Here is a 57,671-nt window from a genome sequence, read left to right on the forward strand (position 1 = left end):
GAAAGAATCCCCCGTTTATCCAATGAAGATGAACTATATCGGGATTAAAAGAATTTATTTTATCAATTAACGATTTGTTAGGTAGCAAGGAATTACTCCATGGTGTTTTATTTCGATTTTTATAACGATATAGTGGCAATAAATCTAAATATGGACGAATTTTCGAAAAAACTTTATCTATTTTATTTTCAGGTCCAAATACGGTATAATCATCACTATATTTAACTTGAACTAACATTTTCGAGTCAAGACCAATTTGCTGTAAACCTTTATGCAATCTATAGGCGGCACGAGCAGCACCGCCTTCAATATCAAAAGTATTAACTAATAAAGGTTTCATTTTTTACCTCTCATTTCTAATACTGCTTCTATATATTTACGATATTTTTCTGCTATAACAGGTAACGAATAATAATTTTGAACATATTTTCTGCCATTGATACGCAATTGTTCATACAAATCCTGATTATATAATAAAGTTTCTAAAGCTTTAGTGATGCCAATAATATCACGCTCTTCTACAAATATAGCTACATCTTTCTCTCTTATTAAATAAGGAATCCCACCTGTTCTAGAGGTAATTACAGGTAACCCACAGGCCATAGCTTCTACATTTACTACACCAAAAAATTCTTCCCAACTAGATATAGAGACAGGATGTCCTATGAAAATATCTGCCTGCCTATATAAATCAGGTAGCTGGGAATGCGGTACAGGGTCAATAAACTGAACATTCTCTTCTATCCCTTCTTCTTTAACTAACCTCTCTAAAAAACTTTTGGCTTCTCCTCTTCCGACAATCTTTAAAAGAATATTTTTGTTATTCTTAATAAGAGGTGCTGCAGCTTGGATAATGTAATGTACACCTTTTTCCATTACTAATCTAGCTACACATATGATTGTCTTAGTTGAATTAGAATTTCTTTTTTCAGCCGGATAGAATTTCTCTGTATCTACCGGATGTCCTAAAACTACAAATTGTGAAGATATAGACTCACTAGATAATCCGATATCCCTAAATCTCTCCGCTGTTTTAGGAACAGTAATCCATATAATTTGAGAATATTGTAATGCCCACTTGGCAAATGGTTTTTGCAATTTCCACGACAATGAACGCCCCTCACCCATTATAGTTAGCGAAGCATCAAATGCTAAAGGTATGTTCCATTTCTTAGCCACATAAGCGGCATGGACCCCTTGTTGATAAATTGTCGGATCGCAACTTAAGATAAAGTCAAAATCTTTTAACTGCTGAACAATATATTTATTAAATAAATATAAATTTCTGGGAATAGGGGTTCTCGGAAATGTCTTTCTTGATTTAAAAGGGATCGTAACTGTCTCTAATTCTTCGTCAACGAATTTATCTCTTTCATCTTTAAATATAACAAACTTCCACCCATATTTTTTTTGTAGATATTTATAAATAAGAGCCTGAGCTTCAAAAGCTGTTCCATTTGCTATTACACCCGGGCGAAAAGAAGCAATACGGATCTCTTTCATAACTAACTTTTCTCCTATATAAAGAATAGGTTTGAAATTAATTTTTATAAAAATGATTTCTTTTCTCTAGTAGCTGTTCAATAGGCTTCAATGTAAGATAAGCACAATAGGCAGTAAGAATCGTATCCCTTATTCCACTTCTTCTTAAAGCCCCTCCTAGCTTCTTTACATTTAATAATTTACGGATTAATTTTTTTGAGGAGGATATATATATTACATTTTTATTAATCCAATCAACATAGGATGGATTGATAACTTCTCTCAAAAGTTCAACATTTAAAGGTTTTAATTTGGATATTAACATAGCCTGATAATTTAATGAATTTGTTTTATTAACTTTAAGATCTAACTCTTCTAGATTAAGTGAATACTTTTTGAAAAAATCTGATTGCCAAGCTCTATTCACTTTTCTCTTTAAAGGAATAGTATGCATTGACAATGCTATATTTATATCAATAAATGGAGACCATGGATTAAATCCATAATATCTTGGTATCCGTAATAAGTAAGACAATAATATGATTTTAAGTCTCATACTTTCTATGACTTTCCAATAAGGGTCTTTCAATTTGAATTTGTTAATTTCGAGATATTTTTCTTTTAAATAATTATTAGATTTTAAATAGCTTTGTTTAGGGTCAGCATTCATACCATGGGTATATCCTAATTTATTCAGGGTATTCAAATTAATATCCGGTATATTTACATTTCCTGCCCAAGCATCTCCTATAATTCCACTTAAAAAAGGATTTCCACCACTTACTTCTTTTAAAATTTTTGAATAAAATTCCATATGGTACATACCGTGTGCATGCGTAGAAACACCGTACAATTGATACCACTCATCTAGATAATTATGGAAATGCCCTAATTTTATTTGTTTCCATTTAGTATTAAGTATTTCCGAGATTTTTTTCGCATACACTACTTCAAACGAATCATCCTGGTTATCGGATATACCATAGGTAAATGATTTAATTCTTGATTTGTCTTTAATCATTATATTTAATATCCTGGAATCATAACCACCGCTAGTTGGAATAATAATCTCACCTTTAACACTATTTTCCCATTTTTGAATTTCAGCTTCTAATCTCTCTAGGACGTCTATTTCACTTGTAGTTTTCCCATACCAATTTTCTGCAGGATCTTTTAAGTATTTTATATGAATTTTATTATTGTCATCTATGATTAATCGAGTTGAGTATCTTAAAAATTTAACATTTTTAATTGGAGTTTGTTCGAAAACAGAATATCCAAATTCTAAATAATTATTAAATCCTTCTGGATCAAATTCTAAATTATTATAGTCAATTACCTCATTTATATTTTCACTAACTTTCCCTGTTTTTTCATTATAAAAGATTGGTTTAGAACCTAACCAATCTGTTTCAAACTGTTTCATCGTTTATTTACCCCACAAGAATGATTTTAAGATCATCTTTGACGAAAGCCTTGTTTCTTTAAAAAAACTAGGAGCTACAATGGCAACTACAAATTGGCTAATTAACGTACTTACTGCAGCTCCATATATACCGTATTTAGGTATTGTAATTAAATTTAGTACTATGTTAACTATACATCCAATAAGAGTGTACCAATAGCTGTATCTTTGGAGATTCTCAGCTTGTATCCAATTTCCCCTTGCTACCCCTTGAAAAACAAAAATGCCGGCCCATACGCTAATCGATAATACAAATGAAGATTTTGAATAGCCTTCTCCATATAGTAGCAATATGATTTGTTTTGAAAATATAGTAATAACAACTGCAATTAATATCCCTAACCATGTCATAAGGTTATATAATTGCTGTAATCTTTTTAAATAAAGTGATAAGTTCTGTTTCCTTAATTTAATTATAACAGGAAAGGTAGAGGCTACAATTGATGTTGGAATAAAATACCACATTTCAACAAGCTTTACAGCTGCAGTATAAAGCCCATTTTCTCTATCTCCTAGCATATTTCCAATCATTACTTGATCTATTCTCATATATAAAGTAACGGCAAGACCAGATAATATTAATGGCCAACTATCTTTTAAAAGACTAATGGCAACAGATTTTTTAAATTTCCACCTCGATATGGAATTGCCTTTGATTTTAAAAGCAGCAATAAGAAATAAAGCTCCTAACAATACTTCTAATAATCCTGCTATGGCAAAAGCCATTAAATTAGCTTTAAACAAAATTAATACTACCTTAAATAAAGATATAATAGTAAAGCTTAATCCTTTAGCTATGACAGTATATTTTGACTGAATTTGCGATTGAAACCAAAAATCTATAACATCAAAAGATTGAAAAACAACCCCTAATGAAACAAAGAATATCAACCAAATTCGTAAGTAATTTTCGCTAAAGTCACCAATTATTATAGTTAAAGTTACTGATAGTATAAAAACTAATAAGCCACCTATAAACTTAAGAGCAAAAGCAGTACCTAGTAATTCTTCCTTTTTGTCAGGTTCATTTAACAAATTACGTATTACGATCCCGTCAAGCCCCAGGGTAGCAAATGCAGAAAACAATGCTATAAATGCTTGTGCATAGTTCAATAATCCATATTGTTCGGGTCCTAAATAACGCGCAATCCATAGACCTACTAATAACCCGACACCCATTCGAAAAATTCGGTCTATAAATAACCACCCTGCATTAGAAACTATTTTCTTGATATCTGCTTTTTCCTTTAAGCTTTCAAAAATGAATTTAGGAGATAGTTTCCTTGCACTAAACATTCTATATTTCTTCCTGTCTATTTTGTATAAATTAATTCAATTTTAATTAAATCTTTTGATTTCCTGTAAATCACTTTGAACCATCATTTTAGCTAATTCTTGTAAGCTAACTTTTGGTTTCCATCCAAGTTTTTCTTTAGCTTTCGTAGCATCTCCAAGTAATAAGTCTACTTCTGTAGGACGGAAATATTTAGGATCTACTTCAACTAAAACTTCACCCGTAGCTTTATTAATACCTTTTTCGTCAATACCCTGACCTTGCCATTCAATTTCAATACCGACTTCTTTAAATGCTAATTCTACAAACGAACGGACTGTATGAGTCTCACCTGTAGCAATAACAAAATCCTCTGGTTTTTCTTGTTGTAACATTAACCACATTGCTTCAACATAATCTCCAGCAAATCCCCAGTCGCGTTTAGCATCAAGGTTTCCAAGATAAAGTTTATCTTGTAATCCATATTTAATACGCGCAACCGTTCTTGTTATTTTACGGGTTACAAATGTTTCCCCTCTTAATGGTGATTCATGGTTAAATAAAATACCATTACACGCATACATATTATAAGCTTCACGATAGTTAACTGTAATCCAATATGCATACAATTTAGCTACCGCATATGGACTACGTGGATAAAAAGGCGTTGTTTCCTTTTGAGGTGTTTCTTGTACTAAACCGTATAATTCACTTGTGGAAGCTTGATAAAATCTAGTTTTATTCGTTAAACCAAGGATTCTAATAGCTTCCAATAAACGCAATGTACCTAAAGCATCAGCATTTGCTGTATATTCCGGAGTTTCAAAAGATACCTTTACATGACTTTGTGCTGCTAAGTTGTAAACTTCATCAGGTTGAACTTCTTGCATAATACGAATCAAATTTGTAGAATCTGTCAAATCGCCATAATGCATAATAATTTTTGAGTCTTGGGGATTCTCTTCATCGTATAGATGATTGATTCGATCAATTCTAATAATTGAGGAACGACGTTGTAATCCATGAACCTCATAACCTTTATTAAGAAGAAATTCAGCTAAATATGCTCCATCTTGTCCCGTGATTCCGGTAATTAAAGCTTTTTTCATTGTTGTCCTCCAGTTCGTTTATTAATTTGTTTTCACTGCTACGTTATCTAAGAACCATTGATACGCTTTTTGTAATCCTTCCTCTAATGAAATGCTTGCTTTCCAGCCTAATGCATTGATTTTTGATACATCCACTAGTTTACGAGGTGTACCGTCTGGTTTTGTTGTATCAAATTTAATTTCACCTTGATAACCAACGATGTTTTTAATTTTTTCCGCTAGTTCTTTAATCGAAATATCTTCGCCGACACCGACATTAACAATTTCGTTTCCTTCGTAATTGTTCATTAAAAATACGCAAGCATCAGCTAAATCGTCAGAGTATAAAAATTCACGTCTTGGCGTTCCTGTTCCCCATACTTCGACATATGGAGCATTGTTTTCTTTTGCTTCATGGAACTTACGAATTAACGCTGGTAATACGTGAGACGTATGTAAATCAAAATTATCATTTGGACCATATAAATTAGTCGGCATAACTGAAATATATTTCGTACCGTATTGACGGTTATATGACTGACACATCTTAATGCCGGCAATTTTTGCAATTGCATATGGTTCATTCGTTGGCTCCAATTCGCCTGTTAATAAATATTCCTCTTTTAGCGGCTGTGGAGCAAATTTCGGATAAATGCATGTACTTCCTAAGAACAATAGCTTTTTGACGCCGTTTCGATATGCTGCATCGATGACGTTTGTTTGGATCATTAAATTGTCGCGAATAAAGTCCGCTGGATATTCATTGTTTGCGACAATGCCTCCAACTTTCGCTGCGGCAAGAAAGATGTATTCTGGCTTTTCTTCCGCAAAAAATTCGTCTACTTGATTTTTATCACGTAAATCCAGCTCCTGGCTTGTTTTATAAACAAGGTTAGTATACCCATCAGCTTGTAACTTTCTTAAAATTGCCGAACCTACTAATCCTCGATGCCCTGCAATATAAATTTTTGACGAACGTTCCATACTAAAATCCTCCATCAAAACTTTTAAATATAAATTTTGCTCATTTTGTAATATTCAGCTATTTTGTCTATACCCTCTTCAATTGAAACTTGTGGTTCCCAATTTAAAGCTTCTTTAGAACTTATATTGTTTAAAACACTTGATTTGATATCTCCTTTTCTTCCTTCTTCATAAATGGGAGCCATTTCTTTATGAAATGTACTATTAATTAAATTAAATAAATAGTTTATATTAGTCATAGTATTAGTAGATATATTAAAAATTTTATTTCTGCCTCCTTGAATAGCCAAAACATTCGCGGCAGCTACATCGGTTACATAAACAAAATCCCTTGTCTGCTTACCATCACCGAAGATTGTTGGAGTTTCTCCATTTGCGATTTTTTCTGCAAAAATTGCTACAACTCCACCTTCACCCTTAGCATCTTGTCTCGGTCCGTACACATTTGCATAACGTAGAATAGTGTAATCAATTCCATATAGTTCATGTGTTGCTTTTAAATATAATTCTACCGTAAATTTAGAGATACCATAAGGTGATTTGGGGTTTATTGGATGATTTTCGTCAATCGGCAAATATTGGGGTTCACCGTACACAGCTGCACTTGATGCATAAACAATTTTCTTTACTCCGTAATCTTTGGCAGCATTAATTACATTAATAGAACCCATAATATTAATCCGAGCATCTTTTTCCATATTTTCTACTGATTTCGCTACGCTTACTTGTGCCGCCTGATGAATAATATAATGTGGCTGAAAATCAGCAATAGCGGCATATACTTGTTCTTTATTAGAGATATCTCCTTCATAAAAAGTATAGGTCTTCTCTCTTAAATTTTCCAATTTACCTGTTGAGAGATTATCAAAAACCGCCACTTCATAACCTTCTTCAAGCAATTTATCCACTATATGTGAACCAATAAATCCCGCTCCCCCTGTAACAAGGACCTTCTCCATTTATTTATTCCTCCAATTTTCTTTACCTTGCTCCATCACCTGTTATACAAACTTTTATCGTCTTTAAAATAATTTTAAGATCAAGAAGAAAGCTCATATTGTTAATATAATAAAGATCCAACTCCAACTTCTCCCTTGGTGTAATATCATATCCACCATTTACTTGCGCCCATCCTGTTATTCCAGGTTTTACTTGCAAACGATCAATAAAACCAGGAATTTCCTCATTAAACTGCGCTGTAAATATTGGTCTTTCTGGCCTCGGACCAATTAAACTCATATCACCTTTAAGAACATTGAATAATTGCGGGAGCTCATCGATTCTTGTTTTGCGAATAAACGCCCCTACTTTTGTGACACGCGGATCATTCTTGGCAGCCCATTGTGCACCATTTTTCTCAGCATTGACTCCCATGGAACGTAATTTAATGACTTTAAAATACTTTCCATGTAAGCCAACGCGCTCTTGCAGGAAAAAAGCTGGGCCAGGTGTTTCGAGTTTAATAATAACCGCAAAAATGAAAATAATAGGAACCGCAATTGGCAGTGCTAGTAATGATAAAAGCACATCAAAAAAGCGCTTGATGTACGGGTACAACTTTACATTTTTTCTTTGTCTCTCAAGTTGTCCCACATCAAGCGCAACCGCATATTCTTTAAAAAAATCATTTTTCTTGGCACTAGCCCCCACTTCTTTTTCACCCCTGCTCTTTAACCCACTTTATTTGATTTATTGAGTCGTTGGTTAATTGCTTGGTTTAATAACTTCTTTAAATTTTCCAAATGCTCGATAGGTAGTCTTGCTTAATCTTAATATATCGAATAGCTTTTTTATTGACTTTGGGAGTTCGTCAAATTTTTTCGTGACTTTGTTCTTTCGAGTCTATGTCAAAACCTTTTCTTCTCTCAAAATCCGTTCCATTATCTCCAATAATTGAGGCTTGAGTTCTTCATTCCGCAACGCAAACTCAATCGTCGTCTGTATAAACCCTAACTTCTCCCCTACATCGTAGCGTTTTCCTTCGAATTCATAGGCAAAGACACGTTGAATTTCGTTCAGATTTTGAATCGCATCCGTTAATTGGATTTCGCCGCCGGCGCCGGCTTCTTGTTTTTCAAGGAATAGAAAGATTTCCGGTGTAAGTATGTATCTTCCCATAATTGCTAGGTTCGATGGCGCGGTGCCTAGCGCTGGTTTTTCGACGAATTGGCGGACTTGGTAGCGGCGTCCGTGCTGCTCGAGCGGATCGATAATGCCGTAACGGTGTGTTTCGTTGTCAGGAACCCGTTTGACGCCGATGACCGAGCTGAACGTTTGCTCGTATTGGTCGATTAATTGTTTTAAGCACGGCGTTTCCGCTTGGACGATGTCGTCACCAAGCAGAACGGCAAACGGTTCGTCGCCGATAAAGTTGCGCGCGCACCAGACGGCGTGGCCAAGTCCTTTCGGTTCTTTTTGGCGAATGTAGTGAATGTCGACTTTTGATGGCTCTTTCACTTTTTCGAGCAAGTCCAGTTTTCCTTGTTTCATTAATATTTGTTCCAGTTCATAGGCGTTGTCGAAATGGTCTTCGATCGCGCGTTTTCCTTTCCCTGTGACGATGATAATATCTTCGATGCCAGAGGCAATCGCCTCTTCGACGATGTATTGAATCGTTGGTTTATCGACAATTGGAAGCATTTCTTTCGGCATCGCTTTCGTCGCTGGCAAAAATCTTGTGCCGAGCCCCGCTGCCGGGATGATCGCTTTGCGTACTTTTTTCAATGAACTCCCTCTTTTCTTTATGTCTTTATGTATTTTTGCATATACGAACCGACGTATAGGCTATTTATCAATAGAATATACGTCGATTCGCATGTCGGCATAAAAAATAGCCCCTCCGCTGGGACTTAGTTTGGCAAATGGGATTTTAAGTTCAAAATCTCTCTTTCGTGCTCGATCATTTTATCGAACATGACATCTGTCCGTCTTTGTAAATAAGTGACAGTTACATCGACAGACTGTTTTATGCTTGTAAGATCATGCAAAATATGCGCTTGATTGTTTTTCGAAATGCGAAGTTCCTCGAGGATCTTTTCTTGCGTCCGCTCAACATTTCCGAGCGTTTGCTTCATAGCGGTCATATCGCGTTCTAATTTCTGTTGGCCGATTTGCAGTTGCGCCACATCATGCTGTAATGCACGCTGGCCTTGTTGGAGCTGCGCAACGTCTTGTTGAAGTGCCTGTTGGCCTTGTTGGAGCCGGGCGACATCGTTTCGAAGTTCTTGCTGGCCTTGCTGCAGTCTAACAACATCCTTCTGAATTTGTCCGACATCGCTGCTTAATTTTTGTTGCATTTGCTCGACGCGGTCCAATCTCTCATGAACCGGATGCAATTCTTCTTTTAAGACGGAACGCAGCAAATCTCTCAACTCTTGACTCATCTTTTTTACACCTCCTTTGCCATTTTCTTTCATTATAGCATGTACAAAAGAGGTTATGTAAGTTGAATCAAAAACTATAGCGTATATTCGCCCTGTCCCGATGCATTTAATTGAATGCGATGATGTGGAACTTTTTCGTTTAAGATGAAAACAAAAGACTCGTTCCAATCTTTATAAGGTTGACTTGTTAAACGTTTGCCAACCGGTTGGCGAAGCAAACTCGGATCTGCTGTTTTTTGCAGCAATTTATCATTTTGGTATACCGTGTATACACATATTTTTGAAAACTGCGAAATATCCAAAATCCCTCTCAGCATATGAGCATGAAGGATGCCGCCTTCAAATTGCTTCTTTACTTTATCCCAGTTTTTCTCATTCACTTGTTTTTTTGCATTCAAAAATATGAAGTTCCCAGTTTTGCTTCTGATCTCTAAAATGCCGTCCGGAGTGTTTTTAACTTTTAAATAAGCAAAATCGTTGTTTGGTTTAACGACAAAAAGACGGAAGCGTCCCTTTTTCTTGTTTCATCGTTCCATGCATAATGTTTTCTTCGATAAACCGGCCGATATCTTCATATTTTGATTTTCGATTTTCATCCAACCGAAGAAGTGCTTGCAGGAAGCGGTAAACCGGCAGCGTAAATTCAATCGCATGCTCTTCTCTCTCTCCGGAAATGAGCCTTTCCATCATCTCTTGCATCAACGCTTTGTAAGAAAGCATAAAACCAGTTCTCGATGCCGGTAAATAAAGTGCTTCACCGATGGCTCTCGTCTGTATTCCACCTTGTTTTCCGGGCGGATACAAAGGAGAGGTGAGCTCATCCATCAACAAGTTCCATGTAATGTATTGCGCCATGCGATATCGTTCGGTTGCTTGTTCTTTACTTCTGTCGGTATAAGGAATGCGGATGTAACCTTTGCCGCTTGAAAAACGGGTGCCATCCAATGATTCTCTTTTTTCAAAAATGACTTCGAGCGGCTTTGTGCGATGATAGCGTTCAATGCTTAATGAACCTATTGGAATTTTACGGCGAAAGATGGTTTTTATAAATTCGCTTTTCTTGTTGCGAAGGATGTCATTAAACCATCGAACGAATAATTGCGCTTCTTCATTCCCGATAAAGCATTTATTTCCAATCGAACGTCCGAGAAAACGATCGATTTCTTGATACGTTTGCACGGACGGCGGTTCTTTCGGAAACAATTTGCGCGCTTCTGAGAGCACTCCCCATAATAAAGACATGATATAGCTTTTGCCGCTGTTGTTGTCTCCCACAAACAAAATGAATGGCGCGATCTCGATTTCCCCGCTTTTGATTTTTCCGAACCTTTCCACTTTTAACGCCCACGATTGTTCCATGCGTGTATCGCCTCTCTTTTGCTTTTCTATGTTTCTATTATAAACGATACCGCTTTAAATTAATCGCTGTACATTGCTTTTTGATAAAATATAGAGAACCGGGCATCTAACCCGCCCTCACACCACACCCTCGACGACGAGCGTCTAAGGTGAATGGACCGTCATCGTCCCCACCCACGGCATGGCCGAGTGCCTCCATTGATAACGGAAAGGAGACATCTCCGTTAGAAAAGCTGAGGTGCCGCGGTTAGCTCTCGAAGCGAAATGTTCTTCGACCGCGGAAGTGCTTGCACTTCAAGGGCGAAGGTTATTTCGCACAAGAGAGCTAGACACCGAAGCTAGACATCTCCGAAAAGCGGAAGCGTCCCGCCCAGCCGCGATGGGCAAATGTTCTTCCGGAGCAAGAAGTCGCTTTTTGACTTCGCTCCGGAAGGTTATTTGACCCCGAGCGGCTGACCGCCGAAGCTAGACAATCCGAAAAGTTAAGCCGCCGCACTCATCTAACCATTTGACACAAACAGAAAACATTCTCCCCGAAAAATTGGGATATTTCGACAAATATGAAAAAAAGAAAATATGTTTCATAACAATGTCAATCATCATAAAACATACCCATCAAATTAAAACAACCCTAAAAACTTTTTCTTTTTGATTCGTTCCGGCTGTTGGCGGTAGACGTTTTTCCCGTCAACGAGAAGCTCGGCGTTTTCACGGAAGAAGTAAACTGCTCCCGCTCCAAATTCTTTTTCAATCACACCATATGCTTCGCGCATATGGAAGGCGCGGTTTGTCGTGTTATGTGCATCGGAAGCGATAAAGTGCGCCAAGTTCGCCTCGATCATTTGCAAGGAAAACTTTTTAATTTTCTTGCCGAAATCGCCGGCAACGCTTGCTGCTGTCAGCTGCGTCAATGCTCCTTTTTTTACAAATTGATAAAGAAGTTCCGGGTTTTCGCTCATTTCCGCATTTCGTTCCGGATGAACAATGATCGGAACGAGCCCTTTCATCTGTATATCAAACAATAATTGCTCGGCATATCTTGGGACATGATTGGACGGAAACTCAATAAATATGTATTGACTTTCATTCGTCAATGTTAATAGTTCGCCATTTTCATAGTCTTTTACGATATCACCATAAATGCGCACTTCCTGACCCGGCAAAACGGTTAAAGGAATGTTTTGCTCCTTTAGGACCGCATTCAGCTGTCCGACGTGCTGCAAAATTTTTTGTTTTGGATTTTCATAGTTTCCGTTTTTATGATGAGGAGTGGCGATGATTTTTGTTATACCTTCGCTGACGGCGGCACCCGCCATCGCGATTGCATCCTCAATCGTTTTTGCGCCGTCGTCGACACCCGGCAAAATATGGCTGTGTATATCAATCATCGCCTCATCCTCCCGACTTTCTTTTGTACTATTTATATCTGGTTTATATTGGATACATCATTTATACTAGCATAGGTCTATAGTTCCAACAACTTACATTTTTCGTTGAATTATGTCTAAAATGCTATAAATTCCTTACTTTTCTTTAATTTTGCCATAAACCATTATTTTTTTACAAGGTCATTACATGCTAAAAAATCTGTATTTTGCTAAATCTGGTGACCAAAAATGAAAAAGGTATCAAAACATTTCGCTTTGATACCTTTTTCCTAATTTATTCATCTTTATTATCACGATCGTTTACATCTTCCTGATCTTCAATAGGGTCCTCCCGATCTGGAACGGCATCATTTTCGTCGTCGCCAGGTCCGTTGTTCGTGTCATCTCCTGGAGGTAAACCATTGTTGTCGTTGTCATTGATAATGTTGTTATCGTCATTGTTATTATCATTGTCAACGTCATCATTTTGGTTGATATCATCAGCTGGATTCATGTCATTATCGTTGACATCTCCGTTTTCCGCTGGCGGCGGCGGATTTTGGTCATTGTCATTGTCATCGCCCCAATTACAGCCAGATGCAAGCATAATCGCGACTAATGAACCAACCAGCTTCAATAAAAGCCATTTTCTGTTCATGTTGAATTCTCCTTTCTTCATTAATGACCTATGTATGCGAGGTCTTGGTTTATGTTGCCCAGAAAGGAGAATTTCATGCATGTTTTAAAAAAAATACTCTTTCCAAGAAAAAGCGAGCACGCTTCAACAAGGAAAGAGTACGAATGAAACGATCAAAGTTTAGGCGTTTGTTTTCTCGCCTAACGCAAACATGATTTCTGTTTCGCATACAAGCTCGCCGTCGACAGTGGCGATGCCTTTGCCTTTGCCGATGGTGCCTTTTGCGCGGATGATTTCAACTTCAAGGCGGAGCTGGTCGCCCGGTTTGACTTGCTTTTTGAAGCGGCAGTTGTCAATGCCGGCAAAAAAGGCAAGACGGCCGCGGTTTTCTTCTTTTTTGAGCATCGCCACGGCACCGACTTGCGCCAACGCTTCAACGATTAATACACCTGGCATGACCGGATAGTTCGGGAAATGTCCGTTAAAAAATTCCTCGTTCACCGTGACATTTTTAATGCCGACCGCCCGCTTTCCTTCTTCGATTTCAAGAATGCGGTCAACGAGCAAAAACGGATAACGATGCGGAATAATTTCTTTAATTTGTTGAATGTCAAGCATATGCAGTATGCCTCCTTTATTGTTTTTCACCTCTCCAACAAGGATGGATATGCTATAATAAGAAAAAGGGAGGTGAGGAAGATGGAAGAATTGCTGAAACAATTTATGAACGAAATGCGCGAGTTTCGTTCAGAAGTAAGCGAAAAATTTGCTCAAGTCAATCAGCGGCTGGACAACGTTGAGCACGATTTAAAGCAAGTCAATCAGCGGCTGGACAACGTTGAACACGATTTAAAGCAAGTCAATCAGCGGCTAGACAATGTCGAACACCGATTAGACAATGTAGAAAATCGATTAATCAATGTCGAACACCGATTAGACAATGTAGAAAATCGATTAGTCAATGTCGAACACCGATTAGATAATGTAGAAAATCGATTAGTCAATGTCGAACACCGATTAGATAATGTAGAAAATCGATTAATCAATGTCGAACACCGATTAGATAATGTAGAAAATCGATTAATCAATGTCGAACACCGATTAGATAACGTAGAAGGTCGATTAGTCAATGTCGAACACCGATTAAATCATGTAGAAACCGAATTAAAAGAAGTAAAAGAAGGACAAATAGAAATAAAAGACGCATTGAAACATCATACGACTTTGATGATTGAAACTCTTACAAATATGAGAAAAGATATAAGAACAACCACAAACGATATGCAAGCAGATGTGAATCTTCTTTTTAGAGAAGTGGAAGCTGTAAAAAGACAAGCGAACAAAATCGAGCAGCGGCTCGCCTAATGAACATCCAGTCAAATTTAGGCTGGCTTTTTTGTTTTATTGTACCACACATAAGACAATGAATAACAGAAAAAGGAGCTGACCAATCAAAGTGTCCGGCCTCACGCGCAACTCACAAAATATATAGGCTCTGACACTTGCTTTTCGGCCATCTCCCGTTCATTATGGTTTGTCGGTATCTTTTTTGACAATGTCGATGATATGCTGCCATGTCGATGGTTTTAGGGCATCGAGCGGTTTGCCGTCGCCGATGACTCCATAACCGATCATCGCTCCTGTTAAGGTGCTGATGACAATCAGCCCGGCAACAATCACAAGCCGCAGCCAAATCGGAATGAAACGGACGCGATAGCGCCGCCAAATCGGTATTGGCTTCTCCTCATGTTGTTCTTGTTTCTGTTCTTCTTTTTTTTCTGCCTTCATCGAACGCTCTCCTTGTCGTTAACGAATTCCGTTAATTAAGCCCATCATTTGATCAGAAAGGGAAATCGATTTCGCGTTCATTTGGTATGAACGCTGCGTAATGAGCAGATCGGTCATCTCCATGGCTAAGTCGACGTTCGATTGTTCCAGCGCAGATTGCTGGATGCCGATTTGTCCGCGCAAATTGCCGGTCATATTGACGGCTACATCGGCTTCATTGACGAAGTCCGGCAGCCTGTATATATTTTCCCCAAGCGACTCAAGAAGCTGCGGGCGCAGTATCGTTGTTACGCCTAAATCAACCGTTTGGGCGATACCGCCATTTTCAGCGATGACCGTCATCGTTCCTGTTTGCGATATTTGAATGTCTTTGAAGTTATCATTAATCAAAATCGGCTCATTGTTGCCATCAAGCACCGGAGCGCCTTCGCTTGTGACAAGCATAAGCAGATTCGGATTTTCCGCAGATGGACTTAAATAAAACGCGCCGTCTCTCGTATAGCCAATCTCTTCTGTACCATTTTCATTTTGCATGAGCACGCGGAAAAACTGTCCCTCTTTTGTGAGGGCGACATCAAGCAGACGTCCTGTGTCAACGATTGCCCCCTGCTTCAGCACAAGGCTCGTTGCCGCTAATTTTGCCCCAACGCCTTGGCGCACGCCTTCAGGAGTTAAACGGTTTTGTTCGTCTTGCGGCAAGTTATTGAACTCTTGTACGAGCAGCTCGCCGAAGCTCGTTTGCCGGCGTTTATATCCGTTTGTATTGATGTTGGCGATATTATGGCTGATGACATCAAGCTGCTGCTGCAGCTGATTCATCGTATTGGCGGCAGTAATCATGGAACGCAGCACCGTTTTCTCCCCCTATCCTATCTTACCCATTCTTATCGTTCATAAGAGGCTGGCCTTACGCGCCTGTCACAATATCCATTATTGAATATTCGTCTTGCAGGGTCTAGACAGCCTTAACGGACGCGAAAAGTGCAATGCGTTTTACTAACGCAGGTAAATCCTCCCTATTTGATTCGGCCAATCTCATTAACCGCTTTGTCCATGCTTTTATCGTATGCCTGCAATATTTTTTGGTTTGCTTCAAAAGCGCGGTAAGCTGCCATCATCTCGGTCATCGAACGCGCTAAGTCGACGTTGGAACGCTCGAGAAAGCCTTGCTTGAGCTGGTATGTCACATTCGGGTTGCCGATCGCGCTCGGCAGCACGCCCGCCTCGCTGCGGAATAGTCCGTTCCCTTCTTTAACAACGCTGTTTGGATTAGCGGCAAAAGCGATATTGATTCGGGTCATCGGAACGTCATTTTCGAAAATCACGCCGTCTTCAGTGACTTTAAAATTCTCGCTCGCAAGCTGAATGCGTTCACCGTTTTCATCCAGTACGTAAAAGCCGTCCTGCGTTGTTAAAAACCCTTCCGCATCTAATGTGAAATTTCCGTTGCGTGTATAACGAATCTCGCCATTTCCGTTTTCGACAACGAAAAAGAGCGCACCTTTCATGCCTGTTTCCGCATCCGTTGGTATATTGCCGTCAATAAGGGCCATATCCGTATTTTGTCCTGTTTCCTTTATATCTCCCTGCAGAAAGAGCGGCATCATTTCCTGCATGTGCACGCCTGTGTTAATTTCACCGATTGTCATTTGTCTGCGAAATGAACGCGGTCCAGCTGTTGTATGTAAACTTTTCAAAAGCATTTCGGGAAATGCCCTTAATGAAGCTTGATCCGCCTTATATCCTGGCGTATTGGCATTGGCAATATTGTTTGTTAACATTTCAACGCGGCGCTGTTGGGAAAACATGCCTGAAGCAGCTGTATAAAATCCTCGTAACACAGGCTTTCACCTCTCATATGCAAATATGCACGTTTTTCGTCAAAAGAAGTTTATTTCGCTCATTTTCCGACAGAATCTGATAATTTTATTATAAAGCAAACACCCAATAAAAGCGAATAGGTACCATTTCCCAATGGTACCTATTCTGGCAATTTTATAATTTTATTGTGTTGTTTTCTGCGAAACGACCTTTTCCTCGAAGAGATAAGACACTTTTTCTTATATGAAGTTACGTTTTGGCACTTTGTCGATATTATCAAGCATAATACCTGTGCCGATCGCCACGCAGTCCATCGGATTTTCTGCGATTAATACAGGCACCTTCAATTCTTCCGCGAGCAGTTGATCAATGCCATGCAAGAGGGCGCCGCCTCCTGTTAAAATGACGCCGCGGTCGATAATGTCCGCCGACAACTCAGGCGGTGTGCGTTCCAATACGCCCTTGGCAGCTTGTACAATCACAGCAACCGGTTCGCGCAGCGCTTTTTCAATTTCGCTCGAACGAACAGTAATCGTGCGCGGCAAGCCTGTAACGAGGTCGCGGCCGCGAATATCAATTTCTTCGTCACGTGCGCCTGGGAATACAGTTGCGACTTTGATTTTAATTTCTTCCGCTGTACGTTCACCAATCAGCAGCTTGTACTCACGTTTGATATAATTTAAAATTTCGATATCGAACTTGTCCCCAGCCATTTTAATCGAAGAGGCGGTGACAATATCGCCCATGGAAAGAACGGCAATATCCGTTGTACCACCGCCAATATCGACAACCATATTTCCGCTCGGTTGAAAGATATCCATGCCTGCGCCAATGGCTGCTACTTTTGGCTCTTCTTCCAAGTATACTTTTTTGCCGCCGCTTTTTTCCGCCGCTTCTTTTATCGCTTTTCGTTCTACCGATGTAATGTTTGTCGGGCAGCAAATTAAAATGCGCGGTTTGGCTAAAAAGCCTTTTAAATTTAATTTGTTTAAGAAATGCTTCAGCATTGCTTCCGTAATATCAAAATCGGCAATGACGCCGTCTTTCAACGGCCGAATGGCAACGATATTCCCAGGTGTACGTCCGACCATTCGTCTCGCTTCCTCACCGACAGCTAACACCCTATTTGTATTTTTATCAATCGCCACGACTGATGGTTCATTTAGCACAATGCCTTTTCCTTTCACATAAATGAGCACGTTCGCTGTGCCAAGATCAATACCGATATCTCTTGCAAACATCGATGTTCCTCCTTGCATTCAATCCGTCAAATCACTCCTAATTGATCATTTTATCATATTGTAATAGGAAGAACATACTATTTTCTTAATAAAAATTTCCTGCAAGGAAAAATTTTTTGGCTTATTGAATCGTTTCTTTTTTATATTTCCTTTTTGTTGCCTCACCGCCCCGCAAATGGCGAATTGATTTATGATAATCAAGGATTTCTTTTACTTCATTAGCCAGCTCGGGATTGATTTCTGGAAGCCGCTCCGTTAAATCTTTATGAACGGTACTTTTGGAAACGCCAAATTCTTTCGCGATGACGCGAACGGTTTTCCTCGTCTCCACGATATACTTTCCAATCTTGATAGTACGCTCTTTGATGTAATCGTGCACACCACTCGCCCTCCCTGAATTGGATGTGAGAAGTGTGAAATGAGACTCGCTTTTGCATCCGATAAAAAGTGCTTCTGCTTGTTCATTGTGAAAATATCTAAAGCCGATTTCTTGCTGTTAATGGACGATCCCCACCTCAAACACTCTCGTTGTAGTTAAGTTTGTATTATTTTATTAGGCGAATTGGCCATATATACCAGAAAAGTCAAGAGGGACAAGTGATTTGTAGGAATTTTTTATATTTTGTTTGAAATAAATAAAAAGGGCTGACCAAAACGGAAAGTATCAGACCCCACGCAACACAATATATAAATGAATGAGCGTGAGGCCAGACACCGAAGCGGTCAGCCTAAAAACAGAGCACCGTATACTAATGATAGGGTAATGACATAAGCAGGATGTATTTTCCATTTTTCCATTAATAAAAAACTAAGCACCGCTAATAATAATGTTTGCCATGTGCCTACATCATGGTAGGACGCAGAAAAGAAATCAACCGTCATCCCCCCGAGTAAAACGGCAATGGTCGGACGGATGTAGTTTGTCATCCGTTTTACTTGTGGGGAATCTTTGAATTTATAAAGAAGTTGAAGCAAAGCAATCATTAGGATGAGCGAAGGTGCAACCGTGGCAAAAATGCCAATGAAAGCTCCGAGCACTCCACCTTGTTGATAGCCGATATACCCAGCCATTTTCGTAGCAATAGGCCCAGGAAGCGCGTTTCCTAACGCCAACACTTCACTAAACTCGTTGACCGTTAACCAACCGTAGCGGTCAACCACCTCATTTTCAATGAGGGGAATAGATGAAGGTCCCCCGCCGTAACCTAAAATGCCCGGAATAAAAAAGGCAAGGAAAATTTGCCAATAAATCATGAATGCTTTCTCCTTTCCATCGGAGACTTGGCTTTTTCATTTGTTTTTTCACCTTTTCCAACTAATGCACTGAATAGTAAAACAGCAATGAGGATAGCTGGGTGAACATGAAAAAACTCTAGTACAATTAAACTTCCAATGGCAAACAGAATGGTGGACAATAAACCTAACGAAGAATTGGATTGCTTCATAAATTCCCACGTTAACACACCGAGCATGACCGCGACAACAGGAACAACCGCTTTTGTCATTCCTAATACCCACGGCTCATCCTTGACAGAGGAAATAAACATTAACAAGACAATCATTAATATAACCGTTGGAATCGTTGTCGCTAAAACAGCATTCAGCATTCCAATAATTCCAGCCACGCGATAACCGATATACCCTGCCATTTTCGTGGCAATAGGCCCGGGGAGCGCGTTTCCTAACGCCAATATATCGGAAAATTCATCATCGCTCATCCATTTGTATTTTTGGACGACCTCTTTATGAATAAGAGGGATAGCCGATGGGCCTCCCCCATATCCTAACATGCCAACGCGAAAAAAAGCTAAAAATAATTGAAGCTGCTTCATGTCCATTCAGTCCTTTATGCGTGTTTGCGAACATTTTACCAAGCTGCGACAGCTCCGTCAGTACGGGCTTCTGTACCGCCGGCCAACACCCCTGTACGAGGAGGATCGCGCCAAATGATTTGCCCGCGCCCGAATGCGCCTGAATCTAGGGCTACTTGAATATCATGTCCTTTTCGTGCCAAGGCTTGAGCGACATGTTGCGGAAAATGGTGCTCGACAAGAATCTTTTTCCCTTCGACCCATTGCCACCTTGGTGCATCTAATGCGGCTTGAGGGTTTAAATGGAAGTCAATCGTATTCATTACTACTTGCATATGTCCTTGCGGCTGCATAAAGCCTCCCATCACACCGAATGGCCCAATCGGTTCATTTCCTTTCGTGAGAAATCCAGGAATGATGGTATGATATGTTTTCTTCCTTGGCGCAAGGCAATTGTCGTGAGATGGGTCTAACGAGAAATTATGCCCGCGGTTTTGCAAGGCGATTCCTGTTCCAGGTACGACGAGGCCGGAACCAAATCCCATGTAGTTGCTTTGAATGAATGACACCATATTTCCTTCGCCATCGGCAGCCGCTAAATATACCGTTCCTCCCTTTGGCGGCGTTCCCGGTTCAGGAAGCAGCGCTTCTTCATGAATCAACTGTCGTCTTGACTGAGCGAACTCTTCTGATAATAGCTCGCCGACCGTGTATTTCATATAACGCGCGTCGGTAATATATTTTTGCCCATCGACAAACGCCAACTTCATCGCTTCAATTTGTTGATGATACGTATCAATCGTCGGCGTTTCAGGCACTTCAAATCCTTTCATAATATTGAGCGCCATCAACGCAACAAGCCCCTGCCCGTTCGGAGGAATCTCCCATACATCATAATCGCGATAACGGACGGAAATCGGTTTGACCCACTCCACTTCATATTCAGCCAAGTCGTCAAACGATAAAAAGCCGTTATATTGCTTCGAGAAAGCCGCGATTTTCTCCGCCAATTCACCGCGGTAAAAACTTTCCCCATCCGTCTTGGCAATGGAGCACAATGTGTCGGCATGTCCTTTGGAAGACCAAACTTCTCCAATTCTTGGCGCTCTCCCTTGAGGAGCAAACGTTTCAAACCAACTTGCAAACTCTGGATCTTTTAACTCATTTTTAAAAGTGCGGAATGCTCTATCCCAATACTTACCAAGCGTTGGTGAGATTGGATAACCGTTTTCCGCATATTCAATCGCCGGTTTTAATACTTCCGCTAGCGGCAGTCGGCCAAATCGTTTTGACAAGGCGGCCCAAGCTGCCGGAGCTCCTGGAACGGTTACAGGAATCCAGCCATATTTCGGAATTTCGTTGTATCCCCGTTCCTTTACTGCCCCAATCGAGATCGCTTTCGGCGAATAGCCGCTTGCATTTAAAGCGTGAAGCTCCCCTTTTGTCCAAACAAGGGCAAAGGCATCGCCGCCAATTCCGTTGGAAGTTGGCTCGACAACGGTTAAACATGCAGCCGTCGCAATCGCCGCATCAATCGCATTACCGCCCTTTTTTAAAATATCCAACCCTGCTTGGGCAGCCAAAGGCTGGGAAGTGGCCACCATTCCATTGGCGGCAAATGTCGCCATTCGCTGTGAAGAATACGGGTAGTGCAAATAGTCAAATTTTATCATCTTCTACTCCCCTTTACTTCGCATCATCCTACTTCGTGACGAGGGAAGGATTCAGTACAATCGCTCTGGCTATACCAATCCGCTGTCTTTGTCCCCCCGCTAAACTCGTAAGGATAACGATCATAATGTTCCTCTTTTAATCCTGCTTCTCTTCATAAATGAGATTCCAACTAATAGCAAAAGAAGTTGGAAGAACCGACGAACAATTAAACCTACTGCACTTTTCACACTCCTTGTCATTTCTATAATAATTCAACTTAAACTCTCAACATGTGAATCAAGCCAAAAATCAACCAGTGTTCTGTTCGCCTTTTAAATATGTTTTTGATTTATATATCATATCTGTTTAATGAAATGAAGAAGCTAAATGAATCGCAAACACTTACATTAATACATTTTGTATATTGTTTTTTTGTTTTTTTTACTTTTGTTAATAAAAAATGTTTTATTATTTAACAAAGTTAATTAAATTTTATTTTTTATGATTATATAGTAAAAAGAATAATTTTTCCATATCTTTTTCTAAAAAATTCAAAATTTCCTATCTGTCAAAAAATAAAAAGAGCTGACCAAACAAGGTGTCAGCCCCCAAAACCCTAATATATTTATTTAGGACATAACAATGGATAAAAACAGTATACGTCGTAAGGTCAGACACTTACGGTCAGCCTCTTGTAAATTCATTGCATTATAATTTAAGTCCGCTTCTACTTTTAAATCTTCTTAGCAGGATATGGCTTTCTACTCGTGTAATCCCTTTCAAAGAATACAGTTCGTTGTTGACAAATTTTTCAAGACTAGCAAAATCCTCTACGAGAACATGCATATGAAGTGTACTAGGCCCTGTCATTTGGTAGCAGCTGGCTACATTCGGATTATCGGCCAGCTTTTGGGCAACTTCCACCAAATACGCCGGCTCGCAATCGACTTCAAAAAATGCGGACACACTTTTTCCAACCTTCTCTGAATTAATCACCACTGTAAATTTTTCAATCACGCCATTTTCTACCAGCTGGTTTATTCTCTCTCTTACGGATACTCGTGAAAGATTTAATTCTTTACCAATATCAACGTAAGACATTCTGCCGTTTTCGGTTAAAAGCGATAATATTTTTCGATCGATATCATCCAGCTTCAACAACGCTCACCACCTGAAAAAGGTTTCCTGACCTTAAGTATATATTTTGTTGTTAAAAGATGAAACACCTTAATTTGATTTTTTCGTGCCAGACTGAAATAGCCAAAAATAAAAACGCCCATCCCTTTGCTTATTAAGAAGGAATAGACGTTTTCGTTACCCTATTTATCATTTTTTACTATATTATGTTCTTGCCATTCCGATAGAAGTGTCCGGAGTTTTATAAGATTCTTGCTCGGAATGTTGTTCAGTTGGTGTCGTTGTATTTTCGTTTGTTGATTGTTCCTCAGATTGAGTTTCTTCATCTAATTGTGTTTGTTTTTCATCCGTTGTTTGCGCGTTTTGTTCAGTTGCGTTTTCTTCTTCAGCTTGTTTTGTTTGTTCATCTGCTTCTTCTGTTAATGCCGTTAATGGCTGATCAAAATAGTCAATTGGATTGACTGCTTGATTGTCTTTGCGGATTTCAAAGTGTGCATGAATGCCTGCTTCTTGATTAAACTGGCTTTGACCTGCCTTACCGATCACTTGTCCTTGTTTTACTGTATCTCCGGCTTTGACTTTAAGTTCAGCAAGCGATTGATAAACAGTAACCACGCCTTCATCATGCTCGATTTCTGCAACATATCCAAAAATCGGGTCTTTTTTCGCCTTCGTTACCGTTCCGCTTAAAGACGCTGTAACGTCAAAACTTTTTCCATCTTTCATTGCAATGTCAATACCTTTATTTTGATGATACGTATTATTATAAAAGACAAGGGCTGCTTCTTGTTCTTCTTTTGACGCCTTAGAATCATAGAACGGTTTTTGAATTTCTACAGCATTTGGATCAAGCACAGGTATGGCAAAACGTTCTACTGCTTCATTGACTGGTACAGCTGGTTCTTTGTCATTGTAAGAAGTACCTGGCATATCGGAGTTGTACTCATGCTCATTCTCTGCCGTTTTGTTGTCATCTTTGCTTTGGAACCAAAGCACTCCCGTTAAAATCAAAGCGGCACTAGCCAGATAAATAGCTGGAACTACCCAACGCTTTCTGAACGCACGTCGCAAACTTGGTTTCATTGGAGAAGGCTGTTTCTTTTCTTCCTCTCTCATGTTCATCACCTCAGCAACCATTCTGAACAAAAAGAGGAAAATATATACACACTTTCAAAAAATTTTTTGAATGGGAGTCTGTCCCCCATCACTTTAAAGATTGAGTGTAATGAGGGACAAACCCCCACCTATTTCTTTGCGGTTAGTTTGGTTAGGAAGGCGGTTGCGGAGGAAATGTGGACTCCTTGATAATAGTATTTAACGATTTGGTCATACGTCTTTCCTTCTTGCGCCATGCCGTTTGCTCCATATTGGCTCATGCCGACTCCATGCCCATATCCTTTTGTCGTGATGGCGATTTCGTCTCCTTTACGCACCCATGTAAAATCCGTTGATTTTAAGTCGAGTTTTTCGCGCACTTCTCGCCCTTTTAATTTCTTCCCGTTAATTTCCACCATTTCCACACGTTTACCAGGTGTTCGTGAAAGAACGACTCCGACCGAACCGTCTTTCGGAAGTGTAACGCCGAGCTTTTGCTCAAATTCAGCGACAGACATCATTTTTCGATCATAAAATTTCGGTGATTGCTCATCCCAAGGACTGGAAACACTTTTTAAATAAGGAAAGGCATTTTCCCAATACGCTTCGGAATTTTCCGTAAAGCCGTTGCTCGTTGAGAAAAACGAAGCTTCAATCGGAACGTTATTATACGTTAAAATTTGCCCGTGTGTTGCTTGAACGGCCTCGGTAATCTTCTTTATCTTCCAGCTGTAATCTGCTCCCCATAGACGCTTTAATTCTTCATCGCTATAGTACACTTGGTGCATAATCGTATCAGTGACATTTGCTCCCTTTGGCAAGCTAATCGGTTGGTCATTGAGCATTTGTTTGACGATATATGTTCTTGCTGTCAATGCTTGTGCCTTCAGCGCCTCTAATTCAAACTCAGCCGGCATTTCTGCTGCGACAACCCCGATAACATATTTCTCTAATGGAATATGTTCAATCTTCTTCTCTTTGCTGCGGTACACTGCCACTTCTATTGCCGGTCCTTCATTTTTGTTGTTTATTTCTGCAGATGGCGATGACTGTTGTTGAAGCCCTTCAGATAGTTTTCCATCTGCTTTTTCACTAAATGGCACAACTAACAAAGTAGGAATAAGCAATATGATGACAAATAAAAATGATACTAGTACGATGAAGGGTTTTACACGTTTCATAACTCGAGCCTCCAATATGATATGAAATTTTCAAAGAGCAAAGAAGCGGCTGGGATTTTTCCAACGCGGCAATCTCGGTGTAAGATACTTATTGCCTAAATCTCCGTATTGATTAAGCTGGCCTCTTTATTACATTGTTATGGGCTTGGACAAGTATATATGACAAATTCAAGGAAGAAATAGGGAAAGCATGGAGGAGGAATTTTGGAGGAAAAATAAAAAAGAACTCGCAAGGGAGTTCCATCCGCCATATTTCTTAATGTTCTGCTACTTTTGCCGCAAGCAATTCAAGCGCACCGCGATGCTGTGCATCCACTTCTTCCAAATGTTTGAAGTGGCTTCTCATTTCCACTCTTGTATTTTCGATTTCTCTCATTAAGCTGGCATAATAGAACGCTACTTCTTTGCGCATCTCCTGTTGTTCTGCCGCCAACACCGTGATGTCTTTTCTCATCTCTTGCTGCTCTGTTGCCAACACCGTGATGTCTTTTCTCATCTCTTGCTGCTCTGTTGCCAACACCGTGATGTCTTTTCTCATCTCTTGCTGTTCTGTTGCCAACGCCGTGATGTCTTTTCTCATCTCTTGCTGCTCTGTTGCCAACACCGTGATGTCTTTTCTCATCTCTTGCTGTTCTGTTGCCAACACCGTGATGTCTTTTCTCATCTCTTGCTGTTCTGTTGCCAACACCGTGATGTCTTTTCTCATCTCTTGCTGCTCTGTTGCCAACACCGTGATGTCTTTTCTCATCTCTTGCTGTTCTGTTGCCAACACCGTGATGTCTTTTCTCATCTCTTGCTGTTCTGTTGCCAACACCGTGATGTCTTTTCTCATCTCTTGCTGCTCTGTTGCCAACGCCGTGATGTCTTTTCTCATCTCTTGCTGTTCTGCCGCCAACACCGTGATGTCTTTTCTCATCTCTTGCTGTTCTGTTGCCAACGCCGTGATGTCTTTTCTCATCTCTTGCTGCTCTGTTGCCAACGCCGTGATGTCTTTTCTCATCTCTTGCTGTTCTGCCGCCAACACCGTGATGTCTTTACGCATTTGATTTAATTCTTCGCGCATTTGATTCTGCTCTCGACGCACTTCATTTAATTCTTCACGCATCTGATTCTGTTCTTCACGTAAAGACTGGACCTCTTTCTCTATCCCAGACATCCGGTTTTCCAATCGATCAAATCGGGTGTTCATTTGCTCCATAAACTGCTTTAAAAGCTCTTCCATTTTGCTCCCTCCTTCCTTTTACACATTTATTTAATAATTATAGCACATCTTGTCTTTTCTTGATGAAAACAAAAGCCAATCTCGTGTTCAAAACCAACTCATCTCCCATTTACCCGCTTATGCCCCTTGAAGCAGAAGTCTTCTCGGTTGTCATAATAAAAAACGACCATTCACTACTTCTTTGAGCGTAGTTCACGGTCGTTTTTGTTCGTTTCAAATATTAACATTATTAACATCCGTTACTGTTGCATCTTGAACGACATTTTCTTCCTCGTTGACCCGCTCGATATCAGCTCCAAGAGCGGCTAGTTTTTCATGGAAACGAACATATCCGCGATCAAGATGCTTCAATTCCGTTACACGTGTATACCCTTCTGCTACTAATCCGGCTAAAATTAACGCTGCGGCCGCACGTAAATCCGTCGCTGCTACTTCTGCCCCCTGCAAATTGCAAGGACCATTAATAATAACGGAACGGCCTTCAATTTTAATATCCGCATTCATGCGGCGAAACTCTTCAACATGCATAAAGCGGTTTTCAAATACCGTTTCTGTAATCATGCTTGTTCCTTCCGCTTTTAAAAGCAATGCCATCATCTGCGATTGCATATCCGTTGGAAATCCTGGGTGCGGCATTGTCTTTACATCAACCGCTTTTAATTTTTCCGGACCGATGACACGTAATCCTGTTTCCTCTTCAATAATCGTTACGCCCATTTCTTCCATTTTCGCAATGAGCGAGCTCAAATGTTCAGGAACAGCTCCTTGCACTAATACATTGCCGCCTGTAATCGCTGCAGCAACCATGAATGTACCTGCTTCAATGCGATCAGGAATCACCGTATGCGTCGTGCCACGTAATTTGGATACTCCTTCAATCCGAATCGTTCCTGTTCCGGCACCGCGCACTTTTGCTCCCATTGCATTGAGGAAATTTGCCAAATCAACAATTTCCGGCTCTTTCGCGCAGTTTTCAATCACGGTTGTTCCTTCCGCCAAAACAGCAGCCATCATAATATTTTCAGTTGCTCCCACACTCGGGAAGTCCAAGTAAATTTTTGCACCGCGAAGTTTTCCATTTACTTCTGCATCGATAAAACCGTTCCCTACCTTCACCGAAGCCCCCATCGCTTCAAAGCCTTTTAAATGTTGGTCGATCGGGCGTGAACCAATCGCACATCCGCCAGGTAAAGCAACACGCGCACGACCATGGCGCGCAAGCAATGGTCCCATCACAAGAACAGAGGCACGCATTTTGCGCACATATTCAAATGGGGCTTCCAGCTTGAGCTCTCGTGATGCATCTACAGTGATTTTATTTTCTTCTATCGTTACTTCTGCGTTTAAATAACGCAATACTTCACTGATTGTATATACATCGGAGAGAGCAGGTACATCATAAATCACGCTTTTTCCTTCACTTGCTAATAAGGTTGCGGCGATAACAGGTAAAACAGCATTTTTTGCACCTTCAACTTTGACTGTGCCGTTTAACCGCTTTCCGCCACGGACGATGATTTTTTCCAAGGTATTCCCCTCCGCGTCCAAATTCTCTATATTAATATTCAATCGTAATGATTGGGGTTCCAACTACGATGGTAGTCTTTTCGCCCAATCCTGTATTTCTTAATGCCAGTTGAATGTTCATAAGCTGGTTTTTGCCTGGGAGCGCGTTCCCCCACAGCTCAGTATATGCGGATATTGAGACAAATGTCTCTTCTTGCAGTGCTTCGAACGGTTTAGCTTGAAATTCAGCTAAAAAATGATTTGCTTTGTTAAACAAAACACCTTTCATCTTATCACTGAATTCCCCTTTTACACAAGAGAAAAGTGAAGGTTCTTTCACAAAGATTTTAGACAAGTTTTGCTTGATTTCTTCAAGAATTGCTTTTGAGTTTGCGTCGCTCCAACCAAATCCTTTCGCTTCATAGAGGATATACGTTTGGGGCTTTTTGTTTGTGACGGTCATGACTAACTGAATTGTTTCTTTAACAGAGGAATGTTCGTACAGGCCTGTCGCTTTCCATATGTCGTTGTCTTTTTTTACTGTCCATTGAAATTGATGATGTTTTTCTTTTAGTTCATTTGCTTTGTGTAAAAAAGTTGCATGATCTTTTACTGTTTGGGAATACTCTCTTGTGTAAATGACCCATTCTTCGATCTTTGCACCGTTTTGCTGCAAAACACGAGCCATTGTTTTTATTTCTGTAAATGGCTCTTTCCCCTTTGCTTTGCCCAATGAATATTGATGCATGATAGCTATAGCGCTGAGCATTAAAACAATAATTATCATTTTTATTGGTTTCATACTGTTCCACTTCCTCTCCTTAGCTGTTATTGTTGCCATCTTGGAAGTGAACATACACAAAAAAAGTCGACAAAATCAGAAAAAGATAATAGATAATTTTGGGAGGGAAATTCACAAATAAAAGGGGGTGGCAAAAAGCAAAATGTCAGCCCCACAACATAATATCATGGGGCATAACGGCGAAAAATAGGGTTGATTTTCTGAATATATACAGTCATTTTGAGCTTAAACGTCTTGCTTATAGCGTTTTTCGAGCTGGCTTATATATTTCTCACACACTTATAGGTCAGCCCCCTCGGAATATAAGCGGCAGCTGACGCGACCATGATAAATAATCTAGAAAAAAGTTGCTTACAGTCGAACCGATGGCAAGCGTAAGCAAAATGTAAAATAATCGCGCTTGCACAACCCGATTCGGCTTTAATATTTTTTCAATATGAACCCCCTGCAGCGTCCACCATGTTAAAGCAATAAAAACAAGATGAGACAAAATATTCACTAAAGCTTGATAGCCGAAACTCTCCATTGATTCCCGCTCCTTTCAATAAAATAATAAAAAGAGGCTGTCTCATAAGGGTCTGACCTCACGTGCGTTTAACAATATATAGCTCATTTATCCAACATGATTTTCTATATATTGTGTTGCCGGGTCTGACCCTTGGCTTTTGAAACAGCCTCTATATGCTCAACGCATGTTTATTTAGCTAAAAAAGTCGCCAAAGTGCTCAAATTGATTTAAGAAATCGTAGACAATGCTTGGAACGACTCCAAATACAATTGTACCAATTGCGCAGAAAATGACAACCATCATGACCCCGAGAGGCAGCTTCACTGGAGTTTGTTCCGCTGCCGGACGGAAAAACATTTGCGTCAAAATCCCGAAATAATACACGTATGAAATGACGGTTGTCGCAATCATCACCGCGGCAAGCACGTAATGAGCCGGCTCTGTAACAAACGCCCCTAAAAAGATGTTTACTTTGCCAATAAAGCCGGCTGTCCCCGGAATGCCGGCAAGCGATAAAATGAAAATTCCCATCGCAACCGCAACAAGCGGGGAGCGGCGGTAAAGACCGGCAAACTGGCTGATATCTTCAGAACCTGACTTGTCGGCAATCACTTGTAAAATCGCAAATGCTCCGAGATTCATTAATAAATACGCGACTAAATAAAACCAAATCGAATCAATGATAAACATCGACATGGTCACAAAACCAACGAGTAAATAGCCGGCATGGGCGATGCTCGAGTAAGCAAACATCCGCTTCACATTGCGCTGCCTGAGGGCAATCGTATTACCGATAATCATCGTTGCTCCTGCTAAAAAGGCGATATAATCCTGCATCGACAATAACATCGATGCTGAATTCGTGCCTTCAGCCGGAGTTCCGGCAAAAATGTAAATCATTAAACGCAGGACAATAACAAATCCAGCCGTTTTGGAAACGACGCTTAAAAATGCCGTAACAGGCGTTGGCGCTCCTTGGTACACATCAGGCGCCCACATATGGAACGGCGCAGAGGCCAATTTAAAAGAAAGACCGACAAATAACATAAGCAGCGCAAGCGCCAGTAAATATTGCTGCCCCATATCAATCACTGTGCTCAGTTGACCGGCAATGGCTTTTAAATTCGTCGTCCCTGTCAACCCGAAAATATAACTCATTCCAAATAGCGTAATCGCTGTCGAAATTCCGCCGTTAATGACATATTTCATTGCCGATTCATTCGACGGTACATATTTTTTGCGCAAACCGACTAATATGTAAGAGGAAATCGACAACAGCTCAAGGCCGACAAACATGGTAATCAAATCACCGCTTGATGTCATCATCATTGCACCAAGCAAAGCGGCTAAAAACAAATAGTAAAATTCACCGCGATACGGCATGCCTTCTGCCGGCTGATAATCCATCGACAACAGAATAACACAAGCAGCCCCGGCTAATAAAATGAACTTAAATGCTTTCGCAAACGAGTCAAGCCGGAACGTATCCTCTAAAATCGAAGTCACTTCAACAGGCAGCAGTCCTACTAGTGAGATGAGAGCAACAATGACGCCGGCAAATGCGAACCATCCAAGCAGACGACGATCTTTTTCGTCAGGCATAAACAGGTCGATGAGCGAGAGAATGGTCGCAACGCCAAGAATGGTAAACTCCGGTGTCATAATGCCCCATTCATATTGCAATAACGTCTTTAAGTCCATTCATCTCACCCTCCTAACCCGTTCATAATCATCTCTAATGTCGCTTGCAATGGTTCCGCTAAAATATTCGGATACACGCCAATGAGAACAATCAGCGCGACTAATAACAAGACCGGAATCGCTTCAACAAGGCGAATGTCCATCACACCGGCATAATCACGATTCGCGTTGCCGTATGTGACCGTTAATACGGCGCGCAATAAATAGACAGCGGTCATAATAATGCCGAGTGCTCCAATCGCAGCAATGAGCGGCTTTGCGGCAAACAGCCCTAAAAACGCCGTAAATTCGCTGACAAACCCTGACATTCCCGGCAGCCCAAGCGATGCCATCGCTCCGGCTAATAAGAAACCTGCTGTAAGCGGCATCGCTTTCGCCAAGCCGCCGAGTTTGTCAATCATCGTCGTATTGACACGCTCATACAAGACACCGACTAAGAAGAACAAGAGAGCGGAAATTAAACCGTGGGAAACGACTTGGAAAATCGCCCCTTGGATGCCGGCTTCATTTAATGCCCCTAAACCGATCAAGACGATTCCCATATGGGAAATACTTGAGTAGGCAAGCACCATTTTGAAATCGTTTTGAATGAACGCTAAAAACGCGCCATATAGCAGGTTAATGACACCTAAAATGGCGATAAATGTCGCCAAATCGCGAAATTCCTCGGGAAATAATCCGAGGCCAAAGCGGATTAAACCGAATGCCCCGATTTTTAATAAGACGCCTGAATGCAGCATCACAATGGACGGAGGCGCTTGAACGTGAACACGCAGCATCCAGCTATGAAGCGGTACAATCGGCAATTTTACGCCAAAAGCTACTAGTAAAGCGATCAGTAAACCGTAACGCAAATCTTCGGAAATCGGCGCCATCATTTGCGCTTGGGCAGCCGGGTCATTAAATATTTCTTTTAACAGCGCGACATTCGACGTGCCCGTACGCGCAAATAAGATTAAAATAACAAGCAGTAAAATCGCTGAGCCGATTCCGTTATAAATTAAATAGCTATAGGCTGCTTTTTCCTTTTCGAAATAGCCCCATTTGCCAATTAAAAAGAACATTGGAATGAGCGTAATCTCAAAGAAAATAAAGAACAAGACTAAGTTTTCTGCCGCAAAGACGCCAAGCATGCCAATTTCTAAAAGAAGAAACAGCATAAAATAACCTTTCCATTCTTTTTTAATATGAATGGATGCAACAGCAGCGAGCGTTGCCAAAATCGTCGTTAACACAATCATGACAAGGGCAAAGCCATCGATGCCTAATTCATAGTCAACAGTAAATGTATTTTTATTTAAAAACGCAAATTTGCCGAAATGAATCCAATTCCGTTTTTCTGCGAGACTATTTATGTCATATCCGGAAAGATATTGTACAAACGCCAGCAGTGCGAAAAACAAAGATGGAAGCGTTGCTAAAAATCCGATCAGTTTTATCATCTGTTCTTGTTCTTTTGGTACAAAAGCCAAGGCAATGATACCAAGCAACGGGGAGAAAACGAGCAAGGAAAGAAAATACGTTTGATCCATCATAAGTACCCCCCTGTTAAAGCAAGAATCACAACGAGCGCGGCTAAACCGATGATCGTTACAGCGCCATACATTTGTACTTGTCCGTTTTGCAGCCTTGCTCCCGCTTTACCAATACCTTGTGTCAGCGCTGCCACCGCATTGGCGGCTCCTTCGACGATAAAGCGGTCGATGTACTTAAACAGCATGCTGACTGCTTTTGCCGCATAAACGACCGTTAATTGATAAAATTCGTCGATATAATATTTATTGAAAAGCACATGATAAGAGATAGGCATTCTTGAGCTGAGCCAGTCTCTTGATAGCGATTTTTTGCCGTACATAAGCCATGCAAGGAAAATGCCAAGCAAAGAAACGACAGTTGCGACAATCATAATCCAACTTGGCGCTTCATGATGCACGTGCATATCCGTTCCTTCTGTCAGCCAATCACCAAGAAATGTACCAAACCAAGGTGTGTTCACATAACCAGCGAAGACCGCTAATCCACCAAGCACAAGCATCGGCAATGTCATCACAAACGGTGACTCGTGCGCATCTTTTACCTCACTGCGTGCTTCTCCGGTAAACACGAGAAAGAACAGTCTAAACATATAAAACGCCGTAAAGAAGGCCGCAACGACAGCAAGCCAGAACAACACAGTATTCCCGCGTGTCCAAGCGGCAACTAAAATTTCCTCTTTACTAAAAAACCCGGAAAAGAGCGGAACACCGCTAATCGCTAACGTTCCAATTAAAAATAACGGCGCGGTGAGAGGCATTTTTTTCCAAATACCACCCATTTTTTCAATATCTTGCGTATGAACGGCGTGAATGACGCTTCCAGCCGCTAGGAATAACAATGCTTTAAAGAAAGCGTGTGTCATTAAATGGAACACACCAGCTACATAACCGGCAGAACCTAACGCAAGCATCATGTAACCGAGCTGGCTGACCGTTGAGTAAGCAAGCACCCGTTTAATATCTGTTTGCACTAAGCCGATGGAAGCAGCAAAAATCGCCGTAAAGCCGCCGACAATGGCGACGGTTAACATCGCGATATGGCTTGCTTCGTAAAGCGGGAATAACGTTGCGACTAAATACACCCCAGCAGCGACCATCGTTGCTGCGTGAATCAATGCCGATACAGGCGTCGGACCTTCCATTGCATCCGGAAGCCATGTATGAAGCGGAAACTGACCGGATTTCCCGACCGCTCCGACAAAAATCAAAATTGCCGATAACGTAATCATCGTCTCCGAAACTGTTCCTGCTTGTACGGCGGCAAATATGTCGGCATATTCAAAGCTTTTGACTTCCCAAAACAGCAAAATCATGCCGATCAATAACCCGACATCACCGATGCGCGTCATAATAAATGCTTTTTTGGCCGCCGCTTTTGCCTCTTCTTTGTAAAAGTAAAAGCCGATTAATAAGAACGAACCAAGACCGACAAGCTCCCAAAAGATATAGGTTTGCAATAAATTCGGCGAGATGACAAGCCCGAGCATCGCGAACGTGAACAATCCCAAATACGCATAAAAGATCGGAAATCTTTCATCGCCGTGCATATATCCTTTGGAATACATATGTACAAGGAAACTTACAAGCGATACGACAACGAGCATCAACGAATTTAATGGATTGACCTCAAAGCCCGCTGTCAGCTCCATCGTTCCGATCGTTAACCAAACTTGCTCTGCTTTTAATGTCGGTGCATTCAAACGCTCAAATAGAACCATCACCGAATAAACGAAAGAAATAAACGTCAGTAAAATGCCGATATACGCACTATTTTCCTTCAATCGTTTACCTACTGCAAGCAGAATCAAGAACGAGAAAAGCGGGAAAAGCGGTATGATCCAGGCATTTTCCATCATTGTATCACAATCCCCTTTTTCAAGCGGCTGCGAGTAAGCCGCTAGTCTTTATCGACAAACCCCTTTTTACCCGTGAAATTAATGCTTCATCGAATCAATTTCATCAATATGAACCGTCTTGCGATTACGATAAAGCGCCATTAAAATCGCGAGGCCAACCGCTACCTCTGCAGCGGCGACAGTAATCGTAAACAGTGAGAACACTTGTCCAGTAATGCTCGGATTGACTCCATATTTACTGAACGCAACTAAATTGATGTTAACGGCATTTAACATGAGCTCAATACAAATGAGCACAATGACCGTATTTCGCTTTGTCAACGCCCCGTATAAGCCGATACAGAACAACATTAACGCAAGGACAAGGTAGGCGGACAATGGAACAGTGCTCACTTTTCTTTCGCCTCCTCATCATCTTTTTTCGCTAAAATAATCGCTCCGATAAGCGCTACTAATAATAAAACGGATGTCAGTTCAAACGGAATGATGTACTTCGAATATAAAGCAATACCGATTTGTTCTGTATTTTTTTCATGGAGCGTTGCTGCCTGCCCGCCAAGATCTAAGTCGTAAATGCCAAAATACACGGCAACACCGAACGCAGCAACCGCTAAAAATGTAAATATTTTTCGAAAAAGCCCCCCTGTTGAATGCCCTTCATCTTGATGACGTGTTAACATAATACCGAACAACATCATAATTGTAATCGCTCCCGAATAAATGAGCACTTGAACAGCTGCGACGAATTCAGCGGATAAAAGAACGTAAAGGCCGGCAATGCTGACGAACGTAAATACAAGTGCGACAACCATATGAACGACTTTTGTTAAATTTAACATCAATACTCCGCCGGCAATCGCCACAAGCGCAAGACCGAAAAAGGCTAAATATTCTCCGCTCATGGCTTATTCCCCTTTCTCACATTCGTATCGTTTTCATCGAGCCATTCTAAGTTTTTAAACAGCGCATCGCGACTATATTCTGCCAGTTCAAAGTTATTCGTCATGACGATGGCCTCGGTTGGACAGACCTCGGTACAAAGGTCGCATAAAATGCAGATTTCAAAGTTAATGTCGTACGTATCAATGATTTTCCCTTTTTTCGTTGGGTCTGGATGCTTTTTACCCGTCAGCTGAATACAGTCAGTTGGACAAATGTTCGCGCATTGATTACAGACGATACATTTTTCCGGATAAAATTTTTGAATGCCGCGAAACCGATCGGGAAGCGGAAGCGGTTCATTGGGATAATCGTATGTGACTTTTTCTTTCGTTAAGTTTTTCAGGGTATATTTCAAACCTTTCGCTAAGCCAAGCAAGCTTTGTCACCCCTTTTGATTAGAAAAATAATTCCTTAATGAGCGCTGTGATAAAGATGTTTGCCAGCGCTACCGGAAGCAGCACTTTCCAACCAAATTCCATCAGCTGGTCAGCCCTTAGGCGCGGGAACGTAATGCGGAACCAAATTAATAAAAACACGACTAAACTAAATTTAAGCGAAAACCAAACCGCTCCCGGAATAAAGTCAAGAAACATGACCGGTTTCCATCCGCCTAAAAAGAGCACTGTTGTTAACGCAGACATCGCAAAGAAATAAACATATTCCGCAAGCATAAAAAATGCCCAGCGAAATCCGGAATACTCGACATGGAATCCGGCAACAAGCTCGGATTCTGCTTCCGGCAGGTCAAACGGCGTCCGGTTTAATTCAGCAACAGAAGCGATTAAAAAGACGAGAAAACCGATTGGTTGAACAAAAATGTACCAAACATCTTCCTGCGCTTCAACAATATCATTGAGATTTAAGCTGCCTGTTAAAAGAATGACGCCCAGCACGGACATGACAAGAGGAATCTCATAGGAAATCATTTGCGCGGCTGCACGCATGCCGCCGAGAAGCGCATATTTATTGTTCGATGCCCACGCTCCTGTCACAACGCCGACCGTTGTTAACCCGGAAACGGCAATGTAGTAAAGCAGACCGACACCGATATCCGCAAATTGCAGCTTATCCGTAAACGGAAGCGTTGCCAACACCATAAATGCTGGTGCAAACGCAATGACAGGCGCCAAAATAAATAGCGGGCGATCGGCTGCTTTCGGAATCGTATCTTCTTTAAGCAAAAGCTTAAGCACGTCAGCGACCGTTTGCAACAGCCCCCAGCGGCCGCCGACTTGGTTCGGCCCGTAGCGTCCTTGCATAAAGCCCATCACTTTACGTTCAGCTAGAATTCCGTAAGTAACGAAGCCTAAGACAACAAGCAAGAGCGCTGTTCCAAGTCCAAAAAAGATGGCGAGATTTGTCCAGCTTGGCGCTGACTGTAATAATTCCTCCATCATTATCCATCGACCTCCCCGAGCACAATGTCAATTGCTCCAAGAATCGCAATTAAGTTGGCAATATTCTCACCTTTTAATAGTTTCGGGAGTATTTGCAAGTTATAAAAAGATGGCCGACGGAATTTTAAGCGATATGGTTCTTTTTTACCGTCACTGGCGATATAGCAGCCGATTTCTCCGCGCGGTGATTCAATTCGTACGTATGCTTCTCCTGGCGGCGCTTTAATGATGCGCGGCACTTTCGCCATAATTTCGCCATCTTTTGGAAACTGTTCGCATGCCTGCTCGATGATTTTCAATGATTCTTCGATTTCGGCAAGGCGGCATTCATAGCGGGCAAAACAGTCGCCGGTTTCACGCACAGGGATATCAAAGTCAAAACGATCATAAATCGAATACGGTTCATTTTTGCGTAAATCCCATTTAACCCCCGTACAGCGAAGGTTCACGCCGCTTAATGAATAGGCAAGGGCATCTTCTTTCGTATATTTGCCGACACCAATAACACGGTTGCGGAAAATTTCATTTCCTGTTACGAGCTCATGATAGCCCGCCAGCTGTTTGCGCATATAAGGAACGAAATCTTTCACTTTTTCAATCCAGCCATCCGGAGCGTCCCATTTCACCCCGCCAACGCGCATATAGTTGAACGTCAAACGCGCTCCTGACAGCTCATTCAGTAGATTAATAATCATTTCGCGCTCACGGAACGCATAGAGGAATGGGCTGACGGCACCGATGTCCAATAAATACGTTCCCCACCAGACGAGATGGCTCGCAATACGTCCTAATTCCATCGCTAAAACGCGCAAATATTCAGCCCGTTCAGGCACTTCAATCCCCATCATCGTCTCCACCGCATGACAGATAACATAGTTGTTCGTCATCGCTGATAAATAATCCATCCGATCCGTATAAGGGATAATTTGCGTATATTGCAAGCTTTCAGCAATTTTCTCTGTTCCGCGGTGAAGATAACCAATAACAGGTGTAGCTTCTTTAATGATTTCTCCATCAATTTTTAACACGAGGCGAAATACACCGTGCGTACTCGGATGCTGCGGCCCAACGTTAAGAAGCATTTCTTCTGTGCGAAGCATGAGCTACACCTCCACATCATACGGTTCATAGTCTTTTCGAAGCGGATGACCGACCCAATTTTCGCCTAAAAAGATGCGAATTAAATTCGGATGGCCTTTAAATTGAATCCCAAGCAAATCATATGCTTCGCATTCCGGCCAATTCGCTCCCGGCCAAAGCGGAACGAGCGAATCAATTTCCGGATTGTCCCGGTCAATCTTTACCTTTAACGCAACGGATTGATTGTTTTTGTAAGAATACAGGTGAACGTATACTTCCATATGAGTTTGGAAATCGGTGCCATGCAGATCGGATAAATAGTCAAAACCAAGTTGCTCGTTGTACTTTAAAAATTGAGCGATTTTATAATATGTATCTTTTTTCGCCACAAGTGTAGGAACATCTTTGGAAAGCCGGTTAATGTAAGCATCTTCTAAAACATCTTCACCGAGATGCTCTTTAATGACTTTCACATATTTATCAAGATATACTTGATTCGGTGACGGCTTCTCCTCCTGCTTTGGAGTTTCTGACGCTTGTGCTTGCGCCGCTTTTGCTTTTGCCGCTGCCGCAGCCTTCGCTTTTGCAGCGGCAATCGCTTTTGCTTTCGCTTTCGCAATCTCGTCTTCACTTGCTTCAGCGTTGTTTCCTTCTTGTGCTTGTTGTTTCGCCAGTGCTGCGGCTTTCGCTTTTGCGGCTGCGGCTGCCTTCGCCTTCGCTGCCGCAATCGCTTTTTGTTTTGCGAGTTCGTCGCTGTCTGCCGACTCTCCGCTTTGTTCTGCTTCTTTTGCCTTTTGTTTCGCCAGCGCTGCCGCTTTCGCCTTTGCTGCCGCTGCGGCTTTTTTCTTCGCCAACTCAAGATCGTCATCTTTTTCAGCTGTTTTTTCTTGCTTCGCTTCCACTTCTTCGTTCAATGAAACCGTTTTCTCGAGCGTTTGCTCAGTTTGTTCCGTTTCCTTTTTCGCCGCCATCCGCTCACGGGCGAGTTGTTTTGCCCTTTCTGCTGCTTCCTTTTTCAGCTGCTGTAAATCTTTCTCGTCGCTCATTTACAGCACCTTCTTCCCTGTTTTTGCTTCATAACGAATTTTCTCTTTTAATTTATTAATTCCGTAAATTAAGGCCGCTGGGTTAGGCGGGCAGCCCGGAATATAGACATCAACCGGTACGATTTGATCGACACCTTTGACGACACAATATGATTTGACGTAAGGGCCTCCCGCTGTGGCACAAGAGCCCATGGCAATCACCCATTTCGGTTCAGGCATTTGATCATACAAACGGCGGACAATCGGCGCCATTTTCTTTGTTACCGTCCCCGATACAATCATAACGTCGGATTGGCGTGGGGACGTACGGAAGAAGGAGCCAAAACGGTCCAAATCATAATGCGAAGAACCGACTCCCATCATTTCAATTGCACAGCAAGCAAGCCCAAATGTTAACGGCCATAACGAATTGCTTCTTGCCCATGCTTTCAATTGTTCAAGCGTTGTCAAAAAGACGTTTCGTCTTAGCTCTTCCATTTCTTCTTCAGGTACATTCAATAATTTTACATCCATTTTAACACCTTCTTCTTCCAAGCATACACGAGTCCAATCACAAGCATGATGACAAAAATCAGCATCTCAATAAGAGCAAACAAACCTAGCTTATCATACGCTACAGCCCAAGGATATAAAAATACGGTTTCTACATCAAAAATGACAAATAAAAGGGCAAAAATATAGTAGCGTACATTAAATTGAACGCGTGAATCATGAAAAGGTTCAATCCCGCTTTCATACGTCGTTTGCTTCGCGGCATTCGGTGCATGCGGCCGCAAAAAGCGTCCCGCTGTAAGCGCTACAACCGGAAGCAAAATACCTAAACATAAAAAGACGAACACGATTAAATAGTTATTAAGATACACATTTAACAACGTGACATATGCCTCCTTTGCCGGCTTACCTCAAACTTTTCCGAATGGTCATACAATTAAGACTTTATAACCGATATCATTATAACATTTATATCCAACAGTGTCGACAAACTGTAAGCGCAATAATTGGAAAAAAGAAAAGCGGAGGCGCCGTGATTAGCTCTTGAAGCCAAATGTTCTTCACCCGCAGAAGTGCTTGCACTTCGAGGGAGAAGGTTATTTGGCAGAAGAGAGCTAGCCGCCGAAGCTAGACATCAAGAAAAGCGAAGGCGGCGCGAGCCGAGCTAGACAATAAAGAAAAGCGGAGGCGCCCTGCTTAGCCGCGATGGGCATAAAAAAGAACAGGAGAATATGAAATTCCCCTGTCCTTATCATCCATATGATTAGCCGCGTTTACCGGCAACGTTTAAGCGGTTGATTGCGCGTTGTAATGCAAGCTCTGCACGTCTGAGATCGATGTCTTCTTGTTTGCTTTGTAAACGTCGCTCAGCGCGCTCTTTCGCAGCTTTTGCGCGCTCGACATCGATGTCCTCTGCTTTTTCTGCTGCTTGCGCTAAAATGGTCACTTGATCTGGGCGAACTTCAAGGAAGCCTCCGCTCACTGCAACTAATTCAGTGTTGCCTCCTTTTTTTAAGCGTACTGCTCCGATTTGCAGCGGAGCGACCATCGGAATGTGCCCCGGCAAAATGCCAAGTTCACCGCTTTGTGCTTTCGCGCTTACCATTTCTACATCTGCTTCATACACTGGGCCATCAGGAGTAACTACACTGACTTTAATCGTCTTCATTTAAAATACCTCCCAGGTCCCAAAATTAAACTTCTACGCCCATTTGCTTCGCTTTTTCAACGACTTCTTCAATGCGTCCAACTAGACGGAACGCATCTTCAGGAAGATGGTCATATTTACCTTCAAGAATTTCTTTGAAGCCGCGAACTGTTTCCTTAATAGGCACATAAGAACCAGGTTGACCTGTAAATTGCTCCGCAACGTGGAAGTTTTGTGATAAGAAGAATTGAATACGACGAGCGCGATGTACGACAAGTTTGTCTTCATCAGAAAGCTCATCCATACCAAGAATCGCAATGATATCTTGCAATTCTTTATAACGTTGTAAAGTTTGTTGTACTTTACGTGCAACTTGGTAATGTTCTTCACCAACGATTTCCGGTGAAAGCGCACGAGAAGTAGATGCAAGTGGGTCTACCGCAGGGTAAATACCCATCTCTGCTAATTTACGCTCTAAGTTTGTTGTTGCGTCTAAGTGCGCGAACGTTGTTGCCGGAGCTGGGTCAGTATAGTCGTCCGCTGGTACGTAAATTGCTTGGATTGATGTTACCGAACCTACCGCTGTTGATGTGATACGTTCTTGCAATTGACCCATTTCTGTCGCAAGTGTTGGTTGGTAACCTACCGCAGACGGCATGCGTCCTAATAACGCAGACACCTCAGAACCTGCTTGCGTGAAGCGGAAAATGTTATCGATGAAGAACAACACGTCTTGTCCTTGCTCATCACGGAAGTATTCCGCCATTGTCAAACCTGTTAACGCAACGCGCATACGTGCTCCAGGTGGCTCGTTCATTTGTCCGAATACCATCGCTGTTTTATTAATGACGCCGGAATCTTTCATTTCATGGTAAAGGTCGTTACCTTCACGAGTACGTTCACCTACACCCGCGAATACAGAGATACCACCGTGCTCTTGAGCGATGTTGTTAATAAGCTCTTGGATAAGAACGGTTTTACCTACACCCGCACCACCGAATAGACCGATTTTTCCACCTTTAATGTATGGCGCAAGAAGGTCTACTACTTTAATACCTGTTTCAAGAATTTCAACTTGTGTTGAAAGTTCCTCGAACTTAGGTGCTGGCTTATGGATGGAGTCGCGACGTGCGTCAGCTGGAATTTCCTCACCTAAATCGATTGGTTCACCTAATACGTTAAATACACGGCCAAGTGTTACTTCACCTACTGGAACGGAAATTGGCGCACCTGTGTCGATTACTTCCATGCCACGAATTAATCCGTCCGTAGATGCCATCGCGATTGTACGAACTGTATCATCACCAAGGTGAAGGGCAACTTCTAATGTTAAGTCAACATCGACTTCGTTTTCGTTGCGCGCTTTATGTTGGATTTTAAGGGCGTTGTAAATCGCAGGAAGATGTCCGTTTTCGAACTTAACGTCTACAACTGGACCCATAACTTGAAGAACGCGTCCTTTTGCCATCGTTTTCCCTCCTAACTTGCTAGTAAAAAACAAATTATGCAGCTATCACTATTGCAACGCATTCGCTCCTGCAACGATTTCCGTAATTTCCTGTGTAATGGCTGCTTGACGAGCGCGGTTGTATGAAAGCGTAAGCGTGCGAATAAGCTCTTTTGCGTTGTCTGTTGCGTTTTTCATCGCTGTCATACGAGCTGCATGCTCACTTGCCTTCGCATCTAATAACGCACCGTAAATTAAACTTTCCGCATATTGCGGCAAGAGCACTTCTAAAATTTCTTCTTGTGAAGGCTCAAATTCATAAGAAGTTAACTTTTTGTTTGCTGCCAAGTCTGTTAACGGCAACAGTTTTTTCTCCGTTACATCTTGTTGAATCGCGCTTACATAATGGTTGTAATACATATACAACTCATCAAACGTGCCATCGGCAAACATGTTCACCGTTTGATTGGCGATTCGCTTAATATCCGCGAATGACGGCTGATCAGGCAGCCCTGTAATATTTAATACAACCGGAATATTGCGCTTCGTGAAAAAGCTTAATCCGATACGGCCAATCGCGATTACTGCATATTCATCCGTTGATTTATGCCGTTTTTGAATCGTCTGGTAAACTGTGCGGAGAACGTTGCTGTTATATGCACCAGCTAAGCCGCGATCAGATGTGATAACTAAATAGCCTGTCTTTTTCACCGGGCGTTTCACTAACATTGGATGGTTGGCGTTAGAGCTTCCAAGCGCGACGCTCGCAACAACATCTTGAATTTTTTCCATGTAAGGAACGAATGATTTCGCATTGTTTTCAGCGCGGTTTAACTTAGAAGCAGAAACCATTTCCATCGCTTTTGTGATTTGGCTCGTTTTCTTTGTTGCGTTAATTCTCGTTTTTATATCACGTAATGATGCCAAAGGTTTTCACCACCTTTTTGCGCTGAATCTATTTTCACGTAAAGGAGAAGCGGAACAGAAGAAGTGCCCCTTCTGTTCCTATGCTGTTTTACTCAGAAACAACGAACGTTTTCTTGAATTCTTTAATTGCGTTGTTAAAGTCTTCTTCGTTTGGAAGATCTTTTGTTGTACGAATATGGTCAAGCAAGTCTTTGCGATTGTGATCTAACCATTGATAAAACTCTTTTTCGAAACGGCGGATATCTTCAACCGGGATGTCATCTAAGAATCCGCGCGTTAACGCATAAAGAATCGCAACTTGTTTTTCAACTGGAAGCGGCTCATGTAAGCCTTGTTTTAACACCTCTACTGTACGAGCACCGCGAGCAAGTTTCGCTTGTGTTGCTTTATCAAGGTCAGAACCGAATTGAGCGAACGCTTCAAGTTCACGGTATGCCGCTAAGTCAAGACGAAGCATACCTGCTACTTTTTTCATCGCTTTGATTTGTGCTGCACCACCAACGCGTGATACAGAAAGACCTGCGTTAATCGCTGGACGTACGCCAGAGAAGAATAAGTCAGATTGCAAGAAAATTTGTCCGTCCGTAATTGAGATGACGTTCGTTGGAATGTAAGCAGAGATGTCACCTGCTTGTGTTTCAACGAATGGTAACGCCGTTAATGAACCAGCGCCTTTTGCGTCGCTTAATTTTGCCGCGCGCTCTAAAAGACGAGAGTGCAAGTAGAAAACGTCACCTGGATATGCTTCACGGCCTGGTGGACGACGTAATAATAGAGAAAGCTCACGGTAAGCAGCTGCTTGTTTAGATAAGTCATCGTATACAACAAGCACGTGCTGCCCTTTATACATGAAGTATTCACCCATTGTTACCCCAGCATATGGAGCTAAGAATAGCAATGGAGCTGGTTGTGACGCAGAAGCTGTTACAACGATTGTGTAATCTAATGCACCGTGTTTGCGCAATGTTTCTACTACGTTACGAACCGTTGATTCTTTTTGTCCGATTGCCACGTAGATACAAATCATGTTTTGATCTTTTTGGTTAATAATCGTGTCAATCGCAACAGATGTTTTACCAGTTTGACGGTCTCCGATAATTAACTCACGCTGACCGCGACCGATTGGCACAAGCGCGTCAATCGCCTTAATACCTGTTTGTAATGGCTCATGTACAGATTTACGATCCATTACACCAGGAGCCGGGCTTTCGATTGGACGAGTTTCTGTTGTTTCAATTGGGCCTAAACCGTCAACAGGCTGTCCTAATGGGTTTACAACACGACCGATTAACGCTTCGCCGACAGGAACTTCCATGATGCGGCCAGTACGACGAACTTCGTCGCCTTCTTTAATACCTGTGTATGGTCCTAAAATAACGATACCAACGTTGTTTTCTTCAAGGTTCAATGCCATACCCATGACACCATTTGCAAACTCAACAAGCTCCCCGGACATAACATTGTCGAGGCCATGAGCACGAGCGATACCGTCACCGATTTGGATAACTGTACCAACATCGCTCATTTGGATTTCAGACTGATAGTTTTCAATTTGCTTTTTTATCAGCGCGCTAATTTCTTCAGCTTTGATGCTCATGCATTTCACCCCTATCTACAAATCTTTAGCCAATTAATTGACGCTCTAGTCTTTCTAATTTTCCGCTGACGCTGCCGTCATAAATGCGATACCCGATGCGAAGCTTCACACCACCGATTAAGCTCGGATCAATGACGTTGTTAATGCGGAGCGTGGCTTTGCCGATTTTCTTCGCAAAAGTTTCAGAGAGCGCTTGCTTTTCGTCTTCTGTTAACGGGCGAACAGAATAAACCGTTGCTTCGGCAACACCGCGTTCTTCGTTTGCAAGAGCAATAAATTCGTTTGTAAGCTCTGGAACGATTTCAATGCGATGACGGTCAAGCAAAATCATCAATGTATTTAATAGAGGCGTTGATAAAGACGCGAATATTTCTTGTAACAACGCTTTCTTCTTTTGCACCGCTAACTTAGGATGTTTTAATACATCGACGAATTGTTTGTTTTCTGCAAATACTTGCTGCACAACACGAATTTCTTCTTCCAATTGATCAAGCAGCTGTTTTTCTTTCGCAATTTGAAAAAGAGCCAAGGCATATCGTTTTGCTACGACTTCTTTATTCATCGCCCTTCTCCTACCTCTTGAATATACTCTTGAATCAGCTTCGCTTGATCTTGCTCAGTTAACTCTTTTTCAATTACTTTAGAGGCAATTAACACAGATAAAGATGCGACTTGCTGACGCAATGCAGCAACAGCTTGCTCTTTCTCCTGCTCGATTTCTTTTTTCGCAGCCTCTTTTAAGCGCTCTGCTTCTGCACGAGCTGCCGCAATGATTTGTTCTTTTTGCTCTTCACCAAGTTTGCGGGCGTTTTCAATTAATTCTTGTGCTTCTTGACGAGATTTTTTCATAAGTTCGCGTTGCTCTTCTGCAAGCTTTTTCGCTTCTTGATGATGCTTTTCTGCCTGCTCAATTTCATTAGCGATATGCTCTTCGCGTTGTTTCATGACGCCCATCAATGGACCAAACGCATATTTACGGAGCAATGCTAACAAAATTAAAAACATGATTAATTGGAAAAGAATATCGCCGCCGTTGAATCCGCTATGTGCAGCTCCAGCGCCTAATACAAACATGTTTAACACCGCTCGTTTCACTCCCTTCAAGAGTCGCCTTCACTTCAAGTTAGTTTTACGCGAACTGAATCGCTGCAAATTCTAATGTGCTCAAGAGTTTCTTCTGTCATTAACCTACAGATTCTTACCCTGTTGCTAGATGAATCGGCTTGGTTTCAAAAAGGTTTGGCTAATTCAACCTATTCACTAAGTCACAAGATTTCGTGGTTTGTTTCTTGTGTTAATTCCATTATGAACATAAAGGAATGGCGAAGGTTCTCATGGAATGATCTTCGCCATTGTTGAACGATTTTTGTTCATCACCATATAAAATTTTTAGGTCATCCTGCCAAGCGCCTAGCTTGACCATACAGACAGCATGTTGCTGCGCGATAAGCAAAGCGCGGCGCTTGTACAATTATCGACCTAAAACCATGAATGCGATAACTACCGCGATGATCGGAATCGCCTCTACTAACGCAACCCCGATAAACATTGTTGTTTGAAGCATACCGCGAGCTTCTGGCTGACGAGCGATACCTTCAACTGTACGAGATACGATTAAACCGTTACCAATACCTGCACCAAGTGCAGCTAAACCGATAGCAATTGCAGCTGCTAATAAACCCATGATTAAAAGTCCTCCTTTAAAATATTTATTGAAATTATTGGATTTGTTTTATAAATTAATGGTCATGACTCACTTTGTGCGCCATATAAACCATTGTTAACATTGTGAAAATAAATGCTTGGATCGCACCAACGAAAATACTGAAGCCTTGCCATGCAATCGTCGGAATGATTGCTGCAATTGTTCCGCCAACACCTGTCGCTAAACCGCCTGCAAGCAGGCCTAATAAAATTTCACCTGCGAAAATGTTACCGTAAAGACGCAGACCAAGCGTTAATGTGTTAGCGAATTCTTCGATAATTTTAAGCGGGAATAAGAACCACATCGGAGTAACGAAACCTTTAGCATAATGACCAAAGCCATGCAGTTTAATGCCATAGTAGTGGGATAGTGCTACAACCATTGTAGCAAGCGTTAATGTGACAACTGGATCAGCTGTCGGCGACTTCCACCATAGTTCTCCGTCAATCACAACAGAAAACGGAAGACCAAGCATGTTTGCTACGAAAATGTACATGATTAATGTCAGTCCAAGCACGTGGAAGCGTCCGCCTGTTTTCCAGTCCATGTTGCTTTTGATGATATTTTTCACAAAGTCCATGACCCATTCTAGGAAGTTTTGCATCCCCGTCGGTTTCATAGACAAGTTGCGGGTTGCCAAAACAGCAATGATAAAGACAATGACAGATGTGACAGTAATCATTAAAATATTAGCTAAGTTGAAAGTAAGTCCTAAAAATTCAGCTGTTGGAGCTCCGTGATGCACTAGTACTCACCTCTCTTCCCACCGCTTTTGCGTATTTTTTGCAAAAAATAATCTATTATAATGACAAAATAAGATGTCATTAACCCAAATACCATTGGAATCATTGAGAAATAATGAGGATAGCGCATCACAATCAACACCGCCAACCCTGCCGCAGCCATGCGTGAAAATGTACCAAGGGAGCTGACTTTTTTTCCTTCAATAACTGCCTGTCCGAAACGGTTCGCCTTTCTTGCCAATATCCATAGCCCGTAAAAGCTGATGGCCGTACCAACAATCAAGCTTAAAAATATCGTTTTATATTGCGTAAAACCCCAGCCTACTGTATAAACGGATAGCAAATAAAATATGTATTTTCGCTGCCTGTGAAACATTTGCTGAAGTTCTTCCATGAACTTAGTCTCCTGAAAAATATTGACGAACTGTTCGTAACATGGCATATACACCTGTAGCAAGTCCAAGCAGTAAACCAATAATTAAAAAGAGAGGCTCCGTATCAAATTGCCGATCGATCCATCTGCCGCCGAATATGCCGACTAAAATCGAACCGACCAACTGTGATGCAATTGCGGACATCAAGCCGATTGCTTGAAGGGGATGGCGTTGATTTTGGCGCATAAGCTCATAATCCTCACTTAATCTATTTCCTGAAAAATCAGAAGAATAAAAACGATTCTCCAACGCTATGAAAACCCTATCATGATTACCCCTTGTAAGCATACAATAGGGACCCGTCAATGTCAATGTATTTACTATGAAAAAAGTAATAATCTACTCTAATTGTTAATAATTTGTCACAATTTATGAATTGATCTTTCTTCCCTTATTGTTATAATATTTTCCCTCTTATTGCATAAAAAACGCCAAGCGCCTTTTGACGCTTAGCGTTCCTAACTAGCTGCAGTAAAGCTCTCTATGCAAGAGAGGCGAGCAACGATGGGGATTATTTTGTACCAAATAGGCGGTCGCCCGCATCACCGAGACCCGGAACAATATAACCGTGGTCATTTAATTTTTCATCTAATGCTGCAATATAAATATCAACGTCAGGATGAGCTTGTTTGACTGCTTCTACTCCTTCGGGAGCGGCAATTAAACACATAAACTTAATGTTTTTTGCCCCGCGTTTTTTCAAAGAATTGATCGCTTCCACGGCGGAGCCCCCTGTTGCCAGCATCGGGTCAACCACGATAAAATCGCGCTCTTCGACATCTGTCGGCAATTTTACATAATACTCAACCGGTTTTAATGTTTCCGGGTCGCGATATAAACCGATATGTCCTACTTTTGCAGCTGGAATCAGTTTTAAAATCCCGTCTACCATGCCAATACCTGCTCGCAAAATCGGGATAATGCCAAGTTTCTTTCCAGCAATCACTTTTGATTTTGCTTTGCTGACCGGCGTTTCGATTTCCACTTCTTCAAGAGGCAGGTCACGCGTAATTTCAAATGCCATTAAAGTCGCTACTTCTTCTACAAGCTCGCGAAATTCCTTTGTTCCCGTTTGCTTGTCACGAATATATGTAAGTTTATGCTGAATGAGTGGATGATCAAAAACGTACACTTTGCCCATCGTATCTCTCCTTTTTTCAATTTACACAATTTACACTTCATTAAATTCTACCGAAAAAGAAAAACTTGTTCAACAATCGTGTCGAAAATCGCAAAAAATTGTAAAAAAAAAGAGGCTGTCTCAACAGCCAAGCGTCAGAAAAACCTATCACCATATAGCTTACATTACTCTCAACAAGCAAAGCTAATGCATAAGGTCAGACACTTATGAGACAGACTCTTTAACACTTTAACGCATCGGGGGTCAGACCCCATAAAGAGGAAATTTCTCCGTGAGGGCAGCGACGCGTTTTTTTGCTTCTTCCAGTTTTTCTTCGTTGTCGATGTTTTTCAAAGTTAAAGCGATGATGCTAGCGATTTCGTCCATTTCTTCAAGCCCGAAGCCGCGGCTTGTTACAGCTGCTGTTCCGATACGAATGCCGCTTGTAACAAACGGGCTTTCCGGGTCGTATGGAATTGTATTTTTGTTTACAGTGATCCCAACTTCATCAAGCACTTTTTCCGCGACTTTACCTGTTAAATTTAATGAACGTAAATCGATTAATAATAAATGGTTGTCCGTGCCGCCGGAAACAAGCGTAAAGCCTTCTTTCATTAACGATTCTGCTAAACGTTTTGCATTGTTCACAATGTTTTGTGCATATGTTTTAAAGCTATCTTGCAACGCTTCGCCAAGAGCCACCGCTTTTGCCGCAATGACATGCATTAACGGCCCGCCTTGAATACCCGGGAAGATGGCCTTGTCAATTTGCTTTGCAAATTCCTCTTTGCAAAGAATCATGCCGCCGCGCGGTCCGCGCAATGTTTTGTGCGTTGTCGTCGTGACAAAATGCGCATAAGGCACAGGGTTAGGATGAAGACCTGCCGCAACAAGACCTGCGATATGCGCCATATCGACCATTAAATAAGCGCCAACTTCATCGGCGATTTCGCGGAAACGTTTAAAGTCAATGACGCGAGGATATGCGCTCGCACCAGCTACAATTAATTTCGGTTTATGTAAGCGTGCCTTTTCCAACACTTCATCATAATTAATCGTATGCGTTTCCGGGTCTACCCCATATTCAACGAAGTTATATTGAATACCACTGAAGTTCACCGGGCTTCCATGTGTTAAGTGGCCGCCGTGGGACAAATTCATGCCAAGCACTGTATCCCCGTGCTCAAGAACAGTAAAATAAACAGCCATGTTCGCTTGAGCTCCGGAATGCGGCTGAACGTTTGCATGTTCTGCGCCAAACAACTGCTTCGCCCGTTCACGCGCCAACTCTTCCACGACATCAACATGTTCGCAACCACCATAATAGCGGCGGCCTGGATATCCTTCTGCATATTTGTTTGTTAATACAGAACCTTGTGCTTCCATGACGGCACGGCTGACAAAGTTTTCAGAAGCAATTAACTCAATTTTTGTTTGCTGTCTTTTTAATTCATTTTGAATTGCTTGAAAAACTTGCGGATCTTGCTGTGGCAAGTAATTCATCGCCAGCTCCCCCTTTTTAGAAATATTCGAATATTCCTTTTTATTTTAACAGCTTTTTACCGTTTTTTAAAAGAAAAAGTGAACAAAATTGTTACTAATCGCATGATATATTCGGTTTTTCTAAGGAATAAACGGCTCTCGCGCCACCGATTAATTTCGGTCTTGTCTTTGCCAATGTAATATGGGCATGTCCAACTTGTTTCAATGATGTACGAACCGGTACAGCGACATGCTTCAAATGCATCCCAATGAGCGTATCGCCGATGTCAATGCCTGCATCCGCCTTAATAAACTCAACAACAACAGGATCCTGCAAATGTTGGTACGCATACTCAGCCATCGCACCTCCCGCTGAGCGCACCGGAACGACCGAGACAATCTCCAGCTTATTCTCAACGGCTGTTTTCCTTTCTACCACTAAAGCGCGGTTAAGATGCTCACAACACTGAAAAGCGAGCTGTACCCCTGTTTCGTCTTGCAGCTTTTTCAATTCATGAAACAGCATTTCCGCCACTTCCGTTGTGCCGGCTGTGCCAATCTTTTGACCGATCACTTCGCTCGTGCTGCAGCCGATAACAACAATTTGCTCGGGAGAGAGGGGAACTTGCTTACGAAACTCTTGTAAAATCGTTTGCCATTGCTGCTTCCATTGTTGTAAATCAGCGGACATTCTCCATTCCCCCTCAAACAAAACAATTTACAAATTTTCTTCTTCGTACTTTTTAATTTTATTTAAGCGGTTTTCGTGACGACCGCCTTCATATTTCGTTGTGAGCCATACTTTTGCAATTTCCCGGGCTAATCCCGGGCCAATGACACGCTCTCCCATCGCCAATACATTGCTGTCGTTATGTTCGCGCGTCGCTCTTGCACTGAATACATCATGAACGAGAGCGCAACGAACCCCTTTGACTTTGTTAGCAGCAATACTCATGCCAATACCTGTGCCGCAAATTAAAATGCCGCGGTCCACTTCACCTCGAGCTACCTTTTCCGCTACAGGAATCGCATAATCCGGATAATCGACAGATGTACCGCATTCACAGCCTAAATCAATATACTCAATTCCCATTTCGTCCATCAGCTTTTTTATTTCTTTACGAATATTTACCCCGCCATGGTCGGAAGCAATGGCTACTTTCATTCAGTTTCCCTCCTTAGTAGATATCGCTGCACAAAAAGCCGCCTTTCTTCTCAATTTTAATATGTTCACCGAGAAGTCTCCCACCTCTAAACAGCGTGCAGGTGGGAGAGGTTCATATGATAGAAGGCGGCGTTTTCATTAATTTCAGCATTTGTTGTTTATTTTATCCCCTCAGCTTCTGATTCTTTTCTCTATTGAAAAATCATGTTCTGCCGCTAATAATGGTTCATGGAAGCCCATTACAATGAAAAACGTTCAATCGTGTGTTTTAATTTTTCAGCCTGCTCTGCCAGCTGTTTTGCAAGTTCATTGACATTATTAATCATTGCCGTTTGTTCTTGAGTTGCCGTTGTCACTTCAAGCGCCCCTGCCGATGTTTCTTCAGCAATCGCCGCCACCTCTTGCGACTGGATGGAAGTGCGCTCAATATGCTCCATTTGCTGTTCAACAAGTTCAGCAATTTGTTTGACTGCATCAGCAACTTCATGAATCGAATGCGTCATCTCAGAAATCGCATGATTTGTGTCACTGCCTTTCGCCGCTTCCTCGTTGGCTAATTTCACTTGCTCATTAATTTGCGCAACAACACGGATGACTTCCTGTTGAATATTTTGAATCAGCTCTGAAATTCCTTGCACTGCCTTCGCGCTTTCATCTGCCAGTTTGCGCACTTCTTCAGCAACAACAGCAAACCCCTTGCCATGCTCCCCGGCACGCGCTGCTTCAATCGAAGCGTTTAAGGCTAGTAAATTCGTTTGCCCGGCAATATCCCCGACAAGCGAGATAATATTTTCTACTTCTTTTGCATGCTGCTCCAAACGGCGGACGGACTGTAACGAAGCCTGATTATTTTTCGCTAAGTTTTGAATGCCTGTAACAAGTGAATGAATGACTTGTTTGCTTGCATCTAATGTTTCAACCATCTCAATCGACAATTGTTCGGACTGCTGCGCTTTTTCCTGTACTTGATTGGCGATTCGCAATACATCATCTACTGATTCGGCTGTCGTCTGCATCGATACGGCTGAATTGTCAGCTCCCTTAGAAATTTCTTCAATCGTGCGGGCGATGTTTTCCGACTGCTCAGCTGCCATGCTGGAAGCTTTCGTAATTTCCATGACTTTTTGATTTGTATGTTCAAAGTTTTCTTCAATATTTTTGACAATCGCGCGCAAATTGCGGAGCATTTCGTTAAAAGCCAGGCCTAACGAACGAATTTCATCATCGGATTTTGAAACGGGTACATCTTCATTAATTTGCCCGTTTGCCGCTTTAATGGCCGCTTGTTCAAGCTGCTTTAACGGCTTCGTAATAAAGCTTGCCGCAAAATACGCTAACAATCCTGACCAAAAAATGCCTAGCAATAAGGTGACAATCGTAAAAACGTGTTCATTGACAAGATGTGAAACAAAATCATATAAATAATAAATGAAAAAGGCACTGGTAGAATAAGTAACTGTCGCTAACACAGTCGTAAACACAACAAGTTTTAATCGCAGGCTGAAGCCATACCTCTTTTTTTCCTGCATCCCCGAACTCCCCCTATATATGTTGGTATGCTTGTCCTATTTTTCCTAACAATCGCCCAATCGCCTTTTAGAGCTTATTAGCAAGCTGTTCAATTAGCTGTTCTAACTCTTCCCGCGTTTGACGATACATCTCTACAGAGCCGCCAAAAGGATCGGATATATCCCCACTTTCTCCCAAGACAAATTCTTTTAATGTAAATGTTTTATTTTGCGCCTCTGGAAAGCGGCTTATCACATGTTGTTTATGTCCTTCCGTCATTGTTAAAATATATGTCGCCCACTCCACATGCTCTTTCGTTAACATCGAAGATTGATGGACACATTCCACCCCTTTCTCAGCTAATACTGTTTTCGCATGTTCTGAGGCATCGCTGCCATCCATCGCAAAAATCCCTGCTGACTTTACTTCGATGTCAGGAAGATTTTTATTTTTTAATAATGCTTCAGCCATGGGGCTTCGGCACGTATTTCCTGTGCAAACAAACAAAATATGATTCGCCATCATAAACACTCCTTATGTACAGACAAACATCATTTATCTTGCAAAAGCGCGAGTAGCTCCATACAATGTTATTAATTATTATTATAACGGAATTTTCCTGCTAAATATAGTGGCATATGAAAAGAGGCTGATCCAAAAGTAAGTGTCAGCCCCTCAACGATAATATATAAGATAAAAACACGATGAGGTCAGACACTTATGGATCAGCCCCTAAAAAGGACATAATAATTTCATCCCGAATGCAAAAAGAATGCTTCCTCCCAGTACCTCGCTGTACACTCCAAGCCATTGCTGAAATCTGCGGCCGAGCAAAAGACCGGTCCATGTAAGCATCATGCTGAATAATCCAAACAGCATAATCGTCAGCACCGTGCGTGCGCCATAAATTCCAAGACTGAGTCCAACCGAAAAACTATCTAAACTGACGCTTAAGGCAAAAAAAAGCAAGCCGATTCCTAAGGGAGAAATAAACGGCTCATCGTCCTTCTTAAAAGAAGAAACAATCATTTGCCCTCCTAAAATCAAAAGCAAAAGCCCGCCGATGTAGGAAGCGATTGCGCCGAACTGCTGCGATAAAAAGCGACCGAGCCATAAGCCAAATAAAGGCATAAAAATATGAAACAGTCCAATCGTCAACCCTATATAAAAAATTTGCTTGAAGCGCAAACGAATAAGCCCCATTCCCAATCCTACCGAAAAGGCATCCATTCCCAAAGCAAACGCCATCATGCATAATGTAATGAACTCACCGATTAATGTTTCCATGGTTCCCCTCCTCGGACCTGCCTTATTGCCAACATATGCATGTCCGAAGAAGTTTAGAAGACTATTTTTCACTTATCAGCTGATATCCAGCAGCTTTTTTTAGCCGATTCATAACCGCTGCACCAATTCCTTCTGCCGGAAAACTTTCACTATAAATGAGTTCCACATCCGTTTCATCAAAATGTCTTAATACTTGATACAGATGCGCTGCGACAGTATGCAAGTCTCCACGCCGGCCGCACGGAAGAACAACGTCTGCATGATAAAAATCTTTATTTTCCTCTGTTGTCAATACACCGACTTTCACACCGCTTTTTCGCCGTTCATCAACAAGGCGCTGTAAAAAAATGCGGCTTCCTTCGACGATGATCAAAGGAGACTTTGGAGCATAGTGTGTATATTTCATCCCCGGCGATTTCGGAGCCGCTGTTTCGTCTTCAAGAGCCGCATCGATACGCACCTTGCCGATCACCTGTTCAATTTCTTCTTTCGTAACACCGCCTGGACGCAAAATTACAGGGATCTTTTCTGTGCAGTCTAACACCGTCGATTCCACACCAATGCCTGTTTCCCCTCCGTCAACAATGCCGGCAATACGCCCGTTTAAATCATCATAAACATGCTTTGCTGTTGTCGGGCTTGGACGGCCGGATAAATTGGCGCTTGGTGCAGCAAGCGGCAGACAACATTCTTCAATCAATGCTAAAGCAACCGGATGATTCGGCATGCGCACCGCAACAGTCGGAAGCCCTGCCGTTACCTTTTCAGAAATCTTTCCTTTTGCCTTCAGTACAAGCGTTAATGGTCCTGGCCAAAAACGTTCCATTAATTTGTAAGCAAAATCTGGAATATCTGTCGCAATTTCCTCAAGCTGTTGCAGCTGAGCGATATGAACAATCAACGGATTGTCGCTCGGACGGCCTTTCGCGATAAAAATTTTCTCCACCGCAGCTGAATCTGTAGCGTTCGCCCCCAATCCGTATACCGTCTCTGTCGGGAAGGCAACAATTTCATTCGCTCGCAGCAATTCCGCAGCCTGTGAAATCTGTGGATAAAATTGTGATTTATCCTCAATATTATCCACAACCCAAATTTTTGTCTCCACTTTATCCACCTCAAATGTTACATATGTTATATAGTAAAAAATACGAGTCTATCAAGAGAATGACAAGATATTATGTAAAAAGTATAAAAGAAGCCTGTATATAACACAAGTTTTATCCACAAAATGTGGATAAAACTTGTGATTTAGTGGATAACTATGTGGATAATATGGAGATCTCAACAAAACAATAAAGGTTATCCACAAAAAATTCCGAAAACTATGGAATGATACTCTTCAGTAATTCACCGACAAAAAACTTCACTTCGACTTTTCCCGCCTTTTCTTCTACGACAAATTCAGGTTTCTGAACCTGTAAATCAGAAGGTCCTGCCGTTTTTGGAGCGGCCATTTCTTGATTCGGATCCTGATCTTGTTTGCTCGTTTTTAGAGGCTCCATTTCTATTTCTTGTTTTGAATCCTGACCTTGTTTTTTCACCGCTTCACCATTTGAAAAATCAAGAAAACATAACGGCGGGAATAATACACACCACCAGTTTGCTCCTTCACCTTTACCAAGAGTAATTAAAATCGCTTCATATTGGCCAGCCGGATAAATATAGTTGCCATAAAGCTTCGTCGGAAAGTTTACTTTCCCAAACTCCACTTTATATGTTTGTCTGCTGTTTTCTTCCTTTAGCACAGCAGCAACAATATGCTCAATATCGTCGATACGGCTTTGAATGACTTTCTTTGCCTCAGCAAAAGAAGTTAAATCGGCAACCCATTTGTTCATTTCCTTATTAACTGCATCGCGCACCTTTCGTTTCAATTCCTGGTCTTGCGCCGAATCGCTGTTCGCTAATATTCTTAAGCGTATCGCTTCATCCGGTATAACGACCGCCTCGTTTTCTCCCGCGTTCGTCTGCCGGCCATAAATATTGACCAACGCTCCAATCATCAGCAGCAATATATATAAAAAAATAATCGCCTTTCGCTTCATCATTGATTCGCACCGTCCTTTCACTAACCATTTTGGACAGCGGTGATGAATCTTAAACTATGAACTTAAAAAAATTTCTAGCAATCTAAAAATAAAGAGGCTGGTCCTAAAGCAAAACGCCAGATCCCACAGCACGATATGATAAAGCTCGCATGAGATCAGACATTTTTGGACCAGCTCTTATCTAAAAGTTCCGCATATACCATCCGGTCTTTTCCGTTCATATCATAAACAATTTCAACCATCGCCCCGCGAAACGTTTCCCGCAGCAACCCCGCAACGGCTTCCGCCTGCCCAACACCGACTTCGAATGCGATTAAAGCGCGTTCCTTTACAACGAGCGGCAATTCGCTCATAAAGCGGCGATAAAAATCAAGCCCATCTTTTCCCCCAACAAGTGCTCTAAGAGGCTCATGATTTTTTACAACCGGAGAAAGAAACGCGATGTCGCTTTCGGGAATATAAGGCGGATTCGAAACAACAATATCGACTTTGCGGCCTGTTTGAATGAACGGCTGCAGCAAGTCCCCGCATATAAATTCCACTTCCGCTCCGAGACGACTGGCATTTTCTTTCGCTACTTGTATCGACTCAGGGGCAATATCAATCGTGCTGACACGCAGCGCCTTATTCTCAAGCGCGAGCGTAATCGCAATCGCACCGCTTCCCGTTCCAACGTCAACGACATCAAGCATGTCATGTTCCGGAAACAGCTTCTTGATTCTTCTCAACACACCTGCTACTAACTCTTCCGTCTCCGGACGGGGAATGAGCACTTCTTTGTTGACCAAAAAGGAACGCCCGTAAAACTCCTCACAGCCGGTTAAATATTGTACAGGCACATGTTCGTATACATGCTTTTGCAAATCGGCGATGAACGCTTGCTTTATCTTGTCCCCGATTTCATCGCGTAAATGAGCAAACAGCTGCGCGCGCGTCATGTTTAAATGATGGCGCAGCAATAACTCCGCAACATTTTCCTCTTTGCCGTTTTCTTTTAAAAAAGAAGAAGCCCAGTTCAGGACTTCATAAATTTTATTGCTCATTGTTTGCCTGCTCCAATTTTTTTGATTGGTCATCTAAAATAAGCGCATCAATAATTTCATCAAGCTTGCCTTCCAACACTTGGTCAAGCTTTTGAATCGTTAAACCGATGCGATGGTCGGTGACGCGGTTTTGCGGGAAGTTATAGGTGCGAATGCGCTCGGAACGATCACCTGTCCCAACCGCCTGTTTGCGCGTTTGGTCGTATTCAGCGCGCGCTTCTTGCTGATATTTATCATAAATGCGGGCACGCAATACTTTCATCGCTTTTTCCTTGTTTTTAATTTGCGATTTTTCATCTTGGCAGGAAACGACGATTCCCGTAGGAATATGTGTTAAGCGGACGGCTGACATCGTCGTGTTTACGCTTTGTCCGCCCGGGCCGCTCGAAGCAAACGTATCGACGCGGATATCTTTTTCGTTAATTTCAATTTCAATCTCTTCCATTTCCGGCAGGCAGGCAACCGTTGCCGTCGATGTATGAATGCGTCCGCCAGACTCTGTCTCCGGAACGCGCTGCACGCGATGGGCGCCGTTTTCAAACTTCAGCTTAGAGTAAGCCCCTTTACCGTTAATCATAAAAATAATTTCTTTATATCCGCCAAGCCCTGTTGGATGTGCTTCAATCACTTCCGTTTTCCAGCCTTGTGACTCGGCATAGCGCGTATACATGCGATACAGGTCGCCGGCAAACAACGCCGCTTCTTCACCGCCAGCCGCACCGCGAATCTCCATAATGACGTTTTTATCATCGTTCGGATCCTTTGGCAAAAGAAGAATTTTTAGTTTCTCGACAAGCTCTTCTTCACGGCGCTCAAGCTCGCTGATTTCTTCTTTCACCATTTCGCGCATTTCCGGATCAAGCTTCTCTTCCAGCATCGCTTTCGCATCAGCTAACTGCTGGCGGACCGATTTGTACTCTCTATATGTTTGCACCGTTTCCTCTAAATCGGACTGCTCCTTCGAATAATCACGCAATTTTTTCGGATCGTTAATCACTTCCGGATCCATTAATAATTGATTTAGCTTTTCGTAACGTTCTTCTACAGCTTGAAGACGATCAAACACGTTATTCACCTCGAATTTCCATACACAGTCTAATTTTAAATTATACTATATGTTTTATAAAACGGCAAAGTGATTAACAATATAGAAGCAATAGAGTAT

Annotated in this window: 63 protein-coding genes and 1 pseudogene (1 of these 64 only partly in view); 1 reads left to right on the plus strand and 63 read right to left on the minus strand. The window is 41.8% G+C overall.

Going from position 1 to position 57,671, the window contains the following annotated elements:
• From B0I26_RS06755 to fabZ, 15 genes are all read right to left on the minus strand, one after another.
• A protein-coding gene (locus B0I26_RS06755) for a glycosyltransferase family 4 protein (RefSeq protein ID WP_111644702.1) crosses the window boundary here: on the minus strand, positions 1–340 show its 5' portion. 941 nt of this gene lie to the left of the window's left edge; 340 of the gene's 1,281 nt are visible here — the first part of the coding sequence; the start codon lies at positions 338–340; its stop codon lies off the left edge, out of view.
• Complete coding sequence (locus tag B0I26_RS06760; RefSeq protein WP_111644703.1) at positions 337–1,503, minus strand: glycosyltransferase family 4 protein; 1,167 nt, start codon at positions 1,501–1,503, stop codon at positions 337–339. The genes B0I26_RS06755 and B0I26_RS06760 overlap by 4 nt, the downstream gene beginning before the upstream one ends.
• Positions 1,504–1,540: 37 nt before the next feature.
• The gene (locus B0I26_RS06765) at positions 1,541–2,908 is read right to left on the minus strand and encodes an asparagine synthetase B family protein (RefSeq protein WP_111644704.1); all 1,368 of its coding nucleotides are present in this window, start codon (positions 2,906–2,908) and stop codon (positions 1,541–1,543) included.
• A 3-nt stretch (positions 2,909–2,911) separates the two neighbouring features.
• Entirely contained in the window at positions 2,912–4,243 is a 1,332-nt protein-coding gene (locus tag B0I26_RS06770; RefSeq protein ID WP_111644705.1) for a flippase, read from the minus strand.
• Positions 4,244–4,285: 42 nt separating this feature from the next.
• Complete coding sequence (gene gmd, locus B0I26_RS06775; RefSeq protein ID WP_111644706.1) at positions 4,286–5,329, minus strand: GDP-mannose 4,6-dehydratase; 1,044 nt, start codon at positions 5,327–5,329, stop codon at positions 4,286–4,288.
• Positions 5,330–5,350: 21 nt separating this feature from the next.
• A complete protein-coding gene (gene fcl / locus B0I26_RS06780; protein ID WP_281268685.1) occupies positions 5,351–6,307 on the minus strand; it encodes a GDP-L-fucose synthase in 957 nt (318 codons plus the stop codon).
• Between the two features lie 8 nt (positions 6,308–6,315).
• On the minus strand, positions 6,316–7,251 hold the full coding sequence (locus B0I26_RS06785) for an SDR family NAD(P)-dependent oxidoreductase (protein WP_111644708.1): 936 nt from the start codon (positions 7,249–7,251) through the stop codon (positions 6,316–6,318).
• A 22-nt stretch (positions 7,252–7,273) separates the two neighbouring features.
• Complete coding sequence (locus B0I26_RS06790) at positions 7,274–7,942, minus strand: sugar transferase (protein WP_111644709.1); 669 nt, start codon at positions 7,940–7,942, stop codon at positions 7,274–7,276.
• Positions 7,943–8,134: 192 nt separating this feature from the next.
• The gene (gene galU, locus B0I26_RS06795) at positions 8,135–9,016 is read right to left on the minus strand and encodes a UTP--glucose-1-phosphate uridylyltransferase GalU (protein WP_111644710.1); all 882 of its coding nucleotides are present in this window, start codon (positions 9,014–9,016) and stop codon (positions 8,135–8,137) included.
• Positions 9,017–9,141: 125 nt separating this feature from the next.
• Positions 9,142–9,675 (minus strand): hypothetical protein, encoded by a 534-nt coding sequence (locus B0I26_RS06800; RefSeq protein ID WP_111644711.1) that lies wholly within the window; start codon positions 9,673–9,675, stop codon positions 9,142–9,144.
• A gap of 74 nt (positions 9,676–9,749) precedes the next feature.
• On the minus strand, positions 9,750–10,073 hold the full coding sequence (locus tag B0I26_RS06805; protein ID WP_111644712.1) for a hypothetical protein: 324 nt from the start codon (positions 10,071–10,073) through the stop codon (positions 9,750–9,752).
• 88 nt (positions 10,074–10,161) lie between these two features.
• Entirely contained in the window at positions 10,162–11,034 is an 873-nt protein-coding gene (locus tag B0I26_RS06810; RefSeq protein ID WP_111644713.1) for an AAA family ATPase, read from the minus strand.
• Positions 11,035–11,654: 620 nt separating this feature from the next.
• Entirely contained in the window at positions 11,655–12,422 is a 768-nt protein-coding gene (locus B0I26_RS06820) for a tyrosine-protein phosphatase (RefSeq protein ID WP_111644715.1), read from the minus strand.
• Positions 12,423–12,696: 274 nt separating this feature from the next.
• A complete protein-coding gene (locus tag B0I26_RS06825) occupies positions 12,697–13,059 on the minus strand; it encodes a hypothetical protein (protein WP_111644716.1) in 363 nt (120 codons plus the stop codon).
• Positions 13,060–13,218: 159 nt separating this feature from the next.
• Positions 13,219–13,656: a 3-hydroxyacyl-ACP dehydratase FabZ gene (fabZ, locus tag B0I26_RS06830; RefSeq protein ID WP_111644717.1), complete on the minus strand. Its 438-nt coding sequence runs from the start codon at positions 13,654–13,656 to the stop codon at positions 13,219–13,221.
• An 81-nt stretch (positions 13,657–13,737) separates the two neighbouring features.
• On the opposite strand from fabZ, the gene B0I26_RS06835 reads away from it, so the two are divergent.
• On the plus strand, positions 13,738–14,403 hold the full coding sequence (locus B0I26_RS06835; RefSeq protein WP_181502768.1) for a tropomyosin: 666 nt from the start codon (positions 13,738–13,740) through the stop codon (positions 14,401–14,403).
• Positions 14,404–14,565: 162 nt separating this feature from the next.
• On the opposite strand, the gene B0I26_RS06840 is transcribed toward B0I26_RS06835, so the two are convergent.
• The 48 genes and pseudogenes from B0I26_RS06840 to prfA all read right to left on the minus strand — a co-directional run bounded on the left by B0I26_RS06840 (position 14,566) and on the right by prfA (position 57,572).
• Positions 14,566–14,826: a DNA-directed RNA polymerase subunit beta gene (locus B0I26_RS06840; protein WP_111644719.1), complete on the minus strand. Its 261-nt coding sequence runs from the start codon at positions 14,824–14,826 to the stop codon at positions 14,566–14,568.
• 18 nt (positions 14,827–14,844) lie between these two features.
• Positions 14,845–15,678, minus strand: a complete 834-nt coding sequence (locus tag B0I26_RS06845) for a flagellar hook-basal body protein (protein ID WP_181502770.1) — start codon at positions 15,676–15,678, stop codon at positions 14,845–14,847.
• A 164-nt stretch (positions 15,679–15,842) separates the two neighbouring features.
• Positions 15,843–16,667, minus strand: coding sequence for a flagellar hook-basal body protein (locus B0I26_RS06850; RefSeq protein WP_111644720.1), 825 nt, complete (start codon positions 16,665–16,667; stop codon positions 15,843–15,845).
• 219 nt (positions 16,668–16,886) lie between these two features.
• Positions 16,887–17,888 (minus strand): rod shape-determining protein, encoded by a 1,002-nt coding sequence (gene mreB, locus B0I26_RS06855; RefSeq protein WP_111644721.1) that lies wholly within the window; start codon positions 17,886–17,888, stop codon positions 16,887–16,889.
• Between the two features lie 121 nt (positions 17,889–18,009).
• Positions 18,010–18,267, minus strand: a complete 258-nt coding sequence (spoIIID, locus tag B0I26_RS06860) for a sporulation transcriptional regulator SpoIIID (RefSeq protein ID WP_111644722.1) — start codon at positions 18,265–18,267, stop codon at positions 18,010–18,012.
• 344 nt (positions 18,268–18,611) lie between these two features.
• On the minus strand, positions 18,612–19,142 hold the full coding sequence (locus tag B0I26_RS06865) for a chromate transporter (protein WP_111644723.1): 531 nt from the start codon (positions 19,140–19,142) through the stop codon (positions 18,612–18,614).
• On the minus strand, positions 19,139–19,720 hold the full coding sequence (locus B0I26_RS06870) for a chromate transporter (RefSeq protein WP_111644724.1): 582 nt from the start codon (positions 19,718–19,720) through the stop codon (positions 19,139–19,141). The genes B0I26_RS06865 and B0I26_RS06870 overlap by 4 nt, the downstream gene beginning before the upstream one ends.
• A 35-nt stretch (positions 19,721–19,755) precedes the next feature.
• Positions 19,756–21,372 carry a gamma-glutamyltransferase family protein gene (locus B0I26_RS06875; protein WP_111644725.1) on the minus strand — a complete coding sequence of 539 codons (1,617 nt, stop codon included), beginning with the start codon at positions 21,370–21,372 and terminating at the stop codon, positions 19,756–19,758.
• 37 nt (positions 21,373–21,409) lie between these two features.
• Positions 21,410–21,524: pseudogene (locus B0I26_RS18530) on the minus strand (ATP-binding cassette domain-containing protein); the annotation flags it as partial.
• A gap of 536 nt (positions 21,525–22,060) precedes the next feature.
• Positions 22,061–22,510, minus strand: a complete 450-nt coding sequence (locus B0I26_RS06885) for an Lrp/AsnC family transcriptional regulator (protein WP_111644872.1) — start codon at positions 22,508–22,510, stop codon at positions 22,061–22,063.
• Positions 22,511–22,693: 183 nt separating this feature from the next.
• Positions 22,694–23,605, minus strand: a complete 912-nt coding sequence (locus B0I26_RS06890) for a M23 family metallopeptidase (protein ID WP_111644726.1) — start codon at positions 23,603–23,605, stop codon at positions 22,694–22,696.
• A gap of 128 nt (positions 23,606–23,733) precedes the next feature.
• On the minus strand, positions 23,734–24,765 hold the full coding sequence (gene spoIID / locus B0I26_RS06895) for a stage II sporulation protein D (protein ID WP_111644727.1): 1,032 nt from the start codon (positions 24,763–24,765) through the stop codon (positions 23,734–23,736).
• A 256-nt stretch (positions 24,766–25,021) separates the two neighbouring features.
• Entirely contained in the window at positions 25,022–25,987 is a 966-nt protein-coding gene (locus tag B0I26_RS06900) for a coiled-coil domain-containing protein (RefSeq protein ID WP_111644728.1), read from the minus strand.
• 213 nt (positions 25,988–26,200) lie between these two features.
• Positions 26,201–27,514, minus strand: coding sequence for a UDP-N-acetylglucosamine 1-carboxyvinyltransferase (murA, locus tag B0I26_RS06905; RefSeq protein ID WP_111644729.1), 1,314 nt, complete (start codon positions 27,512–27,514; stop codon positions 26,201–26,203).
• A 31-nt stretch (positions 27,515–27,545) separates the two neighbouring features.
• Entirely contained in the window at positions 27,546–28,295 is a 750-nt protein-coding gene (locus tag B0I26_RS06910; protein WP_181502772.1) for a YwmB family TATA-box binding protein, read from the minus strand.
• A 286-nt stretch (positions 28,296–28,581) separates the two neighbouring features.
• Positions 28,582–28,821, minus strand: a complete 240-nt coding sequence (locus B0I26_RS06915) for a DUF1146 family protein (RefSeq protein WP_111644731.1) — start codon at positions 28,819–28,821, stop codon at positions 28,582–28,584.
• 174 nt (positions 28,822–28,995) lie between these two features.
• On the minus strand, positions 28,996–30,504 hold the full coding sequence (nuoN, locus tag B0I26_RS06920; protein WP_111644732.1) for an NADH-quinone oxidoreductase subunit NuoN: 1,509 nt from the start codon (positions 30,502–30,504) through the stop codon (positions 28,996–28,998).
• Positions 30,505–30,509: 5 nt separating this feature from the next.
• Positions 30,510–32,036 (minus strand): NADH-quinone oxidoreductase subunit M, encoded by a 1,527-nt coding sequence (locus B0I26_RS06925; protein ID WP_111644873.1) that lies wholly within the window; start codon positions 32,034–32,036, stop codon positions 30,510–30,512.
• Complete coding sequence (gene nuoL / locus B0I26_RS06930) at positions 32,036–33,895, minus strand: NADH-quinone oxidoreductase subunit L (RefSeq protein WP_111644733.1); 1,860 nt, start codon at positions 33,893–33,895, stop codon at positions 32,036–32,038. Before nuoL ends, B0I26_RS06925 begins: the two co-directional genes overlap by 1 nt.
• Before the next feature lie 78 nt (positions 33,896–33,973).
• Complete coding sequence (nuoK, locus tag B0I26_RS06935; RefSeq protein ID WP_111644734.1) at positions 33,974–34,288, minus strand: NADH-quinone oxidoreductase subunit NuoK; 315 nt, start codon at positions 34,286–34,288, stop codon at positions 33,974–33,976.
• Positions 34,285–34,797 carry an NADH-quinone oxidoreductase subunit J gene (locus B0I26_RS06940; protein ID WP_111644735.1) on the minus strand — a complete coding sequence of 171 codons (513 nt, stop codon included), beginning with the start codon at positions 34,795–34,797 and terminating at the stop codon, positions 34,285–34,287. The genes nuoK and B0I26_RS06940 overlap by 4 nt, the downstream gene beginning before the upstream one ends.
• Positions 34,794–35,213, minus strand: a complete 420-nt coding sequence (nuoI, locus tag B0I26_RS06945) for an NADH-quinone oxidoreductase subunit NuoI (RefSeq protein WP_044749367.1) — start codon at positions 35,211–35,213, stop codon at positions 34,794–34,796. Before nuoI ends, B0I26_RS06940 begins: the two co-directional genes overlap by 4 nt.
• A gap of 19 nt (positions 35,214–35,232) precedes the next feature.
• Positions 35,233–36,234 carry an NADH-quinone oxidoreductase subunit NuoH gene (gene nuoH, locus B0I26_RS06950; protein WP_111644736.1) on the minus strand — a complete coding sequence of 334 codons (1,002 nt, stop codon included), beginning with the start codon at positions 36,232–36,234 and terminating at the stop codon, positions 35,233–35,235.
• Positions 36,234–37,334 carry an NADH-quinone oxidoreductase subunit D gene (locus tag B0I26_RS06955; RefSeq protein ID WP_111644737.1) on the minus strand — a complete coding sequence of 367 codons (1,101 nt, stop codon included), beginning with the start codon at positions 37,332–37,334 and terminating at the stop codon, positions 36,234–36,236. Before B0I26_RS06955 ends, nuoH begins: the two co-directional genes overlap by 1 nt.
• Before the next feature lie 3 nt (positions 37,335–37,337).
• The gene (locus B0I26_RS06960) at positions 37,338–38,360 is read right to left on the minus strand and encodes an NADH-quinone oxidoreductase subunit C (RefSeq protein WP_111644738.1); all 1,023 of its coding nucleotides are present in this window, start codon (positions 38,358–38,360) and stop codon (positions 37,338–37,340) included.
• On the minus strand, positions 38,361–38,873 hold the full coding sequence (locus B0I26_RS06965) for a NuoB/complex I 20 kDa subunit family protein (RefSeq protein WP_027408015.1): 513 nt from the start codon (positions 38,871–38,873) through the stop codon (positions 38,361–38,363).
• Entirely contained in the window at positions 38,864–39,232 is a 369-nt protein-coding gene (locus B0I26_RS06970; RefSeq protein WP_111644739.1) for an NADH-quinone oxidoreductase subunit A, read from the minus strand. The genes B0I26_RS06965 and B0I26_RS06970 overlap by 10 nt, the downstream gene beginning before the upstream one ends.
• Positions 39,233–39,615: 383 nt before the next feature.
• Positions 39,616–40,020, minus strand: coding sequence for a F0F1 ATP synthase subunit epsilon (locus B0I26_RS06975; RefSeq protein ID WP_111644740.1), 405 nt, complete (start codon positions 40,018–40,020; stop codon positions 39,616–39,618).
• A gap of 25 nt (positions 40,021–40,045) precedes the next feature.
• Positions 40,046–41,467: a F0F1 ATP synthase subunit beta gene (atpD, locus tag B0I26_RS06980; protein ID WP_111644741.1), complete on the minus strand. Its 1,422-nt coding sequence runs from the start codon at positions 41,465–41,467 to the stop codon at positions 40,046–40,048.
• Positions 41,468–41,515: 48 nt separating this feature from the next.
• Positions 41,516–42,373 carry a F0F1 ATP synthase subunit gamma gene (locus B0I26_RS06985; protein WP_111644742.1) on the minus strand — a complete coding sequence of 286 codons (858 nt, stop codon included), beginning with the start codon at positions 42,371–42,373 and terminating at the stop codon, positions 41,516–41,518.
• Between the two features lie 88 nt (positions 42,374–42,461).
• Positions 42,462–43,970: a F0F1 ATP synthase subunit alpha gene (gene atpA / locus B0I26_RS06990; protein WP_111644743.1), complete on the minus strand. Its 1,509-nt coding sequence runs from the start codon at positions 43,968–43,970 to the stop codon at positions 42,462–42,464.
• 25 nt (positions 43,971–43,995) lie between these two features.
• Positions 43,996–44,532, minus strand: a complete 537-nt coding sequence (locus tag B0I26_RS06995) for a F0F1 ATP synthase subunit delta (RefSeq protein ID WP_111644744.1) — start codon at positions 44,530–44,532, stop codon at positions 43,996–43,998.
• On the minus strand, positions 44,529–45,044 hold the full coding sequence (gene atpF, locus B0I26_RS07000) for a F0F1 ATP synthase subunit B (protein ID WP_111644874.1): 516 nt from the start codon (positions 45,042–45,044) through the stop codon (positions 44,529–44,531). Before atpF ends, B0I26_RS06995 begins: the two co-directional genes overlap by 4 nt.
• A gap of 397 nt (positions 45,045–45,441) precedes the next feature.
• Entirely contained in the window at positions 45,442–45,654 is a 213-nt protein-coding gene (atpE, locus tag B0I26_RS07005) for a F0F1 ATP synthase subunit C (protein ID WP_071460981.1), read from the minus strand.
• Positions 45,655–45,709: 55 nt separating this feature from the next.
• Positions 45,710–46,420, minus strand: a complete 711-nt coding sequence (gene atpB, locus B0I26_RS07010) for a F0F1 ATP synthase subunit A (protein ID WP_111644745.1) — start codon at positions 46,418–46,420, stop codon at positions 45,710–45,712.
• Positions 46,420–46,812 (minus strand): ATP synthase subunit I, encoded by a 393-nt coding sequence (locus B0I26_RS07015; RefSeq protein WP_111644746.1) that lies wholly within the window; start codon positions 46,810–46,812, stop codon positions 46,420–46,422. Before B0I26_RS07015 ends, atpB begins: the two co-directional genes overlap by 1 nt.
• Positions 46,813–46,816: 4 nt before the next feature.
• Complete coding sequence (locus tag B0I26_RS07020; RefSeq protein ID WP_111644875.1) at positions 46,817–47,038, minus strand: AtpZ/AtpI family protein; 222 nt, start codon at positions 47,036–47,038, stop codon at positions 46,817–46,819.
• Positions 47,039–47,363: 325 nt separating this feature from the next.
• Entirely contained in the window at positions 47,364–47,993 is a 630-nt protein-coding gene (gene upp, locus B0I26_RS07025; protein WP_111644747.1) for a uracil phosphoribosyltransferase, read from the minus strand.
• Positions 47,994–48,236: 243 nt separating this feature from the next.
• Positions 48,237–49,475: a serine hydroxymethyltransferase gene (gene glyA, locus B0I26_RS07030; RefSeq protein ID WP_111644748.1), complete on the minus strand. Its 1,239-nt coding sequence runs from the start codon at positions 49,473–49,475 to the stop codon at positions 48,237–48,239.
• Between the two features lie 94 nt (positions 49,476–49,569).
• On the minus strand, positions 49,570–50,145 hold the full coding sequence (locus B0I26_RS07035; RefSeq protein ID WP_111644749.1) for a TIGR01440 family protein: 576 nt from the start codon (positions 50,143–50,145) through the stop codon (positions 49,570–49,572).
• Positions 50,146–50,172: 27 nt separating this feature from the next.
• On the minus strand, positions 50,173–50,619 hold the full coding sequence (gene rpiB, locus B0I26_RS07040) for a ribose 5-phosphate isomerase B (protein WP_111644750.1): 447 nt from the start codon (positions 50,617–50,619) through the stop codon (positions 50,173–50,175).
• Between the two features lie 239 nt (positions 50,620–50,858).
• A complete protein-coding gene (locus tag B0I26_RS07045) occupies positions 50,859–52,148 on the minus strand; it encodes a methyl-accepting chemotaxis protein (protein WP_111644751.1) in 1,290 nt (429 codons plus the stop codon).
• Between the two features lie 67 nt (positions 52,149–52,215).
• A complete protein-coding gene (locus B0I26_RS07050; RefSeq protein WP_111644752.1) occupies positions 52,216–52,650 on the minus strand; it encodes a low molecular weight protein arginine phosphatase in 435 nt (144 codons plus the stop codon).
• Positions 52,651–52,860: 210 nt separating this feature from the next.
• On the minus strand, positions 52,861–53,415 hold the full coding sequence (locus B0I26_RS07055; protein WP_111644753.1) for a manganese efflux pump MntP: 555 nt from the start codon (positions 53,413–53,415) through the stop codon (positions 52,861–52,863).
• Between the two features lie 61 nt (positions 53,416–53,476).
• Positions 53,477–54,520, minus strand: coding sequence for an L-threonylcarbamoyladenylate synthase (locus B0I26_RS07060; RefSeq protein WP_181502774.1), 1,044 nt, complete (start codon positions 54,518–54,520; stop codon positions 53,477–53,479).
• A gap of 217 nt (positions 54,521–54,737) precedes the next feature.
• Complete coding sequence (spoIIR, locus tag B0I26_RS07065) at positions 54,738–55,460, minus strand: stage II sporulation protein R (protein WP_111644876.1); 723 nt, start codon at positions 55,458–55,460, stop codon at positions 54,738–54,740.
• 158 nt (positions 55,461–55,618) lie between these two features.
• Positions 55,619–56,506, minus strand: coding sequence for a peptide chain release factor N(5)-glutamine methyltransferase (prmC, locus tag B0I26_RS07070; RefSeq protein WP_111644755.1), 888 nt, complete (start codon positions 56,504–56,506; stop codon positions 55,619–55,621).
• Positions 56,496–57,572 (minus strand): peptide chain release factor 1, encoded by a 1,077-nt coding sequence (gene prfA, locus B0I26_RS07075; RefSeq protein ID WP_111644756.1) that lies wholly within the window; start codon positions 57,570–57,572, stop codon positions 56,496–56,498. The genes prmC and prfA overlap by 11 nt, the downstream gene beginning before the upstream one ends.
• Between the last annotated feature and the right edge of the window lie 99 nt (positions 57,573–57,671).

The organism is Paranoxybacillus vitaminiphilus, from assembly GCF_003259935.1.
Taxonomy (GTDB): domain Bacteria; phylum Bacillota; class Bacilli; order Bacillales; family Anoxybacillaceae; genus Paranoxybacillus; species Paranoxybacillus vitaminiphilus.

Excerpts from the sequence above, each read along its gene's own strand:
- glyA (WP_111644748.1), bottom strand. The coding sequence starts at position 49,475 with ATGAATTACTTGCCACAGCAAGATCCGCAAGTTTTTCAAGCAATTCAA.
- B0I26_RS06960 (WP_111644738.1), bottom strand. The coding sequence starts at position 38,360 with ATGAGCGACGAGAAAGATTTACAGCAGCTGAAAAAGGAAGCAGCAGAA.
- B0I26_RS06940 (WP_111644735.1), bottom strand. The coding sequence starts at position 34,797 with ATGAGCGGAGAATATTTAGCCTTTTTCGGTCTTGCGCTTGTGGCGATT.
- B0I26_RS07020 (WP_111644875.1), bottom strand. The coding sequence starts at position 47,038 with ATGCGCCAAAATCAACGCCATCCCCTTCAAGCAATCGGCTTGATGTCC.
- B0I26_RS06765 (WP_111644704.1), bottom strand. The coding sequence starts at position 2,908 with ATGAAACAGTTTGAAACAGATTGGTTAGGTTCTAAACCAATCTTTTAT.
- B0I26_RS06820 (WP_111644715.1), bottom strand. The coding sequence starts at position 12,422 with ATGATTGATATACACAGCCATATTTTGCCGGGTGTCGACGACGGCGCA.
- B0I26_RS06785 (WP_111644708.1), bottom strand. The coding sequence starts at position 7,251 with ATGGAGAAGGTCCTTGTTACAGGGGGAGCGGGATTTATTGGTTCACAT.
- B0I26_RS06910 (WP_181502772.1), bottom strand. The coding sequence starts at position 28,295 with ATGAAACCAATAAAAATGATAATTATTGTTTTAATGCTCAGCGCTATA.
- atpD (WP_111644741.1), bottom strand. The coding sequence starts at position 41,467 with ATGGCAAAAGGACGCGTTCTTCAAGTTATGGGTCCAGTTGTAGACGTT.
- B0I26_RS06770 (WP_111644705.1), bottom strand. The coding sequence starts at position 4,243 with ATGTTTAGTGCAAGGAAACTATCTCCTAAATTCATTTTTGAAAGCTTA.
- spoIID (WP_111644727.1), bottom strand. The coding sequence starts at position 24,765 with ATGAAACGTGTAAAACCCTTCATCGTACTAGTATCATTTTTATTTGTC.
- B0I26_RS06840 (WP_111644719.1), bottom strand. The coding sequence starts at position 14,826 with ATGAAGGCAGAAAAAAAAGAAGAACAGAAACAAGAACAACATGAGGAG.
- fabZ (WP_111644717.1), bottom strand. The coding sequence starts at position 13,656 with ATGCTTGACATTCAACAAATTAAAGAAATTATTCCGCATCGTTATCCG.
- B0I26_RS06890 (WP_111644726.1), bottom strand. The coding sequence starts at position 23,605 with ATGAGAGAGGAAGAAAAGAAACAGCCTTCTCCAATGAAACCAAGTTTG.
- upp (WP_111644747.1), bottom strand. The coding sequence starts at position 47,993 with ATGGGCAAAGTGTACGTTTTTGATCATCCACTCATTCAGCATAAACTT.
- rpiB (WP_111644750.1), bottom strand. The coding sequence starts at position 50,619 with ATGAAAGTAGCCATTGCTTCCGACCATGGCGGGGTAAATATTCGTAAA.
- B0I26_RS06760 (WP_111644703.1), bottom strand. The coding sequence starts at position 1,503 with ATGAAAGAGATCCGTATTGCTTCTTTTCGCCCGGGTGTAATAGCAAAT.
- B0I26_RS06870 (WP_111644724.1), bottom strand. The coding sequence starts at position 19,720 with ATGAAGCAGCTTCAATTATTTTTAGCTTTTTTTCGCGTTGGCATGTTA.
- B0I26_RS06925 (WP_111644873.1), bottom strand. The coding sequence starts at position 32,036 with ATGGATCAAACGTATTTTCTTTCCTTGCTCGTTTTCTCCCCGTTGCTT.
- fcl (WP_281268685.1), bottom strand. The coding sequence starts at position 6,307 with ATGGAGGATTTTAGTATGGAACGTTCGTCAAAAATTTATATTGCAGGG.
- B0I26_RS06800 (WP_111644711.1), bottom strand. The coding sequence starts at position 9,675 with ATGAGTCAAGAGTTGAGAGATTTGCTGCGTTCCGTCTTAAAAGAAGAA.
- B0I26_RS06875 (WP_111644725.1), bottom strand. The coding sequence starts at position 21,372 with ATGATAAAATTTGACTATTTGCACTACCCGTATTCTTCACAGCGAATG.
- gmd (WP_111644706.1), bottom strand. The coding sequence starts at position 5,329 with ATGAAAAAAGCTTTAATTACCGGAATCACGGGACAAGATGGAGCATAT.
- B0I26_RS06965 (WP_027408015.1), bottom strand. The coding sequence starts at position 38,873 with ATGGATGTAAAATTATTGAATGTACCTGAAGAAGAAATGGAAGAGCTA.
- B0I26_RS07055 (WP_111644753.1), bottom strand. The coding sequence starts at position 53,415 with ATGGAAACATTAATCGGTGAGTTCATTACATTATGCATGATGGCGTTT.
- nuoN (WP_111644732.1), bottom strand. The coding sequence starts at position 30,504 with ATGGACTTAAAGACGTTATTGCAATATGAATGGGGCATTATGACACCG.
- B0I26_RS07050 (WP_111644752.1), bottom strand. The coding sequence starts at position 52,650 with ATGGCGAATCATATTTTGTTTGTTTGCACAGGAAATACGTGCCGAAGC.
- B0I26_RS06955 (WP_111644737.1), bottom strand. The coding sequence starts at position 37,334 with ATGCTTCGCACAGAAGAAATGCTTCTTAACGTTGGGCCGCAGCATCCG.
- B0I26_RS06915 (WP_111644731.1), bottom strand. The coding sequence starts at position 28,821 with ATGGAGAGTTTCGGCTATCAAGCTTTAGTGAATATTTTGTCTCATCTT.
- B0I26_RS06810 (WP_111644713.1), bottom strand. The coding sequence starts at position 11,034 with ATGGAACAATCGTGGGCGTTAAAAGTGGAAAGGTTCGGAAAAATCAAA.
- atpA (WP_111644743.1), bottom strand. The coding sequence starts at position 43,970 with ATGAGCATCAAAGCTGAAGAAATTAGCGCGCTGATAAAAAAGCAAATT.
- B0I26_RS06835 (WP_181502768.1), top strand. The coding sequence starts at position 13,738 with ATGGAAGAATTGCTGAAACAATTTATGAACGAAATGCGCGAGTTTCGT.
- B0I26_RS07015 (WP_111644746.1), bottom strand. The coding sequence starts at position 46,812 with ATGGAAGAACTTCAGCAAATGTTTCACAGGCAGCGAAAATACATATTT.
- atpF (WP_111644874.1), bottom strand. The coding sequence starts at position 45,044 with ATGTTTGTATTAGGCGCTGGAGCTGCACATAGCGGATTCAACGGCGGC.
- spoIIR (WP_111644876.1), bottom strand. The coding sequence starts at position 55,460 with ATGAAGCGAAAGGCGATTATTTTTTTATATATATTGCTGCTGATGATT.
- B0I26_RS07045 (WP_111644751.1), bottom strand. The coding sequence starts at position 52,148 with ATGCAGGAAAAAAAGAGGTATGGCTTCAGCCTGCGATTAAAACTTGTT.
- B0I26_RS07035 (WP_111644749.1), bottom strand. The coding sequence starts at position 50,145 with ATGTCCGCTGATTTACAACAATGGAAGCAGCAATGGCAAACGATTTTA.
- B0I26_RS06995 (WP_111644744.1), bottom strand. The coding sequence starts at position 44,532 with ATGAATAAAGAAGTCGTAGCAAAACGATATGCCTTGGCTCTTTTTCAA.
- B0I26_RS06825 (WP_111644716.1), bottom strand. The coding sequence starts at position 13,059 with ATGAACAGAAAATGGCTTTTATTGAAGCTGGTTGGTTCATTAGTCGCG.
- nuoL (WP_111644733.1), bottom strand. The coding sequence starts at position 33,895 with ATGATGGAAAATGCCTGGATCATACCGCTTTTCCCGCTTTTCTCGTTC.
- B0I26_RS06865 (WP_111644723.1), bottom strand. The coding sequence starts at position 19,142 with ATGATTTATTGGCAAATTTTCCTTGCCTTTTTTATTCCGGGCATTTTA.
- B0I26_RS06900 (WP_111644728.1), bottom strand. The coding sequence starts at position 25,987 with ATGGAAGAGCTTTTAAAGCAGTTTATGGAGCAAATGAACACCCGATTT.
- nuoH (WP_111644736.1), bottom strand. The coding sequence starts at position 36,234 with ATGATGGAGGAATTATTACAGTCAGCGCCAAGCTGGACAAATCTCGCC.
- mreB (WP_111644721.1), bottom strand. The coding sequence starts at position 17,888 with ATGTTTGCAAGAGATATCGGTATTGATCTTGGCACAGCGAACGTGCTC.
- atpE (WP_071460981.1), bottom strand. The coding sequence starts at position 45,654 with ATGGGTTTATTAGCAGCTGCAATTGCTATCGGTTTAGCTGCACTTGGT.
- prmC (WP_111644755.1), bottom strand. The coding sequence starts at position 56,506 with ATGAGCAATAAAATTTATGAAGTCCTGAACTGGGCTTCTTCTTTTTTA.
- B0I26_RS06975 (WP_111644740.1), bottom strand. The coding sequence starts at position 40,020 with ATGAAGACGATTAAAGTCAGTGTAGTTACTCCTGATGGCCCAGTGTAT.